Origin of the sequence: uncultured Eubacterium sp. (genome assembly GCF_945980375.1) — a bacterium.
Taxonomy (GTDB): domain Bacteria; phylum Bacillota; class Clostridia; order Oscillospirales; family Acutalibacteraceae; genus Eubacterium_R.
In genome coordinates, this window is the sequence record NZ_CAMFQO010000002.1 from 115,343 (window position 1) to 173,013 (window position 57,671).

Annotated in this window: 44 protein-coding genes and 1 pseudogene (2 of these 45 running past the window's edge); 20 read left to right on the forward strand and 25 right to left on the reverse strand. The window is 42.1% G+C overall.

Annotation, left to right across the window (positions count from 1 at the left end):
- The 3 genes from Q0P34_RS01455 to Q0P34_RS01465 all read left to right on the forward strand — a co-directional run.
- Positions 1-321, forward strand: the final stretch of a protein-coding gene (locus Q0P34_RS01455) for an ABC transporter substrate-binding protein (RefSeq protein ID WP_294951801.1). 729 nt of this gene lie to the left of the window's left edge; 321 of the gene's 1,050 nt are visible here — the last part of the coding sequence; its start codon lies off the left edge, out of view; its stop codon occupies positions 319-321.
- A 78-nt stretch (positions 322-399) separates the two neighbouring features.
- On the forward strand, positions 400-1,338 hold the full coding sequence (locus Q0P34_RS01460) for an ABC transporter permease (RefSeq protein ID WP_294951802.1): 939 nt from the start codon (positions 400-402) through the stop codon (positions 1,336-1,338).
- Between the two features lie 2 nt (positions 1,339-1,340).
- On the forward strand, positions 1,341-2,126 hold the full coding sequence (locus tag Q0P34_RS01465) for an ATP-binding cassette domain-containing protein (protein ID WP_294951938.1): 786 nt from the start codon (positions 1,341-1,343) through the stop codon (positions 2,124-2,126).
- A 47-nt stretch (positions 2,127-2,173) separates the two neighbouring features.
- Here Q0P34_RS01465 and Q0P34_RS01470 read toward each other — a convergent pair whose 3' ends face one another.
- Entirely contained in the window at positions 2,174-2,917 is a 744-nt protein-coding gene (locus Q0P34_RS01470; RefSeq protein ID WP_294951804.1) for a YebC/PmpR family DNA-binding transcriptional regulator, read from the reverse strand.
- Between the two features lie 114 nt (positions 2,918-3,031).
- On the opposite strand from Q0P34_RS01470, the gene spoIVB reads away from it, so the two are divergent.
- The 3 genes from spoIVB (at position 3,032) to Q0P34_RS01485 (ending at position 6,478) form a co-directional block, all read left to right on the forward strand.
- The gene (gene spoIVB / locus Q0P34_RS01475; RefSeq protein ID WP_294951807.1) at positions 3,032-4,225 is read left to right on the forward strand and encodes a SpoIVB peptidase; all 1,194 of its coding nucleotides are present in this window, start codon (positions 3,032-3,034) and stop codon (positions 4,223-4,225) included.
- Positions 4,226-4,327: 102 nt separating this feature from the next.
- Entirely contained in the window at positions 4,328-5,377 is a 1,050-nt protein-coding gene (locus Q0P34_RS01480; protein ID WP_294951810.1) for a DUF3048 domain-containing protein, read from the forward strand.
- A 66-nt stretch (positions 5,378-5,443) separates the two neighbouring features.
- Positions 5,444-6,478: a branched-chain amino acid aminotransferase gene (locus Q0P34_RS01485; RefSeq protein ID WP_294951812.1), complete on the forward strand. Its 1,035-nt coding sequence runs from the start codon at positions 5,444-5,446 to the stop codon at positions 6,476-6,478.
- Between the two features lie 80 nt (positions 6,479-6,558).
- Here Q0P34_RS01485 and Q0P34_RS01490 read toward each other — a convergent pair whose 3' ends face one another.
- The 8 genes from Q0P34_RS01490 to Q0P34_RS01525 all read right to left on the reverse strand — a co-directional run bounded on the left by Q0P34_RS01490 (position 6,559) and on the right by Q0P34_RS01525 (position 13,867).
- The gene (locus Q0P34_RS01490; protein ID WP_294951816.1) at positions 6,559-7,197 is read right to left on the reverse strand and encodes an ABC transporter ATP-binding protein; all 639 of its coding nucleotides are present in this window, start codon (positions 7,195-7,197) and stop codon (positions 6,559-6,561) included.
- A complete protein-coding gene (locus tag Q0P34_RS01495) occupies positions 7,194-8,003 on the reverse strand; it encodes an energy-coupling factor transporter transmembrane protein EcfT (RefSeq protein ID WP_294951818.1) in 810 nt (269 codons plus the stop codon). The genes Q0P34_RS01490 and Q0P34_RS01495 overlap by 4 nt, the downstream gene beginning before the upstream one ends.
- Positions 7,996-8,985, reverse strand: coding sequence for a cobalt transporter CbiM (gene cbiM, locus Q0P34_RS01500; RefSeq protein WP_294951820.1), 990 nt, complete (start codon positions 8,983-8,985; stop codon positions 7,996-7,998). The genes Q0P34_RS01495 and cbiM overlap by 8 nt, the downstream gene beginning before the upstream one ends.
- A 130-nt stretch (positions 8,986-9,115) precedes the next feature.
- Complete coding sequence (locus Q0P34_RS01505; protein ID WP_294951823.1) at positions 9,116-9,988, reverse strand: hypothetical protein; 873 nt, start codon at positions 9,986-9,988, stop codon at positions 9,116-9,118.
- The gene (gene thiI, locus Q0P34_RS01510) at positions 9,988-11,157 is read right to left on the reverse strand and encodes a tRNA uracil 4-sulfurtransferase ThiI (protein WP_294951826.1); all 1,170 of its coding nucleotides are present in this window, start codon (positions 11,155-11,157) and stop codon (positions 9,988-9,990) included. Before thiI ends, Q0P34_RS01505 begins: the two co-directional genes overlap by 1 nt.
- 9 nt (positions 11,158-11,166) lie before the next feature.
- A complete protein-coding gene (locus Q0P34_RS01515) occupies positions 11,167-12,303 on the reverse strand; it encodes a cysteine desulfurase family protein (protein WP_294951829.1) in 1,137 nt (378 codons plus the stop codon).
- Positions 12,303-13,478 carry an HAD-IA family hydrolase gene (locus Q0P34_RS01520; RefSeq protein ID WP_294951832.1) on the reverse strand — a complete coding sequence of 392 codons (1,176 nt, stop codon included), beginning with the start codon at positions 13,476-13,478 and terminating at the stop codon, positions 12,303-12,305. The genes Q0P34_RS01515 and Q0P34_RS01520 overlap by 1 nt, the downstream gene beginning before the upstream one ends.
- Positions 13,478-13,867 carry a hypothetical protein gene (locus Q0P34_RS01525; protein WP_294951835.1) on the reverse strand — a complete coding sequence of 130 codons (390 nt, stop codon included), beginning with the start codon at positions 13,865-13,867 and terminating at the stop codon, positions 13,478-13,480. Before Q0P34_RS01525 ends, Q0P34_RS01520 begins: the two co-directional genes overlap by 1 nt.
- 509 nt (positions 13,868-14,376) lie before the next feature.
- Here Q0P34_RS01525 and Q0P34_RS01530 point away from each other — a divergent pair.
- Both Q0P34_RS01530 and Q0P34_RS01535 read left to right on the forward strand, forming a co-directional pair.
- Positions 14,377-14,601, forward strand: coding sequence for a hypothetical protein (locus Q0P34_RS01530; RefSeq protein ID WP_294951837.1), 225 nt, complete (start codon positions 14,377-14,379; stop codon positions 14,599-14,601).
- Complete coding sequence (locus tag Q0P34_RS01535) at positions 14,585-14,914, forward strand: sigma factor-like helix-turn-helix DNA-binding protein (RefSeq protein ID WP_294951840.1); 330 nt, start codon at positions 14,585-14,587, stop codon at positions 14,912-14,914. The genes Q0P34_RS01530 and Q0P34_RS01535 overlap by 17 nt, the downstream gene beginning before the upstream one ends.
- A gap of 169 nt (positions 14,915-15,083) precedes the next feature.
- Here the strand turns inward: Q0P34_RS01535 and Q0P34_RS01540 are convergent, their stop codons facing one another.
- The 9 genes from Q0P34_RS01540 to Q0P34_RS01580 form a co-directional block, all read right to left on the reverse strand.
- Positions 15,084-15,596 carry a TIGR04002 family protein gene (locus Q0P34_RS01540; protein ID WP_294951843.1) on the reverse strand — a complete coding sequence of 171 codons (513 nt, stop codon included), beginning with the start codon at positions 15,594-15,596 and terminating at the stop codon, positions 15,084-15,086.
- A 96-nt stretch (positions 15,597-15,692) separates the two neighbouring features.
- Positions 15,693-16,358, reverse strand: a complete 666-nt coding sequence (locus Q0P34_RS01545) for a PHP domain-containing protein (RefSeq protein WP_294951845.1) — start codon at positions 16,356-16,358, stop codon at positions 15,693-15,695.
- Positions 16,358-18,376: an ATP-dependent DNA helicase RecG gene (recG, locus tag Q0P34_RS01550; RefSeq protein WP_294951848.1), complete on the reverse strand. Its 2,019-nt coding sequence runs from the start codon at positions 18,374-18,376 to the stop codon at positions 16,358-16,360. The genes Q0P34_RS01545 and recG overlap by 1 nt, the downstream gene beginning before the upstream one ends.
- A 1-nt stretch (position 18,377) precedes the next feature.
- Positions 18,378-20,000, reverse strand: coding sequence for a DAK2 domain-containing protein (locus Q0P34_RS01555; protein WP_294951851.1), 1,623 nt, complete (start codon positions 19,998-20,000; stop codon positions 18,378-18,380).
- A 17-nt stretch (positions 20,001-20,017) separates the two neighbouring features.
- Positions 20,018-20,395: an Asp23/Gls24 family envelope stress response protein gene (locus Q0P34_RS01560; RefSeq protein ID WP_178669009.1), complete on the reverse strand. Its 378-nt coding sequence runs from the start codon at positions 20,393-20,395 to the stop codon at positions 20,018-20,020.
- Between the two features lie 81 nt (positions 20,396-20,476).
- A complete protein-coding gene (locus tag Q0P34_RS01565) occupies positions 20,477-21,964 on the reverse strand; it encodes an ABC transporter substrate-binding protein (RefSeq protein ID WP_294951857.1) in 1,488 nt (495 codons plus the stop codon).
- Entirely contained in the window at positions 21,961-22,734 is a 774-nt protein-coding gene (locus tag Q0P34_RS01570) for a TIGR00282 family metallophosphoesterase (protein ID WP_294951860.1), read from the reverse strand. The genes Q0P34_RS01565 and Q0P34_RS01570 overlap by 4 nt, the downstream gene beginning before the upstream one ends.
- A 403-nt stretch (positions 22,735-23,137) precedes the next feature.
- Positions 23,138-24,664, reverse strand: a complete 1,527-nt coding sequence (locus tag Q0P34_RS01575; protein ID WP_294951863.1) for a sodium/proline symporter — start codon at positions 24,662-24,664, stop codon at positions 23,138-23,140.
- A gap of 88 nt (positions 24,665-24,752) precedes the next feature.
- Positions 24,753-25,904, reverse strand: coding sequence for a cation diffusion facilitator family transporter (locus Q0P34_RS01580; protein ID WP_294951865.1), 1,152 nt, complete (start codon positions 25,902-25,904; stop codon positions 24,753-24,755).
- A gap of 198 nt (positions 25,905-26,102) precedes the next feature.
- On the opposite strand from Q0P34_RS01580, the gene Q0P34_RS01585 reads away from it, so the two are divergent.
- The 6 genes and pseudogenes from Q0P34_RS01585 (at position 26,103) to Q0P34_RS01610 (ending at position 31,814) form a co-directional block, all read left to right on the forward strand.
- Positions 26,103-27,836, forward strand: coding sequence for a class I adenylate-forming enzyme family protein (locus Q0P34_RS01585; RefSeq protein ID WP_294951870.1), 1,734 nt, complete (start codon positions 26,103-26,105; stop codon positions 27,834-27,836).
- Positions 27,837-27,976: 140 nt separating this feature from the next.
- Positions 27,977-28,663: a TIGR00266 family protein gene (locus Q0P34_RS01590; RefSeq protein WP_294951874.1), complete on the forward strand. Its 687-nt coding sequence runs from the start codon at positions 27,977-27,979 to the stop codon at positions 28,661-28,663.
- Between the two features lie 193 nt (positions 28,664-28,856).
- Positions 28,857-28,958: pseudogene (locus tag Q0P34_RS08430) on the forward strand (AbrB/MazE/SpoVT family DNA-binding domain-containing protein); the annotation flags it as partial.
- 131 nt (positions 28,959-29,089) lie between these two features.
- Positions 29,090-30,190 (forward strand): acyltransferase family protein, encoded by a 1,101-nt coding sequence (locus Q0P34_RS01600; RefSeq protein ID WP_294951884.1) that lies wholly within the window; start codon positions 29,090-29,092, stop codon positions 30,188-30,190.
- A gap of 68 nt (positions 30,191-30,258) precedes the next feature.
- Positions 30,259-30,795: a stage V sporulation T C-terminal domain-containing protein gene (locus Q0P34_RS01605; protein WP_294951888.1), complete on the forward strand. Its 537-nt coding sequence runs from the start codon at positions 30,259-30,261 to the stop codon at positions 30,793-30,795.
- 170 nt (positions 30,796-30,965) lie between these two features.
- The gene (locus Q0P34_RS01610) at positions 30,966-31,814 is read left to right on the forward strand and encodes a hypothetical protein (protein ID WP_294951891.1); all 849 of its coding nucleotides are present in this window, start codon (positions 30,966-30,968) and stop codon (positions 31,812-31,814) included.
- A 159-nt stretch (positions 31,815-31,973) separates the two neighbouring features.
- Here Q0P34_RS01610 and Q0P34_RS01615 read toward each other — a convergent pair whose 3' ends face one another.
- The 5 genes from Q0P34_RS01615 to Q0P34_RS01635 form a co-directional block, all read right to left on the reverse strand.
- On the reverse strand, positions 31,974-33,686 hold the full coding sequence (locus tag Q0P34_RS01615) for an alpha-galactosidase (RefSeq protein ID WP_294951894.1): 1,713 nt from the start codon (positions 33,684-33,686) through the stop codon (positions 31,974-31,976).
- Complete coding sequence (locus tag Q0P34_RS01620; RefSeq protein WP_294951897.1) at positions 33,683-34,852, reverse strand: nucleotidyltransferase family protein; 1,170 nt, start codon at positions 34,850-34,852, stop codon at positions 33,683-33,685. Before Q0P34_RS01620 ends, Q0P34_RS01615 begins: the two co-directional genes overlap by 4 nt.
- On the reverse strand, positions 34,852-35,355 hold the full coding sequence (locus Q0P34_RS01625) for a small multi-drug export protein (protein ID WP_294951900.1): 504 nt from the start codon (positions 35,353-35,355) through the stop codon (positions 34,852-34,854). Before Q0P34_RS01625 ends, Q0P34_RS01620 begins: the two co-directional genes overlap by 1 nt.
- Positions 35,356-35,364: 9 nt before the next feature.
- Entirely contained in the window at positions 35,365-36,081 is a 717-nt protein-coding gene (locus Q0P34_RS01630) for an NUDIX domain-containing protein (RefSeq protein ID WP_294951902.1), read from the reverse strand.
- A gap of 158 nt (positions 36,082-36,239) precedes the next feature.
- A complete protein-coding gene (locus tag Q0P34_RS01635; protein ID WP_294951906.1) occupies positions 36,240-44,111 on the reverse strand; it encodes a hypothetical protein in 7,872 nt (2,623 codons plus the stop codon).
- Between the two features lie 736 nt (positions 44,112-44,847).
- On the opposite strand from Q0P34_RS01635, the gene Q0P34_RS01640 reads away from it, so the two are divergent.
- The 6 genes from Q0P34_RS01640 (at position 44,848) to Q0P34_RS01665 (ending at position 56,543) form a co-directional block, all read left to right on the forward strand.
- On the forward strand, positions 44,848-50,889 hold the full coding sequence (locus tag Q0P34_RS01640) for a hypothetical protein (protein ID WP_294951908.1): 6,042 nt from the start codon (positions 44,848-44,850) through the stop codon (positions 50,887-50,889).
- 138 nt (positions 50,890-51,027) lie between these two features.
- A complete protein-coding gene (locus tag Q0P34_RS01645; protein WP_294951911.1) occupies positions 51,028-52,086 on the forward strand; it encodes a carboxypeptidase-like regulatory domain-containing protein in 1,059 nt (352 codons plus the stop codon).
- Positions 52,087-52,107: 21 nt separating this feature from the next.
- Positions 52,108-54,375 carry a hypothetical protein gene (locus Q0P34_RS01650; RefSeq protein ID WP_294951913.1) on the forward strand — a complete coding sequence of 756 codons (2,268 nt, stop codon included), beginning with the start codon at positions 52,108-52,110 and terminating at the stop codon, positions 54,373-54,375.
- Positions 54,376-54,429: 54 nt separating this feature from the next.
- Complete coding sequence (locus tag Q0P34_RS01655) at positions 54,430-54,552, forward strand: hypothetical protein (protein WP_294951916.1); 123 nt, start codon at positions 54,430-54,432, stop codon at positions 54,550-54,552.
- A gap of 467 nt (positions 54,553-55,019) precedes the next feature.
- On the forward strand, positions 55,020-56,042 hold the full coding sequence (locus Q0P34_RS01660) for a sugar-transfer associated ATP-grasp domain-containing protein (RefSeq protein WP_294951917.1): 1,023 nt from the start codon (positions 55,020-55,022) through the stop codon (positions 56,040-56,042).
- A gap of 24 nt (positions 56,043-56,066) precedes the next feature.
- A complete protein-coding gene (locus Q0P34_RS01665; protein WP_294951921.1) occupies positions 56,067-56,543 on the forward strand; it encodes a serine acetyltransferase in 477 nt (158 codons plus the stop codon).
- Positions 56,544-56,636: 93 nt separating this feature from the next.
- Here the strand turns inward: Q0P34_RS01665 and Q0P34_RS01670 are convergent, their stop codons facing one another.
- Both Q0P34_RS01670 and Q0P34_RS01675 read right to left on the reverse strand, forming a co-directional pair.
- Entirely contained in the window at positions 56,637-57,167 is a 531-nt protein-coding gene (locus Q0P34_RS01670) for a GNAT family N-acetyltransferase (RefSeq protein ID WP_294951924.1), read from the reverse strand.
- A 4-nt stretch (positions 57,168-57,171) separates the two neighbouring features.
- A protein-coding gene (locus Q0P34_RS01675; protein ID WP_294951927.1) for an FGGY-family carbohydrate kinase crosses the window boundary here: on the reverse strand, positions 57,172-57,671 show its 3' portion. 1,123 nt of this gene lie beyond the right edge of the window; 500 of the gene's 1,623 nt are visible here — the last part of the coding sequence; its start codon lies beyond the right edge, outside the window — the gene reads right to left on this strand; the stop codon is at positions 57,172-57,174.

The following is a 57,671-nucleotide window of genomic DNA, read 5'->3' on the forward strand; positions in this document are numbered from 1 at the left end:
CTTTCAATTTATGAGGACTTGGCAAAGGCAGGTATTCCTCACTACACAGGCGCAGATTCATTTGCACTCAACGGTGCCTTCCTCGGCTACGGTGTAGATTACGCGGCTCTCGGCAGAGATACTGCAGATATGGTTGCAGACATTCTTGTTAACGAAAAGGACCCTGCAACATATGCAGTTAAGTTCTTTGATAACGGTACTGCTACAATCAATACCGAAATCTGCACACAGATTGGATTTGACTTTGACACTGTTAAGGAAAAGTCTTCGCCGTTCTGCACCGAAATCAAAACAATTACAACAGCAGAAAGCTTTGAGTAACAGATTAATATAAACATCATAATTATTAAGATTCGGGCGAATGTAGTTCGCCCGGTTCTTGTGTGAGGAGAATTATTTATGTCTAACATTTTGGCTATATTTGATGCCGGGCAAATGCAAACGGTTTTGGAGCTTGGACTAATCAGCTCACTTACCGTGCTTGCATTGTTTTTGAGCTACACAATGCTTAATGTGTGCGATCTGTCAACCGACGGTTGCTTTACCTTTGGTGCGGCGGTCGGCGCAGTTGTTGCACTTAACGGACACCCAATTTTGTCAATACCTATTGCTATGCTTGCGGGCATGGCATCGGGCCTGATAACAGCATTGCTTCAAACAGTTTTAGGCATAGACAGCCTTTTGGCAGGTATTGTTGTTAACACAGGGCTTTATTCAATCAATATTGCCGTGATGAAAAAATCCTCACTCTTAAATCTAAACAATTCGGACACGGTGTTTTCCTTAATAAAGCAGAGGCTTGAGGGCACCGTGCTTGAAGGGAAGCAAACGCTTATTATTGCAACCTTGGCGGTTATTCTTGTTGTGCTTTTTCTGTCGCTGTTTCTAAAAACAAAGCTCGGATTGTCTATTCGTGCAACGGGCAATAATCCCGATATGGTTAAATCCTCGTCAATCAACCCCATTGTTACAACAATTATCGGACTTTGCATAGCAAACTCGTTTACCGCTCTTTCGGGTTGCTTGCTTGCACAGTCACAAAAGCAGGCAGAAATTAATATCGGCACAGGCATGGTAACGGTTGCGTTGGCATCATTGCTTATCGGCGGTGTGTTTGTCCGCCGCGGCAAAATTCCGCTACGCGCAATAGGTGCGGTTTTGGGTGCAATTTTGTTCCGCTTGGTATATCAAATTGCTATCGGTCTTCATATGCCTCCGTTTATGCTAAAGCTTGTTTCATCGGTAATTGTAATTATAGCAATCGCAGGTCCTTACCTAAAAACAAGGCTGCCTGAATACATAAGAAAAGCAAAGCTTCGTTCGGGAAGGAAGGTGTGATGATGCTTACATTATCTGATATTAAAATGGTTTTCTTTAAGGGCACAGCTGATGAAAAGGTTGCTCTTAACGGCTTGTCGCTTGATGTTAACGATGGCGATTTTATCACAATTATCGGTGCAAACGGCGCCGGCAAATCAACACTTTTTAATGCGATAGCAGGCACCTATCTTACCGACGAGGGCAGAATTTTGCTTGACGGCAGGGATATAACCGCAATGCCTGAGCATAAGCGCGCAAGGTTTATCGGCAGATTGTTTCAGGACCCTATGAAGGGCAGTGCCCCGGGTATGAGCATTGAGGAAAACCTTGCTCTTGCGGCAGGTCACGGCGGATGGCTTTCTACAATTTCCAAAAAGGATAAAAAGCTGTTTAGGGAAAAGCTTGCTCTTTTGGATATGGGGCTTGAGGATAGGATGAATCAGCAGGTTGGCTTGCTTTCAGGCGGTCAGCGTCAGGCTCTTACTCTTATGATGGCAACCATTAACCCGCCGAAGATTTTGTTGCTTGATGAGCACACGGCAGCACTCGACCCGGGTACAGCCGAAAAGGTGCTTAATCTTACAACTCAAATAGTTGAGGAAAACAAAATCACCTGCCTTATGATTACTCACAATATGCAATCGGCGCTTGAGCTTGGCAACAGAACAATTATGATGGATGCCGGCAGAGTAATTTATGACGTTGCAAACAAGGAACGCAACGGACTTACGGTTGCCGACTTGCTTGAAAAATTCAAATCGTCAGTCGGTCAAAGCCTTGATAATGACCGTATGCTTTTGTCATAAATAAAACACCTTGGACCTTCAAAATCCAAGGTGTTTTTTATTAGGAATTATTCCTCGTATTCGTCTTCGTTTTCCCAGTTGTGATAGATGTTTTGAACGTCGTCGTTTTCCTCAAACATCTCTATCATTTTTGCCATTTTCTTCATATCGTCTTGGCTTTCAAGCCTTGTGTATGTGCTTGGTACATATGCTGCCTCTGATGATACAATGGTGTAGCCCTTTGCATCAAGCTCGTCACGGATTGCACCGACATCGTTCGGCTCGGTCCTGATTTCAAAAATATCCTCGTCATCTGTAAGAAAATCAGAAGCACCTGCCTCAAGAGCATCCTCCATAAGCTGATCCTCGTCGGTATCCTCTTTTTCGATGATGATAACGCCCTGCTTTTCAAACATAAAGGTAACAGAGCCGGGGTTTCCCATATTACCGCCTGCCTTGTCAAAGTAATGTCTTACCTCGCCTGCGGTTCTGTTTCTGTTATCTGTAAGAGCCTCAACAACCACGGCAACACCTGACGGTCCGTAGCCCTCGTACACGATCTCCTCGTAGCTTGTTGTGTCTGCGTCACCGGCAGCCTTCTTGAGCATTCTGTCAATATTATCGTTGGGAACATTGTTTTGCTTTGCCTTTGCAATAACATCACGAAGCTTTGCGTTGTTGTTTGGGTCCGGTCCGCCGTTCTTTACAGCAACGGCAAGCTCTCTGCCGATTTTTGTAAATACCTTTGCTCTTGCAGCATCGTTTGCACCCTTTTTTCTTTTGATGGTGCTCCATTTATTATGTCCGCTCATAATACAAAAACCTTTCTTTTTTCGATTTTTTCACAAAATATTCTATCACATATATATTAACGTTGCAAGTATGAATTTTGTGCGTTTCGGCAAAACTATATTGAGGTGTTAAAATTGAAAAAGGCAATCAGGATTTTTGATGTTATTTTGTCATTTATATGCGCAATTATTTTTGCAGTTGTTGCTTGGGGCAATGCTTATCTGCCCGGCACTGTGGTTTGCTATGATAACAACAGCAATCGGCTTGCGGGGGTGTTCAGTCTTGCTGACGGTGATGCAACCTTGGCTGTTGATGTTCAAAGCTCGTCACCGCGCAAAAGCACGTTAAAGCTGTTTGGTGCAATTCCCGTTAAGGAGGTAATGGTTAGCCAAAGCGATGCGAAAAAGGTTATGGTAAGCGGAGAAGCTTTTGGCATAAAGCTTTATACCGACGGCGTTATAGTTGTCGGTGTGCAGGATGTTCAAACCGATAGCGGAAAGCGAAATCCCGCAAAGGAATGCGGTATAGAGGTCGGCGACGTAATTGTCAGCATTGATAATATAAATGTATATACCTCGGATGATGTTCAGTCGATTTTGTGCGACAACAACGGTACGAGCTTTGATGTGAAGATTAAAAGAGGCGAACGCTACAAAAGCTTAACTCTAACTCCCGTGTACTGCGAGCGCGAGGGATGCTACAAGGCAGGTATGTGGGTGCGTGATTCCACAGCAGGCATAGGCACAATCACATTTTATAATCAAAACAGCGGTATATTTGCGGCGCTCGGTCATCAGATAAATGATGTTGACACAAAGGAAATTATGCCAATGCTTGACGGTGAGGCTGTTGGTGCAACCGTCAAAAAAATAGAAAAAAGCACTCGGGGAACTACGGGCTCGCTTGAGTGTGATTTTCAAAGCCAAACTATCGGCAGATTGCTCAACAACACGGATTGCGGAATATACGGTGCGTTTGCGCAAATTCCCGATTGCGCAAGGGAGTATCCCGTAGCCTCTGTGCAGGAGGTAAAAAGGGGCGATGCCACCGTTATTTGTACTGTGGACAGCGGTAAGCCGCAGGAATATGATATAGAAATTGTACGCATAAGCTATAACGAGAGCAATCGGGAGAAAAATATGATTGTTCGCATTACAGATAATGAATTGATAGAAAAAACAGGAGGCATAGTTCAGGGAATGTCGGGCTCGCCTATTATTCAAAACGGCAAGCTTATAGGTGCACTGACTCATGTAATTGTCGGCAATCCGCAAAAGGGATATGCAGTTTTTGCTCAAACAATGGTTGAGCAGTCGGAAAATAATTAAGGTTACCCTAAATAAAGGGGGAGTCTTTATATATAACAGTTGCATTTGGGTGTTTCAAGTGATAGAATATTTTTATAGCCTAAAAATAAAGGGGATATTCAAATGAAAAGATTTGCAGCCGTATTATTGGCAATTCTTATGACTGTTACACTTTTCGGTTGCTCCGCAAAGGTTGAAGAGCCTGAAACAACAACCGTTACTACAACCGAAACAACAACCAAGGCACCCGTGCTTAATCCTTTTACGGGTGAGTCGGGCTTCAACGAGTCTGCATTAGGCAAGCGACCGGTAGCCATTGTTGTAGAAAACCTTCGTCCTGCACGTCCGCAATGGGGCATCACCTCTCCCGACATCATCTGCGAGGGTGAGGTTGAGGGTGGCATCAGCCGTATGCTTTGGATTTATGCCGATGTTAATGACGTGCCCGAAAAGGTTGGACCGCTGCGTTCTGCAAGACCGAGCTATGTAAAGTTCAGCACATTTTTTGATGCAATCTTTATCCATTGGGGCGGAAGCCACAGCAAAGGTAATTACACAGGCGGATACGAAACAATCAAAAAGCTAAAGGTAAACAATATTGACGGTATGTCGGGCGGCGAAATGTTCAGCAGAGATACCACGCGTAAGGTTTCGTCCGAGCACAGAGGAGTTATGAACGGCAAAAAGCTCTCTAACGCAATCAAGAAAAAGGGTTACAGAACAGAGCTTGACTCCACCAAGTTTACACAGCTGAAATTTAATACCGAGATTTCACCTGCCGGTGCAACCGAGGCAAAAACCGCAAAGGTAAAGTTTTCGGACAGAACGGACACAAGAGCCTTTACCTACGACACCTCCGACGGAAAGTATCACACTAACGATTGGGAAAAGGAGGTTAAGTTCCAAAACCTTATTATTCTCAAGGCGGAGTCAACCTATATTACGGTGCCGTACAAGGGCTCAACAACTACATACCTTAATTATAAGTGGTCGTCGGGCAGCGGAACCTATGTGTCAAACGGCACATCAACCGACATTACCTGGGAGGTTAAGGACGGCAAGTTCGTTTTGAAGGATGCCGTAGGCAACGATTTAACCATCAACAAGGGCAAGTCATATATTGGCTTTGTTTCGTCAAACCATAACGGCAAGGTTACCTGCTCGGCAGAATAATTTGCTCTTGATATTATAAATCAAAGTGATATAATAAAATGTATAAATTCTATAACAAGCAAGGAGATGTTTTATATGGAAAAGAAAAACATTGATTGGTCAAGCCTTGGCTTCGCATATGTACCTACCGATAAAAGATATGTATCGTGGTTTAAGGATGGCAAGTGGGATGACGGTGAGCTTACATCGGATGCAACCATCACCATGAGCGAGTGTGCCTGCGTTTTGCAGTATGCTCAAACCGTATTTGAGGGACTTAAAGCATACACAACAAAGGACGGCAGAACAGTTTGCTTCCGCCCTGATATGAATGCGAAAAGACTTGCGGAGTCTTGCCGCAGGCTTGAAATTCCTGTTGTACCCGAGGATAAGTTTATTGATGCCGTAAAGCAGGTTGTAAAGGCTAACGAGGCTTATGTTCCTCCGTTTGGCTCCGGTGCAACCCTTTACCTTCGTCCGTTTGTATTCGGCTACGATTCAATCATCGGTGTAAAGCCTGCAAACGAATTTCAGTTTAGAATTTTTGCAACACCTGTCGGTCCTTACTTTAAGGGCGGTGCAAAGCCTATCACAATTAGGGTTTCGGATGTTGACAGAGCTGCGCCTCACGGTACAGGTGACATCAAGGCAGGCCTTAACTACGCTATGTCGCTTCACAACATCGTTGATGCACACAACTGCGGCTATGATGAAAATATGTACCTTGACCCTCAAACACGCACAAAGGTAGAGGAAACAGGAGGTGCAAACTTTATCTTTATCACAAAGGACGGCAAGCTTGTAACGCCTAAGTCGGATTCAATTCTTCCGTCAATCACCCGTCGTTCACTTGTTTATGTAGCAGAGCACTATCTCGGTATGGAGGTTGAGCACAGAGAGGTTTACTTTGACGAGATTAAGGATTTTGCAGAATGCGGACTTTGCGGTACTGCGGCTGTTATTTCTCCTGTCGGCAAGATTGTTAACCACGGCGAAGAAATTTGCTTCCCATCAGGTATGGACGAAATGGGTACATATACAAAGAAGCTTTATGACACTCTTACCGGCATCCAAATGGGCGAAATTGAAGCTCCTGAGGGCTGGATTGTAGAGATTGATTAATCTTTGTAAATCTTAATAAAAGCACAAAAAGCAGATTGAACTTAATGCTCAATCTGCTTTTTATATGCGACAGTTTTAATTTACATTTCTATTATCTGTGTGGCAAGCGAGTCAAAATCGTTGCTGTGCGATACGATTATTATCGTTTTGCCTATTGAGTGCATTTGGCTTAAAAAGTCGATTATCCATTGCCTTGACCTTTTGTCAAGGAAGTTCATCGGCTCGTCAAGGACAAGCACCTGGGGGTTCATTGTCAGCACCGATGCAATTGCAACCTTCTTTTTTTCGCCCATAGACAGATGAATGGTTGCCCTTTCCAGCAGATTGCTTATTCCCACAAGGGAGGCAATGTCACTTACCCTTTTTTCAATTTCCTGTTCGGCAAGCATCATCTGTCTCGGCGCAAAGGCAAGCTCGTCATAAACGGTGGAACAAAACAGTTGCGCATCAGTGTTTTGAAAAACATATCCCATCTGTCTGTGAAAGGCCTTTGCAATGCTTTCGTTTTTCATAGCCTTTTTGTTGATAATTGTGCCGTTAAAGCTGTATGTGCCTATCTCGGCAAACTCAAGACCGTTAATTATGTTCAGCAGGGTGGTTTTGCCACAGCCGTTGTCGCCCTTGATAACAACAAACGCACCGTCGTCAATTTGGGTGTTAAAGTGCCTGATAACAGGTACATCGTCATAGGCAAAGCAAATATCGTTAAGCTTTATCATATAATCACCTCAAGATAAATAAATATACCGGTAATAAGCAAAAGCATTACTGTGTATAAAAAATCCGCCAAGCTTGGCTTGTATTTTTGCGATACAACGTATTTTCCGCAAAAGCCACGACATTCCATTGCCCTAACGGTTTCTTCGCCTGCCTGTCGAGCCTTTACAAAAACTGCACCGAGCACTCCCGACACCGAGCTGCTTTTTCTGTCGTTTTTACCGACAGAGCGCACCTTTAAGGCGGTAAGCATTTCGTTGCATATTTCGCCGAACAGCAGGATGTACTTGATTGTTATATCAAATGTAAATATCACAATGTCGGGAACGCGAAATGCCTTTAACGCCCCTGTTATGCTGTAAAACGGTGCTGTAAGGTTAAGCACTGTAACAAGACTTGTGCTGACGGCAACTCTGCCGATGACCGAAAGCATTGTCCTCGGATGCCCCATAAACACGCTCGGCAGCAGAATAATAAATGAAAAAATCAGGGCCGGTACAACAACACGAAGCAGACTTCTGATGCTTTGAGCATTCAGCAATGCAATTCTGACGGCACACAGCCCAAGCATAAGCAAAACAAAGGTGAAATTACGCGAAGCGGCAGTCAGCACAATCATCAGTAAAATGCCGAAAAGACGACAGGTAGTGCTTGGTGCCTGCGTCTTTTTTATTTGAGCATTCAATTTGAATTTTGAGATAAGCGAGATTACTGCCCGTTGAGTTGCGGTGATAAATCTGCTGTTATCCTTTGGCGGATTGTACTCCTGCGGTTGCACCAGCCAATCCGGAATACTGTTGTTAGTCATAGCTTACCCTTGATTTCATAAATGTGCTGATGAGCTTAAACATTATTGTGCAAATCGCAATGCCTATTACTGCACACAAAATATAGCCTATCCATTCGGGCAGGGAGCCTATTGAATAATCGGGGCAGATTGCCTCAAAGCCGGAAAGAATACCGCTTTCAAGTCCCTTGGGAGTATATCCTGCAATCTCGGCAATCTCGTCTGCACCCCATTCACCCCATGCTGTTCCTGTTGCCAAAAGTCCGATAGGTGTTGCACAGGTGAGCACACCAAGGAGCACGCCGATAAGGGTGTTGCCCTTTTTTGTGCGTGGTTGATTTTTCATAATTTCCGGTGATGTTGCCTCAAAAAATGCAAGCATGGCAACGGTAAAGATTGCCTCTGCAAGACCGAATAGGGTTAGGTGCTCTGCCATCATTGCAGGCACGGAAACGTTAAGACCGTACGGGCAGTACAATGCCTGACCGTCTGCACCCTTGAATAACAGAGGCTGCACACCGAATTCCACTGCCGTGCAAAGAGCTGCCGCATTGATTCCTACATATCCTGCAATGCCTGCGGCAAGATATTTTGCGCCCTTGCTTTTGAGCTTTTTTGAAATCAGGCTGTACACGGCATAGCCCACAAACGGCAGAACAAATGCCATATTAAAGCAGTTTGCTCCTATTGCAAGTATACCGCCGTCACCGAAAAGCAGAGCCTGAAGTATCAGTGTAACGCTGACGGACAGACAGGCGGCCTCGGGACCCAACAGTATGGCTATCAGGGTTCCGCCCACGGCGTGTCCGGTTGAGCCTCCTGCGATAGGAATATTAAACATCATTGCCACAAATGAAAATGCGGCAAATATGCCAAGCAAAGGCATTTTTTCTTTTGTAATTTCCTTTGATACCTTTTTTGCACAATATGTCCAAGCAGGAATAACCGCCGCTGTCATAACCGCACAGGTGGACGGTGAAAGATAGTTCTCCGGAATATGCATAGCCTGTACCTCTTTTCTTATTATGTTAAGATTTTAGCACAGGCATAATCGTTGTACAAGCCCCGTGGGGGGATAAAAATTCACCTTGGATGCAAGTGCAATCCAAGGTGATAAATACGGTTGGGATAAATTAAAACAAATATCTTGATACTTTGTGAGCCTTGTCTGTATAAATTACGGGACGCCATTGACCTGCAAGCCAATAAGGGTTGTGCTCATTGTTTTTGTCATACCATACCTGCGGATAGTGTACCTTTTCGTTTTCGGTAACCTCCTTGTACGGTGTAACTATCTTGTCCACCTCAACGCAAAGGATGACAAATCTAAAGTCCTGCATAAAGTCACTGTCGGCGCTGATACTCAAATACCTGTCGGTATACGACATATCATATCCTGTATGGTACAATGCTCGTGACATAACTCTGTCCTCATAGCTGTTGAAGCTGTCCTCGGTTAATGTACCGCAGGCATTGTACGGAAAGGTGTAGCCGTTGTCATCGCTCGGGTTTGTGTTTGTGTAGTATGCGGCGATAATCTGGTAGGTTTTTGATTTGCCGTAAATGTCGGTAAGGTATACCGCCTGTGTGCTGTTGATGTAATTTGTTGACTTTGAATAGAGCCCCTCTATATCGGCAGACGAGCTTTCTATTGATATTGATTTAATCTGTGCATCGTCATCAATGGCGGAGCCCTCGTCAAAATGGTCACCGCTTTGGTAGTCGCTGTTTAGGATAAACACCTCACCGAGCTGTCCGTCACCAAAGGTGATTTTTGCCGATACGTTTTTGTTTTGACCGTAGGCGTCACAGAATTCCTCGGCTATACCCTTTGGATAGGTTATGCCGTATTTCTTTTCATACGGCTTGAGGTACGCGGTTGATGCAATGTTTATGATTATTGCCAATATGCCGATAAGTGCCACTGCACCCACGCAAATTAATGCAATTTTATTCTTCTTTGCAAATGCCTTGATGTCAATGCTTTTTTTGTTGTTTTCGCTCATTATTTAACCACTGTCTTTCTTGCACCTGCAACGGCACGAGCAATGAGTGCCTCGCTGTCAAGTGCCTTTTCTGCCTCAATGATTTCGTCAAGATGAGGCCTTGTTTTAGGGTGCTTAGGTGTAAACACGGTACAGCAATCCTCATATGGAAGAATTGAGGTCTGGAAGGTGTCAATCTCTCTTGAAATACGAATAATCTCGTCCTTATCCATACCGATACACGGCCTGAACACAGGCATCTGTGTTGCGGCATCGGTACAACCGAGTGCATATATTGTTTGGCTTGCAACCTGACCGACGCTTTCTCCTGTTATGAGTGCCGAGCAGTTTTGGTTGCCTGCAATTATTTCGGCAATCTTCATCATATATCTGCGCATAATGATGGTGAAATAGATTTCAGGGCACTTGTCCCTAATCTCCTCCTGAAGCTCCGTAAAAGGTACAACATAGGTTGCAATAGGTCCGCTGTATGCCGCAACCTTGTGCAGCAAATCCATAACCTTTTGCTCTGCAAGCTGTGTTGTGTACGGAGGTGAAGCAAAGTGCACCGAAATAAGCTCAATGCCCCTTTTTGCCATCATATATGCGGCAACGGGGGAGTCGATGCCTCCGCTGATAAGCACTGCACCTCTGCCGCTTGTGCTGACAGGCATACCGCCCGCGCCCTTGATGTTGTTGCCTCTGATAAATGCATAGGTGTCTCTGATTTCAACAGTAACCGTAAGGTCAGGATTATGCACATCTACCTTTAGGTTGTGGTAGTTTGAAAGAATATGTCCGCCAAGCTCACGGCAAATTTCAGGTGACTTGAGTGCAAACTTTTTGTCGCTTCGCTTTGCCTCAACCTTAAAGGTTGCAACCTCCTCAAATCTTTCACCGAGGTATTCCAAGGTTGCTTTTTTGATGCTGTCCATATCCTTTTCTGTTACCAAGGCCCTTGAAAGAGCCGCAATGCCGAAAACCTTTTTGAGCCTGTCAACCGCATCATCAAGGTCGATGCTGTCGTCGCTTGGCTCCACCATAATGGTGGATTGGCTTTTTTTGAAGGTAAAGGCTCCGATGTCGGCAAGAGCCCTTTTCATATTCTTTATTAGTATGTCCTCAAAGGTGTTGCGGTTTAACCCCTTGAGTACAAGCTCTCCGTTTTTTATAAGTATTATTTCTCTCATATTTCTGTCCTATTTTATTGGATATTTTTGCACGGTTTCTTTAATGGCAGACACAAGTAGGTCAACATCATCCTTTGTGTTAAATCTGCTGAAGCTTATGCGGATTGATTTGTCAATAACTCTGTCGCCGAGCCTCATTGCAGTAAGCACGTGACTGCGTTTGCCCTTTGCACAGGCAGAGCCGTTGCTGACATAAATGTCATATTGGCTTGACAGATGCTGAACGATTGTTTGGCTTGTCATAAAGCTTGGGATGTATACATTCAGAATGTAGCACGATGAATCGGCGGGGTTGTTGATTTTTACTCCGTCAATTTTTTCAAGCTCGCACCGTGCGTATGCATTAAGCTTTTTGATTTTTTCCTCCTGCTCCTTTAGGTTGGGGAATTGGCTGACTGCCATGCCAAAGCCTGCAATAAGCGGAGAAGCCTCTGTACCCGGTCTGATTTTTCTTTCCTGCTCGCCGCCGAATACTCTTGGCAAAATGCGTGTGCCCTTTTTGATGTACAGTGCGCCTGTACCCTTTGGACCGTGTACCTTGTGTGCGGTGATTGTCACCAAATCCGCACCGAGCTTGCTTGGCTTGATTTCATACTTGCCGTATGCCTGCACACAGTCAATATGGATAAGCGCAGGTGCCTTTGCCCTTGCCACAGCCTTTTTTATATGCTCAACGGGTAGGATAGAGCCAACCTCGTTGTTTACGTACATCATAGTGACAAGGATTGTGTCGCTGTTTACGGCGTCAAATATCTGCTCCTTTGTTATGTTACCCGCCTCGTTAGGCTCAAGCCTGATAACCTCAAAGCCCTGCTTTTCAAGCTCTGATACCGATTCAAGCACACTTTCATGCTCGATAGCCGTTGTTACAATTCTGTTGCCCTTGCGTTTGTTTGCACCGGCAGAGCCAAGAATTGCAAGGTTGTTTGCTTCTGTTCCGCCGGAGGTAAAAACAATTTCGTCGCTCTCGCAGGAAAGCGATTTTGCAATCGTCTCTCTCGCGCTGCGTACCTCGGCATAGGCGTTAAGCCCCTCCTGATGAAAGGATGACGGATTGCCGAAGCTTTCGGTAAGCATTTTGTAAACCTTGTCGGCAACCTCCCTTGTGGGCATTGTTGTTGCACTGTTGTCCAAATAAACACTCATTATTTTATGTTTCTCAATTCCTTTAGCTTAAATGCGGCTGTAATGGTTTTTGCATCTGTTATTTCACCGCTCATTATTTTTGTAATTAGGGTTGTCAGCTTCATTTTTGTAACCTGGAGGAATTCGTCCTCGTCAAGATTTTGTTCAACCTCGGTTAATCCTGTTGCGGCATAAAGATATATTTCCTCGTTTGTGTAGCCGGGTGACGGATAAATTCTGCCAAGGTCGATATAATTCTCGGCAACAACACCGCATTCCTCCTGAAGCTCTCGCTTGCCGGTTTCAAGCGGGTCCTCGCCCTTTTCTCGCTTGCCGGCAGGGATTTCGTAAATAGATTCCTTGTACGGATAGCGGAATTGACGCACCATATATACATATTCGTCGTCGGTTAGGGCAATTATTCCCACACCGCCCGGATGGTCAACGCATTCTCTTGTTGCTTTTTCGCCGTTGCAAAGGGTAATGTCGTCAACGTGAAAATTAACTACTCTGCCGTTGTATATGCCCTGCACATTTTCTGTTCGTTCATACATGCCGAGGGCTATGGATTCTATATCCTGTATTTTGTCAACAACATATGTTGCACCGCTTTCTATAAGCTCAAATTTACTGCCGAAGCCCCAAAGCACACCAACGCTGTCAACTCCCGCACCGCGTGCACCGTCCATATCATAAAACCTGTCGCCAACCATTATTGCATCGTTCGGCTCCACCCCGAGCTCGTTTAGGCAACGCTCAAGTATGCTTTGCTTTGATTCGCAGTCTGCGTTAAAGCTTACAGCACTGATGTAATCAAAATATGTTTGCAAATCTGCCTTGATGAGCAGCTCCTCAACATAGTTGATCGGCTTTGATGATGCAATGCCAAGCTTAAAGCCCTGTGACTTTAGGTCCTTTATTAGCTGTGGAATGCCGTTATAAAATTCACTTTCGTAAAGCCCTATGTTTGTGTAGCGTTCGCGGTATTTTTTTACAAGCTTTTCCGCATCAGTTACACTTTGATTAAACCTTTCCTGAAAGGTTACAAGCAACGGAGGACCTATAAAAAAGTCAAGCTCCTCCCATTCGGGAGCCTTAATGCCAAAGGCATCAAGCGCATATTTTGCACTTTTTTTAACTCCTACACCCGTGTCGCACAATGTGCCGTCAAAGTCAAAAACGACTGCCTTTACCATTATTTTGCCTCCACCTTTTTCATAAAGCGCTTGCTGCTGACAACAAATCGTTCAATAGTTCCTTTTCCTATTACCGCACCGTTGTCCTCGCAAGCCTTAACATCAAATATAAGCCTTCTGCCTTGTACCTCGACAAGAGTTGCGTGCGCAATGATTACCGCACCCACTCCGCTTGCCTTGTCGTGAGTGACATTGATTGATGTACCAACCGTTGTTTCGTCCTCCTCAAGAAATTCCGAAACAGCATTGCAGGTTGCCTTTTCCATAAGGGCAATCATAAACGGTGTTCCAAACACGGGCAACGATCCGCTTTGTGCGGCAATGGCTGTATTTGTAGAGTTTACTATGGTGAGAGCTTCGCCCTTAACCTCTGTGATAATTTCCTGCATAAAATCACCTCGCAGATTAATTCAGTTTATTATAGCATATTAATGTAATTAATACAAGGCAAAGAAGCCAAAAGAAAAAGGGAGCAGGTGTAACACTTGCTCCCTTTCCCTCTCTGTCTATAACAAACTATAGGAGGACAGGTTACCCAAAACGGTTGCGGCTCCGTTTTGAGCGTATTCACATTATAGTAAAAATAAACAAAGTTGTCAAGTGAAAAGTTAAAAGTTTTTTGCCAATTTATACAAAACAGCACATTAAACTTTATGATGATACCCATAAATTAAAGTTATGGTGTTTTAGTGGACTGATTAAACGGTATTTGTCCTGAATGTCGATTTTTGTCGAGAAGTTTTTTGGACTTTTTTTGCCGATTTTATTGACACAATACAAATGTTCGACTAATATATGCAGTAGACAGCAACAATTTCGTACATAAGTTCGAAAACGATTGTTGCTCAAATCGGTCAACCACTCAAGCCGATTCAATCTAACAGAAAGGATGATAAGTATGACAATAACGGAATTGGCACAGGAATATGAAAATCAGTACAAGGCTCTTAGCACAAGGCTCGACGCAATGAAGCCGTTGCTTAGTGTTTATCGCGGTGAGGACCTTGTCAGCTTAAGACGAAAAATAAAGATATATTACGATATGGCGTGCGAGTGCAGGCGCACGGCTTCAATGCTTTTCGGATACTATGAGGAGGACGTAAACAATGATAGATTTTATTGATAATTATTACACCAAAAGCTATTTCGATTCTGACTCGTTAGATAAGGAACGGGCAAAGAAGAAGGCTTTTTCAACGATAATGCCTATAATTATGCAGGAGGAGTTGACTCCAATGCAAAGCCTGTGCTTTAGGTATAAATACGAAAACAACAAAACTCAAACAGAAATTGCAAGCCTGCTTAAGCTTTCACAGCCTACGGTTTCAAGGCACATTTCAACCGCAAAGGACAAAATGAACAATCAGCTCGGCTACTGCTATATAGCATTGTCAAAGGCGATTGATGAATATGACAGGCTGTCAAATCAAATGTGATATATATGTCATCAGGCAGACGTTGACAGCTATTCAAAGGGCAGTATTGCACTGTCAGGTCGGGCTTGCCTGTTATCTTTCAAATTATAATATGTAAGATAACAGACCTTTGACACACACCAAAAAACAGATTGAAATTGGTTTTCAATCTGTTTTTTGCTTTTACGCTTTATATGTACTTTTGAATTTTAATTTTGTCAAGCACCAAGCCGACAATTACAAATACAACCGCCGAGCCTACTGCCTGTACAGCAGAAAACGGAACAGATGTCAAGGCTGTTGGGAAGGAGTAAAGTATACCCTCTGCTACAAGGTAGCCTCCGATAGTCCACAAGCCCGATACAACTGTCATCAAAACCGACCATTTTGTAATTATTTTTTTGCTGTTTCTTGCAACAATGATAAACGGCACAGCGTTAATTGCCTTGATGATTGCGGTTGGTATAGCCCATTGCGGAGCACCGGCAAGAACATCCGCAATTCCACCGCCGATTGCCGCAGCAAGTGATGCCCAAGGCCCGAGCAGACAGCCTGCCAAATAAATCATACTGTCACCAAAGTGAAGATAGCCCGAATTGATACCTGTGGGCATTTTGATGAATGCTGTTGCAACTGCAATGAGAGCCGCCATAAGTCCCGTAATGCAAATGCGTTTAACCTTATTTTGCGTTGTCTTTTCCATAAAAAATTCTCCTTTTGGTTTGTTATGCCTGAATTATATCCCATATTTAACCATTAAAAAAGATATAAAAAAGAGAATTTTTTAGGGTACAGACTGTCAATAGGTTTTTATCATTTCGAAATCCATAGACCTTAAAGTGTCAAGCAAATCGGCGTTGTTACGAATCGGGCTTTGGGTGATGATTCCCCCTCTTGCCAAATGGGCAGGGGTGTGAAAATCAGAGCCCGACACCATAAGCTTGCCGTTTTCCTTTGCCCAAGCCTCTGCCTTTTCGTTAGACTCCTTTGGAGTTTTACCGTTATATATCTCAACACCGTCTATGTAATCAAGGTTGCACCTTCTTATTCCCGGCCTAAACGGATGAGCCTGATAAACGAGGTAGCCCTCGCTGTGCATAAGCTGATACATTTGCTTTTCCCACACAGCCAAAAGATTTCCTTGTTTGGTCAGCCATTGCTCCTCAACACCGTACACAAGGTAATCGTTTGCAGTACCGTAGTGCCTGAGCTCCACGCCGAGCATAATGGTAAAATCCGACGGAGCGATTTTTTTCATTTCTCTGTATGACTGCAAATAAAAGTCAATCTTTTTTTGCGGAGCAAAGTAGTTGTGATTGTAAAAGGTGAGGGGACTGTAATGGTCGGTGAGTACAATACCGCTGTATCCCTTGTCCATATACATTCTTAATATTTCCTTTGGCGCAACCCTACCGCATTGGCTGACAGGTCCGGTATGGGTATGCATTTCGTATTTGTATTCCATTAGTAATTCGACCTTCTGAACATATTTGAAATTTGATTGCACAGCACAGGAAAGCTGTCAAGACGCGGATCATCGCGGAGTATAAGCCCTGCACATTCCTGACATTGAGTAAGAGTGCCTGTATCCTCAAGCATATCGGCAATTTTAAGCTTTGGCAGGCCGTGCTGACGGGTACCGAAAAAGTCACCCGGACCCCTGCTTTTCAAATCGTAATCTGCAATTTTGAAGCCGTCAGAGGTGGATTTCATAATTTTTAATCGCTCAACGCTGGCTTCTGATTTGTTGTCCGACACAAGTATGCAAAAGCTTTTGTCCTTGCCACGACCCACTCTGCCTCGTAGCTGATGAAGCTGTGACAACCCAAACCTGTCTGCGTTTTCAATAAGCATAATGGTTGCATTCGGTACATCAACGCCAACCTCAACAACCGTGGTGGAAACAAGTATTTGTACCTCGCCGCCTGCAAAACGCTCCATAACACGTTCCTTTTCCTTTGGCTTCATTTTTCCGTGAAGCAGGGCAAGGCTGTATCCGTCAAATACCTTTGTTGAAAGCTCCTCGGCATACTCCTTTGCAGAGATTAAGTCGCTTTCGTTATCATCTACAAGAGGGCAAACAATATATGCCTGATTGCCGTTGTCAATTGCGTTTTTGATAAATTTGTAAATCCTTGGGTGATAATCGGTTGTTACCAAATCAGTACGAATTTCCTGCCTGCCGGGTGGAAGCTCATCAAGAATACTAATATCCAAATCACCGTATATAATGAGTCCCATGGTGCGTGGTATAGGAGTTGCAGACATAACGAGAAGATGAGGGTTGTTGCCCTTCATTGCAAGGTTTGAGCGTTGCTCAACGCCGAATCTGTGTTGTTCATCTGTACAAACCAAGCCAAGCCTTTTGAACTCAACATCGTTTTGTATAAGGGCGTGTGTGCCGACAACTAAATCTATTTCACCGTCAAGCAGACGACGTTTAATCTCTCTTTTATCCGTTGCCTTTGTTGAGCCGGTGAGAAGAGCAACCCTCACGTCTACATCCTTAAAGAGCCTGCAAAAGCTTTCGTAATGCTGGGCGGCAAGTATTTCCGTCGGTGCCATCATCGCGGCTTGATAGCCGTTTTTGATTATGCTGTACATAACCGCACCTGCAACTGCAGTTTTGCCCGAGCCGACATCTCCCTGAACAAGCCTGTTCATTTGCCTGTCACCCATAAGGTCGCCGATGCAGTCTGCAACGGCTCTTTTTTGTGCCTTGGTTGGCTCAAAGGGCAGCAGGGAGTAAAATTCATCTGTGTAGTCGGTGCGGATTTTTTGCATATTCTGCACCTTTCTTGCACCCTTTAGCATCATTAGTCCAAGCTGAAGAGTCAACAGCTCTTCAAATATTAACCGCCTGCGCGCTTTTTGTATGTTTTCTTCCTTGGTTGGAAAGTGAATTTGCTTTATTGCGAAATCAAGTGAGCATAATCCGTATTCCTGCATAATGTATTCCGGCAGGCTTTCGGGTATTTGCTCTGCTTTTTTCAGTCCCTCTGACACAACCTTTTCTATAATTTTTGATGACAGTCCGTTTGTTGTGGGATAAATAGGGTGTATGCCCCGTGCATTTTCCACTCTTTCAATTTGCGGAGAGCTCATTGAAGCCTCAGTAAAGGTCTTGTCCACCTTGCCGTACAGAATGTAGTCATCAAACGTGCGAAGCGATTTTGCAAGATATTCGTTGTTGAAAATTGTAACGTGAATAACAACCTCGCCGTCAGAGAAATTGCATTTGTAAAGGGTTAACCCCTTGCGGATTTTTGCCTCCTTAACCGGAGTAATCATAGTTGCTTTAATGAAGGCGGGCTCACCCGACGGAGCATCCTTAACAGAAAGAGTTTTGCTCCAATCAATATATTTTCGCGGATAATAATGAATAAGATCCTGTAAAGTGTAAACACCCAACTTGTGAAAAAGTTGGGCTCGTTTATCTCCTACACCTTTTATGAACTGAATACTGTATTCATCAAAATTCATATTATTCCACCGAAATAATGTAGTAATACACAGGCTGACCGCCGTTTACTATGCTAACCTCAATGTCACAGGCAAATTTTTCGTTGAGCATTTCTTCAACTCTTTGCGCCTCCTCCTCGGTTGTGTCCTCACCATAGATAAGGGTTACAAGGTTGTTTTCATCAGGATTAAACAATTCGGCAGTTGCGTTAAATGCAATCTCCTCTCTGTTTTCACCGATGAATTTTATAGCTCCGTTGCAAAGGCCCATAATCTGACCTTCTTTAATAGGCTTGCCGTCAACCTCGCTGTCTCTTGCGGCAAAGGTTACGCTGGCAGTTTGCACATTGCCTGCCATAGCAAGCATAGCGTCAAGATTTTCCTGCTTGTCCACGGTTTCATCAAATGCAAGCATAGCACAAATACCCTGCGGAATAGTTTTTGTTTCAAGCACAATGACCTCACGGTCGGTTACACTGTCCCTTGCCATTTGTGCCGCCATAATGATGTTTTTGTTGTTTGGCAAAACGTATACAACCTTTGCCGGAACTGCAAGCACAGCGTTGATAATGTCATCGGTTGACGGGTTCATTGTTTGACCGCCGCTGACAACAACATCTGCTCCGAGGTCACTGAACAGCTCCGTTAAGCCCTTACCGGCACAAACCGATACAAAGCCGTAGTCGTTTTCAGGCTCGGCAATTTTAGGCTCGTCCTCTTTCTTGTCGGCTTCGTTATTCGGCTCGGAAAGATTTTTGATGCTTATGTCAAAAAGCTGACCGTATTTAACTGCTGTTTGAATAATACTTCCAAGCTGTTCGCTGACAACCTTTACGGATATTTTGTTGGCGTCCTCGTTAACCTTAACGCCGTTACCGATAGCCTCAAGGAAAGCACGAAGCTTGATAGCGTCGCTTTCCTTTGCACCGCGCACCTTTTGAATAATAAATGCACAGTCGTAGCCAACCTCTGCCTGCTCGGCACTGCCTGCCTTTTTGCTCGGCATAGCCTCTTCGCCGACAGGGCTGACAATAGCATTGTGAACAATTACGGATTTCATACCCTGAAGGATAAGCAAAAATCCTTGACCGCCTGCGTCAACAACTCCTGCCTGCTTAAGAACGGGGAGCATTTCGGGAGTTTTTGCAAGTGCTTCCTTTGCCGCCTCGAGTGCGGCTGTGCAAACCTCAAGAGTATCGTTGTTAATTTTTGCCATTTCCTCGGCTGCCTCGGCAGCACATCTTACAACTGTAAGAATTGTACCCTCGGTAGGCTTCATAACTGCTTTGTATGCCGCGTCACTGCCCATACGAAAGGCTCTTGCAACGTCATCGCCGTCTGCCTGCTCAACACCCTTAAAGGCCTTTGAAAAGCCACGGAATATAAGCGAAAGAATGACACCGGAGTTTCCTCTTGCACCTCTTAAAAGTGCAGATGCAACCCTTTTTGAAACATCACCTATTGTGCTGTTGTCGGGCATATCCTTTATGTCGTCGGAGGCGGAGGCAATGGTCATGGACATATTTGTGCCTGTGTCGCCGTCCGGAACCGGAAAAATATTAAGTGCATCAACAGCCTGTCTGCTGTTTGCAATATTGTTTGCCGCGGATATTACTCCGTCTCGAAACATCTGTCCTGTAATCATTAAGTAGTCCTCCGCAATCAGTTAATGCTGTTGTCAATACCCTCGATGTGCACATTAACCTCTGATACCTTGAGGTCGGTTGTGCTTTCAATAGTGTATCTGACCTTGTTTACAATGCTGTCTGCAATAGCGCTGATGTTTACACCGTATGAAACAGCGATTGACAAATCAACAACCAATGCACCGTTAACGCTTTTGATTGTAACACCCTGATTGGAGTTGTCAAAATCTGCCTTTTGAGTTCTGTTTTTGATAGCGGTTTTGATTGTTTGAACAGTATTTGCACTAACCATTCTTGTAACGCCGAAGCAGCTTTGTGCGGCATTGCCTACAAGCTTGGCAAAGTAGTTATTTGTGATTTCAATATATCCGTTTGGATTTTCGTACTTAATCATAATTATCCGTTGCCTTTCTCGGCTACCGTTAAATTAAAGTTAACACATATTGTAGCCGAAAATATGTGTCGAACATTGTTGTTAATTGTAATACCAGTCCTCAATATTTGAAAAGAAATTTCCGTAGCTTCCCTGCATATCGCCGTGCATTGCCTTTGAGTAGCATATTACACCGTTGCGATAAACAACGGGAATAAACGGCATATCCTCCGAAAAGCTTAAAATGAATTTTCCGAGCTCTGCCTTGCCGTTAAGATAGTCACGGTAGAGGCTTGAGGTTTGGGAATCGGTGTTTATACCAAAGGCGGTTTTGCCCTTTTTGTCAAAAAACGACGATAGTCGCATATCGTTTGGGATTTTTGTTTCGCCGATATAGATGTCGTAGGTGCCGTATTTTAACGCGTCGTTAAATACCTTTTGATTATAGCTTTTAACCGTTACGTCAAAGCCGGCGGATTCAAGCTGTCGTTCAACAAGCTTTGCAACTGCAACCCTTTGCTCGTTTTGATTTACAACGATTTTAAGCTTGACGTCGCCGTCGCTGTATCCTGCCGATGCCAATGCCTGCTTCGCTGCCGTAATGTCGGCGCTGTCAGCAAAAATCTGTGTTTCTCTGCCGATGCGAGAAACAGGATTGAACAGCGAGGTTGAAGGCCTTGCATATCCCTGATATGCGCTCTTTGCAAGAGTTGTTCTGTCAACAGCAAGTGATATTGCCCGTCTGACCTCCTGCTTTGATGTTGCGCCCATTGATGTGTGCAGCCCTAAGTAAACCATATTGTTAAGGGCTACCTGCTTTTTACCGCATTTCAGCCTTGTGATACTGTCGTTGGGGTTGTCACGGTAGGCATAGCTGATGTTGCCTATGTTGATTGCATTGTTTATTGATTCCGCAGACGGAACGTTAACAAGCTGTATTTTTGTAAACCTTGGATTAAATTCCTCCTTGTACAGCTCGTTTTTTTCTGCAAAAAGCTTGCCTTCGGACTCGGTAAACTTATACCGACCGCTACCGATAGGGAATTTGCTGTTGTCTGTAACCTTTGAAATGTAAAATGTCAACAGCTGATGCGCGTACGGATTTGCGTAGGACATTTTGAATTTAATTACCGTGTCGCTCACGGTGCTTGCACTGTATATGGGTGCAAGGCTGTTTTTCCATCGCGGAGATTGCTTTGCCTCGTTAAAGGAGCTGACAACATTTTTTGCCGTAAGCGGTGAGCCGTCCGAAAATGTCAGACCGCTTACTATGGTAACGGTTAACGTGTCGGAATCCTCATATGTGTAGGAGCTTGCAATTTCGGGAACTGCCTCAAAGCTTTCATCAATCCTAAACAACGGCTCAAACACAAGGTCCTGCGCTGTTTGATTGTTCAGCGTGTCCGACTCAAACGGATTTAATGAATCGGATTGGCTGTAGCTTATTTTGAAGCCCTCGGTGTCCTCGGTAACCTGTGCGGTTGTTTGCACCACAAGCTGATGCTCCGGCGGTGCCTCTCTTTTGCATCCGCTAAACAAGGCGATTGCTGTTGCAATAGATAATAATATTGCCAATGCCTTTTTGGTCATACTCTAAACCTTTCTATATTTTCAGCCCTGCCGTTTGCCTCATTAATGTCAATAACGACGCCCTCCATAGTGCATGGACCATCGGGATTTTCAAATCTTACAGGCAGGTTGGTTTTCATTTTTTGTATGGCAAGCTCCGGTGTTACGCCCAAAACAGAATAATACGGACCGGTCATGCCTATGTCGGTAATATATGCGGTGCCGTTGGGCAAAATCTGCTCGTCGCTTGTTTGAACGTGGGTATGAGTACCGAATACGGCTGATACTCTGCCGTCAAGGTAAAAGCCCATACCTTTTTTTTCACCCGATGCCTCTGCGTGAAAATCAACAACAATTATCCTTGCACCGTTTGCCTTAACCTTTTCTATCTCGGCATCAATGGCGTCAAACGGATTTGTGTTGCTGTCAAGGTACACGGTGCCCTGAAGATTAATTACGGCAACTCGGCTTTTTCCTCTTTCAAGGATAACAGAGCCGTTGCCGGGGGCACTGCTGTGATAATTGCACGGACGGATGATAAATTCGTTTTCGTCAAGGTAGTCTGCAATTTCAGGCCTGCGCAGTGCGTGGTTGCCAAGCGTAATGGCATCTGCACCGCTTGTAAAAATGTGCTGTGCGCTTTTTGGAATAATTCCGTTACCGACGGCACTGTTTTCTCCGTTAACGATAACAAAATCCGGACGATATTCTCTTTTTATTTTTGGCAGGCAGTCACGAAGATAATCACATCCCTGTGAGCCGACAACGTCGCCTATTGCTAAAATTCTCAAAATTTCACCGCTTCTGTATTTGTTCTGTATTTGCATATATAATCTATTATATTATATATTATATCATCCTCAATTACAATATTAAAATAAAAAAACAGGCAGTTCAAGAAAAACTGCCTGTCAGCGTGTCGAAAAAGTCGAATTATAAATTTCGACACGCAGGTAGACTGTTGAGAAATGGAGCTGAATTTCGCATTCTTGCGAGGGAAGATGTACGAGGGTACCTCGACCGAGCAAAAGGCGAAAAACGCCAAAAGCGGCTTAGATTCGATGTCTAAGCCGCTTTTACAATCCCTCCGAGTGCGATAAATCGCACCCACCTCCCTTTACACAAGGGAGGCTCAAATTGGTTTATTTTAATTTATATGGCGTGTTTCAGCCCACTTTATCGACAGTCTTCAGCTTATTTCATTTTTTTTACTTCTTCAAAGACACCGACGATTTCATCATCAGGCTTCTTTGTACAAAGCGAAACAACAACATTTGCAACAAGACCTGTAAGGAAGGCAGGTAATAATTCGTAAATGTTGAGTACGGGTGAAAGGCCTGAAATTACGAATTTCCAAAGGAATACCATTACACCGCCTGCAAATATACCTGCGATTGCACCGTAAAGGTTTGAGCGCTTCCAGAAAAGTGAAAGCAACACAACCGGACCGAAGGCAGCACCAAAGCCTGCCCAGGCAAATGATACAATGCCGAATACAGAGCTGTTTGCATCCCAGGCGATAATTACACCGATTACGGAAATAACAACAAGTGTTACTCTTGCAACAATCATTTTTGCAGTTTCGGAAAGCTTAAGACCAAACAATCCGCCAAGCAGGTTTTCACTTGCAGATGACGAAGCAGCCAAAAGCTGACTGTCGGAGGTTGACATTGTTGATGCCAAAATACCTGCAAGTATTACACCGGCAATAAGAGCAGGAGCAATACCCTCTTGGCTCAATACGTTTGAGATTTGAATGATGATGGTTTCGCTGTCATCAAATTTGCCGAGTGCTCCGCTTGCAACCATACCTCTGCCGACAATACCGATAGCAAGTGCAATGAACATGGAAATTACAACCCAAACAGAAGCAACACGGCGTGATGTCTTTACCTTTGCAGGATTTTCAATAGCCATAAATCTAAGCAAAATGTGTGGCATACCAAAGTAGCCCAAGCCCCAGGCAAGAGTGGAAACAATGCTTATTATTCCAAAGCCCGTTGAGGTGTTGCCCTCGTCATGATGAACGGTAAACAAATTAAGATAACCGCTTAGCTGTTGTGCATTGTCCATAACAGCGCCGATGCCGCCTGCCTTTGCCACACCGAAAACAAGCACAATAATCAATGCTATTGTCATAATAATTGACTGAATAAGGTCGGTAACAGATGCAGCGGTAAATCCGCCGAGTGATGTGTAGCCGACGATGATGATTGCAGACACTACCATAGCGATGTGGTAATCAATGCCAAACAATGTGCCGAAAAGCTTTCCGCAGGCACTGAAGCCCGATGCGGTGTAAGGAACAAAAAATACAATAATAATCAGTGCAGCAAGTGCCATAAGGATTTTTTTGTTGTCCTTGTATCTTAACGAAAAGTAATCCGGAATAGTGATTGCTCCGATGCGTGCAGAATAATTACGAAGCTTTTTTGCAACAATGAGCCAGTTAAGATATGTACCTACGGCAAGGCCGATAATTGTCCAACCTACCTCGGCACAGCCTGCAAGGTATGCAAGCCCCGGCAGACCCATAAGCAGATAACTGCTCATATCGGATGCCTCGGCGCTCATTGCCGTTACAAACGGGCCGAGCCTTCTGCCTCCCAAATAAAAATCGTCTACACTTTTGTTCTTTTTTGCATAGCCGACACCGATAAGCAAAATAGTGAATAAATATACTACAATCGATATCATTATGCATATTTGTGCAGTAGTCATATGTTCTCCTCCTATAATAATACGTAAGATAGATAACTCATTTTATCACATATTGTATAATAATGCAAACATTTATTTTTATACATTTTTATACAAATGAATGTTCAATTACCATTACAAGCTCTATATGATTATCTCTTTGCTTAAATTTTTCCGTCAATTCCGTGCGAATTTTTGCCTTCTCCTTTTCCTCGCAAAACGGTACGATGAGGTCAAAAATAAGGTTTGTATGAGTTTCGCCCTTAACCATTCTGAAGTCGTGGAAGGTGTATTCGCTGTTGTACTCATTGATTATTTCGGCGGTCATTGCCTTGTATTTGTTAACCTCATCGTCGTCAACAACAATGGGGTCCATATGTATGCACATAATTATGCCAAGGTCCTCGTTAATTTTCTTTTCAACATTGTCTATTACATCATGAAGCGTCATAACGTTTATGTTGGACGGCACCTCTGCGTGAGCGCTTGCGATTATTCTGCCCGGACCGTAGTCGTGCACGATAAGGTCGTGAACACCTATAATGCAGTCGGGCTCGGTCATTATTCTTTCAATATTGTCAACAAGCTCCTTTTCGGGTGGCTGACCTAAAAGCGGAGATACTATTTCTCTTGCGATATTAATACCGCCGATAAGGATAATTATTGCCACAGCCAAGCCTATAACACCATCTATCCAAGCGATGTTGAACAGGTGCGAGAGTGTTAACGCAACAATGGTTGCAAGGGTTGATATGCAGTCGTTAAGGCTGTCCTGCCTAACTGCCTTGAGGTTGATGTTGTCGGTATGCTTAAAAAGCCTGTGGTTAAAGTATGCCATCCAAAGCTTTACCAAAATTGACGCAGAAAGAATCAGCACATATACCATACTGAATTTCAGCTCCTGCGGGTGAATAATCTTGCCGATAGAGTCCTTCGCAAGCTCAAAGCCCATAATTAAAATCAATGCCGACACCGCAAGCGCTGACAGATATTCCATCCTGCCGTGACCGAACGGATGCTCCTTGTCCACGGGCTTTTTTGATAGCTTTGCACCTGCTATCGTCACCGTGTTTGATGCCACGTCCGACAGATTGTTAAGGGCGTCTGCCGTGATGGAAATAGAGCCTGAAAGCTTTCCTACAAAAAATTTGAAAATTGCAAGGCAGATGTTGCACACTATGCCCACACCGCCACTCATAACTGCAAAGGCCTCACGGTCAAAGCCTCTTTTTTGTCCCAGCTTAATTAAAAAACGAGTCATAATATCACTCCGATTCTTGTATTTTTTGTGTATTTTTTCATTATAACAATTCCTGCTCATTTTTTCAATAAAGACAGCATTAATTACAGTAGATTATAAATTATTTATTAATAATTTACAAAACGGTGGACATTAATTTGTTAATTAGTTATAATACACCATAACGATTGTTTACTGTATTGGTAAAGGAGACAGAATATGAATACACCAAATGCGCCATGGTTAAAGTATTTCGGCGATATTCCTGCACATCTTGATTATCCGAGCGGTTCTATGTATGAGGCTGTCAGGGAATCTGCACAAAGGCTTAAAAAAATGAATAGCGTTGCCTATGAATTTCAGGGCAAAAAGACAACCTATAAGCAATTCTTAAATAAGATAGAGCTTCTCGGCAAGGCTTACAGAAGCATCGGCATCAATGAAGGTGACACTGTAACAGTATGTATGCCGAACACTCCGCAGGGTGTAGATACCTTTTACGCTCTTAACAGAATCGGTGCGGTTCCCGCAATGATTCATCCGCTTTCGGCTGTCGGCGAAATAGCCTTTTATATCAACACTGCTCAAAGCAAGGCAGTTTTGGTTGTCGATTTGTTTTATGAAAAGGTGCTTGAGGCACTTAAGCAGGTTGACCATCCTGTAAAGGTTGTTGTTGCTCATATCAAGGATGAGCTTCCGTTCCCGCTTAATATGCTTTATCCGCTTACTCTTAAGAAAAAGCCTGCTCCGCTTCCAAAGGATAACAAGGACATTATTGATTGGGCAGATTTTGTTTCGGCAGGCAAAAAGGCACCGGCACTTACCAATGAATTTCCAAAAAAGGATGACACGGCGGTTATTCTTTTCTCGGGCGGTACAACCGGCACATCAAAGGGTATTCAGCTTACAAACCTTAATATGAACGCACTTGCCGCACAGGTTGCATCAAACGCAGGCTTCTCTATGGAGGGCTTGAGGATGTTTTCCGTAATGCCTTTGTTCCACGGCTTCGGCTTGGGTGTAGGCATACATACTGCACTTATGGCAAGCGGTACTTGCATCATTATTCCGCAGTTTACAATTCAAACATATGCGCGTGATGTTAAAAAATACAAGCCAAATGTTATTGTAGGCGTTCCTACATTGTACGAGGCACTTTTAAGAAGCGAGGGCTTTGATTTTGACCTTTCGTTCCTTCGAGGTATGTTCTGCGGAGGCGACTCTCTTTCGGTAGAGCTCAAGAAAAAGGTTGATAAGTTCCTTAAGGATCACAATGCAACAATTCAGGTCAGAGAGGGCTACGGAACAACAGAGTGTGTTACTGCCTCCTGCCTTACTCCGTATGACACCTATCGTGAGGGCAGTATCGGTATTCCGTTTTCGGATACATATTATGCTATCGTTAATCCTCAAAACGATACAGAGGTACCTTACGGTGAGGAGGGTGAAATCTGTATTTGCGGTCCTACAGTAATGAAGGGCTATCTTAACAACGCAGAGGAAACAGCATCTACTCTACGTGTTCACGCAGACGGCAATGTATGGCTTCATACAGGCGACCTTGGTGTTATGGACGAGGACGGATTTGTTTACTATAAGCAGAGAATGAAGCGACTCATTATTGTATCGGGCATCAACGTTTATCCGTCACAGGTTGAAAATGCTATCGATGCTCACCCGGACGTTCTTTTGTCTTGTGCAGTAGGTGTGCCCGACCCATACAAAATGCACGTTGTAAAAGCTTTTGTTGTTTTGCGTCAGGGCGTTGATCCTTCCGATAAGATTAAGGAAGAAATCATTGAAAACTGTAAAAAGAACATTTCACGTTACGGTGTTCCTAAAGAAATTGAGTTTCGTACCGAGCTTCCTAAAACTCTTGTAGGCAAGGTTGCTTACAGAGTTCTTGAAGAGGAAGAGGCTAAAAAGTACGAGGAAGCAAAGAAAAATCAGTAATATAAATAAGAAAAATACATCCTTCAAAATTTTTGGGGATGTATTTTTGTATTGTGCTTCGCATAAAAATATGATATGCTGAAATTGATAGATATGCTGAAATTGATAATAAAAAATAATTTGAAAAGGGGATTTTTATTATGAGATATGAAGTAAAAGGCGGAAGCTTTCCTGTTGTCGTTTGTCAGCTTGAAAACGGTGAAACAATGATTACAGAGGGCGGCGGAATGAGCTGGATGTCACCTAATATGAAAATGGAAACCGTAGGTGGCGGAGTAGGCAAAATGCTTGGCAGAATGTTTTCGGGTGAAAGGCTTTTCCAAAACAAGTATACAGCAGTCGGCGGTAACGGCGAGATTGCATTTGCAAGCAGCTTTCCAGGTGATATTGTTGCTGTTGAGATTGGTGCCGGCAATGATTGCATTGTTCAAAAAAGTGCTTTTCTTGCTTCCACACAGGGCGTAGATTTGTCAGTATTCTTCCAAAAGAAAATCGGTTCGGGATTTTTCGGCGGCGAGGGCTTCATTATGCAAAAGCTTTCGGGTAACGGACTTGCTTTTATAGAAATTGACGGTGCTGCTGTGGAATATAACCTTGCAGCAGGTCAGCAGATAATTGTTGATACAGGTCATGTTGTAATGATGTCTGCATCCTGCCAAATGGATATTCAAACCGTTAAGGGTGTAAAAAATATTGTGTTCGGCGGCGAGGGCTTGTTCAATACGGTAATAACCGGTCCGGGCAGGGTAGTGCTTCAAACAATGCCAACCATAAAGCTTGCCGGCGCACTCGCACCTTACATACAGCTTCAGTCATCATCAAAATAATTTATGCATAATACTCGGCTCCTCTTGTTTTTAATCAAGGGGAGCTGTTGCATTTTATATGCGACTGATGGGATACAGAAAATTGCTAACACGTCGTTGATTTTTGCAAAAAATACCATTTGCGGTTTTGTATTATCCTGCCTTTATTGTGCAAAATATTACAGTAATTATTTTGCATTGGAGAGGATTAAATATGAAAGCAACAGGTATTGTGCGTAGAATTGATGATTTGGGCAGAATAGTAATACCAAAGGAAATCAGGCGCTCGTTTAGAATTAAGGAGGGCGTCCCCTTGTTGACAACATTGACACCTTTTGATAGATTTTGCTTGGTGATACATAGTGTGGTGGGAAGAAATAAAATAACGAATTGAATTATTCCTGTTTTTATGATATATTGAAAAAAACAAAGGAAAGAAGTTCATATATGGAAAAAAGGAATTATAATGTTGATTTATTTCGTATAATTGCGGCGTTTCTTGTAACCGTACTACATGTATTAGGGAAAGGTGGAGTATTGAAAAGTACTTCACCCACCGAAATAAACTATTGGATAGCCTGGTTTTTAGAAATTTGTGCTTACTGTGCGGTTAATTGTTTCGCTTTAATAAGCGGATATGTGATGGTTAACAAGACTGTAAAATTAAAAAGTATGCTCGGTTTATGGTTTCAGGTTTTATTTTATTCGTTGTTGTTTACCTCTTTATTTTTTGTTTTTTTACCTGAAAGCAGAAGCATTAAAAATTTGGTTGTTGCGGTTATGCCAATATTAGGAAAACAATGGTGGTATGTATCTTCATATTTTGCGTTGTGTTTCTTCATTCCATTTTTAAATAAAACCATAAATAACATTTCTCAACAAACATACAAAAAAATTTTACTGTTAATTTTGTTTGTAATATGTTGCATAGACTGTGTTCTTCCTATAGATGCTTTTACCCTTAATAATGGTTATTCTGCTATTTGGCTTATGATTGTGTATTTGTTTGGTGCATACATCAGGAAGTATAATATATGCGAAAAAATCACAGCATTTAAATGTATTGTTGGCTTTTTTGCAATGATTGTATTAACGTTTGTAAGTAAAATCACAATTCGGTTTTTAACAAAAAGTATTTTTGGTAAAGCGAAATTTGAGGGCACATTTATATCGTACATATCTATTACAATTTTATTATCTGCAATTTTTTTGTTGCTGTTTTGTTTAAAAATAAAAATAAACAATACCGCAACTAAACTTATTTCTTTCGTTTCTCCTGCTGCATTAGGGGTTTATTTAATACATGTTCATCCGCTTGTTTTTAATTATCTTATTAATAATGCTTTCGTTTCATTTGCTACCAAATCGCCGATTGTTATGATTATTTGCGTAATATTGGCAAGTTTGGCTATATTTGCATTGTGTACAATAATCGAATTGTTGAGAATAGAAATTTTCAAATTAATAAAGGTGAGCAAACTATCCGAATTTATTGCACGAAAAATCAATGATTTTTATTTGAAAGTTTTTGAAATGAAACTGAAATAAAGTATAAATCTCCTTGTTTTACAGATACTAACAGTACAAATTTGTAAAGCAAGGAGATTGATTTATATATGAAAGCAACAGGTATTGTGCGTAGAATTGATGATTTGGGCAGAATAGTAATACCAAAGGAAATCAGGCGCTCATTTAGAATAAAGGAGGGCGACCCGCTCGAAATTTATACCGACAGTGAGGGCGAGGTAATATTCAAAAAATATTCTCCTATCGGCGAGCTGTCAAATTTTGCAGGGCAGTATGCCGAGGTTTTGCACAAGGATGCAGGTATGCCCGTTGTAATTACCGATAACGACCATGTAATCGCCGCGTCGGGTGTGAGCAAGCGAGAGGTGCTTGAAAGACGAGTCAGCAAAAGCCTTGAGGAGCTTATGGAAAATCGTCAAATTCACATCAAAACCGACAAGGTTGGGGCAATGAATGCAATTGAGGGCTTTGACCGTCAGGCACAAATTGTTTATCCCATTATCTACGGCGGTGATGTCAGCGGTGCAGTTGCTGTTATTGATGACGGAAAAGGCTCGTTGCCAAGCGAAGCGGATATAAAGCTTGTACAGGTTGCGGCATCTTTTTTAGGGAAACAAATGGAATAACCTTTGTGTATATTGCACAAAAAATATTGACTTTGTTTGTGTGAATTGTCTAACACATAGAATATAGCAAAATACCCTTGCATTTTTGATTTTGATGTATATAATGGGTAGCAAGAGAGAGGAAATAAAGGCAAATGAATTAGATTTGTCAGGTTGACGAGGCGTATTCTATGAAAAAATTTGAAAAGGAAGCATATGGCTACATTAAGGATATGTTTGCTCAACATAATATGGTTAAGCGAATTTTCCTTACAATAATTTCTATTATTGTTATGGGCTTTGGCATTGCACTTTTCAATGTTTCAGGATTTGGTGTTGACCCCTTTACATCAATGAATATGAATGTCTCATCAACCTTAGGAATCGGGTACGGAACATATCAGCTGATTGTCAATGCGGTAATCATTGTGTTTGTTGTTATTTTTGCACATCGAGGTTTAATCGGTGTGGGTACGGCAATAAATATGATTGGCGTCGGCTATTCGTGCGAGCTGTTCAGCTCACTGATCGCTCCGATGATAGGTGACAACATTATTGTTCGCATATGCTTGCTTGCGGCAGGCATAATTGTTCTGTGCTTTTCCTGCTCTCTGTTCTTTGTATCAAATATCGGTGTAGGTCCTTATGACAGTGTTGGCTTTATGATAAGCAATGCTACAAAAATCCATTACAAATGGGTTAGAGTAATGACTGATATTGCGGTAATAATTATCGGTTTGGTGGTCAGCGGAGGTTTTACGGCGCTGATGAGAGGTGATTTGTCGGGTGTGAAAAACATCGGCATAGGCACAATTATTACAGCATTTATGATGGGACCGTTGGTAAATTTCTTTTCAAAGCATGTTTCATCAAAGATTTTGGATGTTAACTATGCAGACCTCAGCAGAGATGTGGCATTCTTTATGATTAAGGGTGCAATGGTGAAAAACAGAGTTCCCGATGACTACGACCCTGCAAGGCTTAATATCAACTCTCCCGAATACAATGTTATTAATGACGGAGAATTAAAGGAAATATAGCACCGTGCAACCAAGGTTGTATGATTAATTTCGTCAACCTTTTTAATATAGCCCCTTTTAGATTTTATATAAATTTACTCCTGGTATCTATGTTAATAGGTACACAAAAGCGACTCTCGAGTTATTCGAGGGTCGCTTTTGATTTTGTGTTATTAAGATTTATCTGCAGGTTATTCTGTACACCTTTACTCCGTGAGCCGGAATGTCGGTTTTGATTGTATCGCTGTGGAAGATGTCGTTTGTCCACAAATCCTTAATTTGTGCATTACCCAAACGACTTATATCGAGATACTTATCATCCTTTAGCTTTTCAATATCGTACTCAACGTGCCTGTTCTTTTTGCTCGTGTTGAAAAGACAGAGCGCAACATCACCGTTTGACAGCGGCCTTGCAAGAACATCCGTACTGCCAAGTCTGTCAATCTTCTTTGCAGGCTTAACAAGTGAATCCTGGTCAATTCTGATAAGCTCGTTGTTGGTTACAATGTCAAGGATGTCCTGTCCCTTGCCGTTTCTTTCAATTTTTCTTAAATCGTTGCCCAAAACAAGCGGAGCAGCCATCATACACCACAGACTGAAATGCGAGCGGTTTTCTTCAAGAGTAAGCTTTCCGTTACCCACCTCAAGCATATCCGGATCGTTTACATGACCGGGAGAGGCGTATTTGTACAGCCTTACAGTAAATTTGTATATAACATAAATGCTGAACCATTTTGCAAAAATATCATGGGTTGTACGCCACATATTGCCAACCTTGCCGTTCCACAGCCAAGGCTTGCAGGTGCCCCATTCGCAAAGGGAATAGGTGATAGGCTTTTGTGCAGTGCCTGTGTAAATTGCCCAGTCACGCGATGCGTCCTCAAGAGCCTTGCCCATACGTCTGTATTGGATGTATGACGAGTCGGCACGGGTTACAACAGGGTTTTGCAGGGTGATGATGTTTTCATCGGAATTCAGCCTTATTACTGTTTGAAGCCTTGCGTCAGCAGTAAATGCGTTTGACGGTGGGAAGAATACCTCGTTTACCTCGCCGTTAACAACAATCTGCATATATGTCGGCTTTCTGCTCTTAAGCTTCTTGAAATGAACGGTGAATACATATTCGCCGCTGCTTGCAACATCAAGCTTAAATGTAGCCTTGCCGGCACCATGGTTAAGATAAGCAATACCTTTTTTAGTTGGTAGGTCGTCAACTTTAATTGCCCTTGCCCTGCCTGAATATTTTGCTCTGTCGGGAGTAAGCTTAACAAATTCACGCTCACCCCTACGGCTGATTCCTATATATTCGATAATAGGGGTTTTGCCGCTGATTTTTTCATTGTGGCAAAAATCGTACTTAAAGTATTCCGCACCCCAGGATGCAAAGGTTTTTGCATCAATTTCCTCGTGGCCGAGAGAGGCAGGCAAATCCTCGCAGGTGAGCGAGCCGTTAGATGTGTAAAGTCCCATCTTCAAGCCGAGTGCATTTATCCTTTTGCCGAGGTCTGCTATACCGCTCGGGAAGGATTCAAGGTCACCCTGAAGCATTCCGTTTTCGTCACGCATAGAGCTGTGCCAGCAGTCGTCAATGTTTACGTATTTGTATCCTGCATCTGCAAGGCCTGTATCTACCATTGCCTTTGCCATATCGTAAATTGTATCCTCATCAATACGGTTTCGCAGTGCGTTCCAGCTTGACCAACCCATAATCGGGGTTTTGCTGCCACCGACAAGCTCTTCATCCTTTGATGTGTCAATGGTAATTTTTGTCGGCGGAAAAGCCTTTAGTGCACATATCGGGCAGTTGCCGTCTGCCTTGGTTGCAAAAAACCAGGTTAGAAAAAGCACTATGCCTATTGCAATTAATGTTATTAAAATAATAAGGAAAATCATAGCAATCCTATCTCCTCAAAAAATTTTATTTCCTTTTTTGCCTCTGCCTCGGTTTCATCATTTGCGAGGGTAGAGGTTGCTTCCTTTACAAAAGCCTTTTTGTTTTTTAGGTTATATATTATCCTGTATATCCATCCAAACGGCAACAAATACGGTCTGCCCTCAATGAACTTGACGTACGGGATGTTTTTCATTTTTTTGTACGACGGAAACAACAAACTCAGCCTTGTTGCAAGGGTGCTTGTATGCCCCTCCTCAAGCGCCTTGCGCTTTACCACAGCGGCTATGCTTCTGTTTGTGTTGCCAAAGGCACCGTGAGAAATTAAAAATTCCTTTGCCTTGTCGGTATCACAGTCATATGCCTTGCCGACATTAAACCAATCGTAGCACACGGTAAATATAACCCTTGCAAATTCGTCCAGATGTAAATCCTTCATATTGTCAACAACGGCATCTATGCTTGGGTTAAAGTGTTTTATTATTACAGCAAGGTCAAGTATCATTTTTGCCCCTGCACCGTAAAACCAAAAATGGTGGGCAATGTGAGTCAGCAGATACATAAGGTTGTACTGAACATCAAGTGTACCCCTGTGATTTTCAAATGTCGCGTGGTTGATTGCGTCCTCAAAAAATTCCTCCGCATTTGCATTGCCGACCTTACCGCTGACAATTTTTGTGTGACATTCTACAAGGATATTGTCTTTTTTGTAGTTGTAAACAGGACCGTTGTCCTCGGTAATTGTGTAGCCGTTTTTCAAAAAAACCGTCTTTGCCCTGCTTCTGTCCTCAAGCCGTATCAGCAGGTCAATATCGCTCATTAGCCTAAGCTCCGGCACAGGAAAGTATTCCTTTAGCTGCGAGCCCTTAAAGAATACGTGATCAATGCCGTTGTCGGTTAAAAAGCCGTCGATTTCACTGATAGCATCTTTTTGCATATCGTAGCAAACTATTGCATCATAAAACGCATCCTTAAAGGCTTCGTACGACTTTTTGCACCCAAGCAGCACAGGATTATTCCTTGCCACAGAAAACACGACAGGAGCCAAATTGTGAGCCATAGCTAACGAAAACAGGCTGTCGCAATCAATTTCATATTCATCATTTATGCTTGTGCCGTTAAGGTACGCCCTAAGGCAGTCAAGCAAAAAGCATTGTTCATTATTCATTAAAATACCGCCAAATTAAACACATTTGACAGCACGGTCATAATTATGCCTGCACACAGAACACCGACGCAGATTACGCCAAAGCTCTTTTTTCTGTCAAGGTGAAGCAGGGAGGCGAGCAGCGAGCCGGTCCAGGCGCCTGTGCCCGGCAACGGAATTGCAACAAAAAGCAACAGCCCCCAAATACCGTATTTGTCAATCTTATCTCTTTTTTTAAGAGTCTTTTCCTCAAGCCATATTATAGGCTTTTTGATGACCGGGATTTTCTTCATCCATTCAAAGATTTTGTTTATCAGCAAAAGAATAAACGGAATAGGTAATATATTACCTAAAAAGCTTATTGCAAATCCGGCAAAAAGATTCATCTGTAAAAGGCTAAATGCCGTAAACATACCAAGCCTGCATTCCAATATGGGACACAGCGAGATAATGAATACAACAAGCCAATCGGGTATTCCGTGAGAGGATAAAAATTCCTGTAGTGTTGTTACAACTTCATGCATAAAATCACCCTATATAATATTGTTCTCGTTTAAGAATTCATATGCACTTGACAAAATGTTTTTGTCATTTTCAAATTTCAAAAGACTCATTGCCTTTTCGTAGGTCAGCCAAATGTAATCCTCAATTTCTTCCTTTTGGATAACGGTTGAGGTGTCCTGCGTTGTGCCTACAAAAATGGTAACCATTTTGTCTATTTTTTCACGAATCTTGTATTTTGAAATACAACTGAACCCATCGATAATATTGATGTGCAATCCGGTTTCTTCAAGCACCTCACGGTACGCAGTTTCCTGCGGAGATTCGCCGGGCTCAATATGTCCTTTGGGGAAGCCCCAATGTGCCGAGCGATTATTCTTTATGAGCAGGTACCTAACCTCGCCCTTGATGTCCCTAAACACAACAGCGCCGCAGCTGAATTCGTACAGGCATTCAAGCCTGTAGGTAGGGAAGTCCTTTTCAACATCAATGTACTGCTTGATGTCGTTTACTATGAAGCGGGTACTTTTAGGCGCGACAATCCAAATAAAGTGATTGTTCTTTTTATCGCTTAACATTGCAATAACTCTGCCGTCAAAGTTTTTGACAGGATGATGGATGCCCATAACAAATGCATCCTGATTTTCTGTATTGTATACAGAGCCAAAGTTTAATGGATAGGTGTAGCCCGCTTCGTTGGTTGAGCCGATAGGATGCTCTATCTTGACTCTAACATATTTTCCGAGCATTTTTTCACCACCGAGTATTAAGATATATATGAAAATATTATACTAAAATTTCTGCTAATATACAAGGGTATATACAAAAAAACTTAAATAATATTTTCCTGCGTTATTGCAACAAAAAAGCATCCCCTAAGGAGATGCTTTTTGTTTGTTGTTAGTTATTAGCCTGCGAATGACTGAAGCAATTCTACAAGGCTTTCGATAACTGTGTCTGAATCGCCCTTGAGCATACCAAGAACCTGATCGATTACGCCGGAGATGCTGTCGCCTGCGCCGCCGAGGAGACCTGATACAAGGTTAACGATTGTGTCGTAGTTATTCTTGTAGTTGATTGTGTCTATCAAGAATCTAAGTACAGCGATGAGAGTTTCATCCTGATCTGCCTGAACGGCAATTCTTGTGCCGAAGGTTGCAACCTGTGATGTAGCCACATAAACCTTACCGTGGCTTGCAAGACGGAACCAATCAATTTCAGGAAGCTCTAATCCAAGCGGCTGTCCCTTAATCTTGATTACACCAAGAATACCGTTGAGGAGAGATACAACGTTCTCAGAACCGATGAGTGGTTCAAGAGTAGCCTGAAGATTGTAAACATCAACCTTTACATTTGCCTTAACACCGATCTTGCCGAGCAATGCGTTAAGATCAACACCGAGTACGTCAAGCAGAACGTTTACGTTGATGATAGGCTTAACTGCATTGAGCAATGCCGATACCGGAGTCAAAAGGTTATCAATCAACTGAAGCAAACCGTTGTTTGCAAAGAAGAGTGAAAGGTTAGGAAGAATGTCTGCAAGTATCTCGATAGGTGCATTGAGAATATCCTCTACCTTATCCCAAAGAGGATTGAGAATGTCAAGGAGGATTGCGTCATATGCCTTTTCCATATCCATTCTGTAATCGTATTGGGTCTTGATGTTGTATACACCGAATGCCTCAAGAAGAGGAACGATGAATGATGTGTATCCGTTTGAGCCCGGAACGCTTACAATATTGAAGAGGTTGAGGTTACCGTTGTTCAAAAGAACATCAAGTACACCGAATACCGGACGAAGAACTGCTGTAAGAGCACCAAGGAATGTTTCTCTGTCCTTAACACCCCACTTGAGGTCTTCCTTCTTAACCTTCTTCCAGCTGCCTGCCTTTGCAATTACTCTTGCAGCCTGGTCGTAAGTCTTACCGTAATTCTTATCTGTAAGAAGCTTTGCAACGTTTGAAGCTGTAAAGTCTATGTCAGTCTTTGCAAGGAGAGCTGAAAGTGAGCCGATGCCATCAATGTTTACACCGTCAATTGCGCCGTAAAGACCGCAAGCGATAGAACTGATGATGTCATCTGTGTAAATCATTCCGCTAAGGAGTCCGAGCAATCCGCCCTTGTCTGCAAGCAAGCCGCCAATCAAGCCGTCAAGCATTGGAGCAAGCTGTCTGCAGAATTTCTCATCCATATTGCCGAATGAGAAGTCATAATTCTTGGAAATGAAGTTGCTGTAATCGAAGAATGAATCCTGTGCACCGTGCTGAGTCAGGAAGTAGAAGACTGCTCTTACGATGTCATCCTTGTTTGCAACCTTCAATGAAGAGAATACACAGCTGAGGATGTCACGTATTGTCTTGTTCTTCTTGATAGCGTCGATACCGCTGAGGAGCTTGTTAAGTGCAGTTGCGTTCTTGATAAGAACATCGCCTACGTATCTGAGAAGAGCTACAAACATTTCGCCCTTATCAGCCTTAACCATCAATCTTTGATACTTACCCTTGCTGTTCTTTGCAGCACTTTTAGCAGTAACAATCTTGCCGTGTGATGCAATTTGAGCGAAGGTGAATGCCGGAATCTTGATCTTGATATTGTTATTCTTAAGCAGCATATTTACAAGCGGAATAACAATGTCTTGAATGTTGCACTTTGAAAGGTCGGTTAATGTAAGGTTAAGCTTAACATTAATGCCAAGTGCATCTGTTACAACCTCGCCAAGTGGCTTGCCGGCGATTGCCTCAATAAGCTTGTCAACGTCAAGACCGTTGCTCTTAAGGATACCGAGCACACCGTTCTTTGCTGTGATAGGAGCAAGAAGATTGCCTATTGCCTGTGTCAAGCCGTTGCTGTCAATGAAGTATGCAAGGTTTGGAAGAATAGCTGTCAATGTATTTGCAGGAGCTGCAAGCACGTCATCAACCAAGCTGATGATTGGCTTGAAGATGTTGATGAGGAGGTTATCCTTTGCTTTCTTATATGCAGATACATATTCGTCATAGGTCATAAGGTCTTCACGAAGGAATGCCTCAAGAATAGGAATAACTGCATTTTCGTAGCCGTTTGTGCCGAAGCCTGCGTTAGAATTACCCGAGCTGAGCTCGTTGAGCAATGTTGTTGCAACATTTGTGATGTTGAGCTTAAATGTTGAATCCTTGTCGCTGCCGTTGCTGTCAATAACAAGTGTAAGCACACCGTTCTTGATGCCAAGCTTGAGGTCGCATCCGTACGGATCCTCTTGCTTGATGCCGCCAACAGACTCGAGGTCAACATTGATATCATTAATCATGTTAATGATATCCTTCTTTTCATCGTCGGTAAGAGCTGTATTCAAGCCCTTGCCCTCTGCAAGGAATACTGAAAGTACGCCGTTGATAGGACGAAGGATAGCTGCAAGTGCGTTGATAAAGCCGATTTGGGCCTTGTCAGAGCCATCCTTGAAGCCCCAGTTGATCTTCTTAACCTTACTCCAGCTCTTTGCCTTCTTCAAGCTCTTTGCTGCTGAAGAGTAGGTCTTGCCGTAGCTTTCATCCATAAGGATGTTTGCAATACCTGCAGGTGAAAGATCAAGGCCGATACTCTTAAGAAGATCGGTGAGCTCTGCATTGCTTGCTGCTTCGTAAATGCCACCGTATACGGTAGTTGCAAGCTTTGTAAGGAGCTCGTTCTTGTAAAGAAGAGAGCCTACAAGCTGTGGAAGATCCTCGTAATCAAGTACACCCAAATCCTTAAGGAGAGGGAATACATTCTTTACAAGCTGGTCAAGGTTGTCAACAGCCTCGTCTGCCTCAGCTGCTGTGATGCCCTTAGGATATACAAATGTGTTTGTAATCTTGCCTGCGTATTCCTTAAAGGTCCAGAATACTTCGGTTGGGCTTTGAGTAACCTCAAGGATTGAATTTACAATGTTAAGGATTTGTGCAGGTGAAAGTGATTCAAGAACCTTAACAAGCTCCGGAGCTGCCTCCTTAACCAATCCGAGAATGATAGGTGAGCTGAGCAATACGTCAACAAGGTAGCTGAAGATGAGGAGAAGCTTTTTGCCTGCAGTGTCTGCATTTGCAAGAGCCTTCCAATCAATAGACTTGAGGGCGATGATTTCGCCGAGCTTCTTGTTGAGGCTGCCAATGTTGATGCCTCTGAGAAGAGTTACTATTACGTCCTTCTTAGGAAGATTAATCTTAAACTCAAGGTCTGCTGTAAACAGGTTTGTCTTTGAGCTGAGAGCCATACCCAAAAACTTAACAAGTGAAGGAGCGTTAAGCATATCGGCTCCGCCCAAAATATTAGCAAGTCCGCCGAATACATTATTTACAATGCCTGCAACGTTGTTAATAATGCTTGTTACAGCATCGTCATTGAGTATATCGCCTAACGAGCCTACAAGGTTTACAAGGAATGATGCAGGAGCCTTGTAGAACTGTGAAAGGATGTTTGCAAGCGGGGTAAGAATACCCTTTACAAGCTGGTCGTGACCGTCAAGTGCATTGAAGGCAGCGCCTGAAAGTACGCCCGATGCGCCTGTGTGCTTTGCAACAGCACTGAGTACAGGCTCAATAACACCTGAATACAGGTTGTCGGTCTTGCTTGAATCGGTGTAGCTGTATGTAAGAACTGCACCAAAAACCGCAGCAACTGTTGACAATGATTCGCCAAGTGCATCGTAGAAGCTCTTCTTGTCACCGTCAACAACGCTAAAGTGAACTTCGTTGACATCCTTCCATGATGCCTTGCCTGCAAGGTCCTTTGCAGGACGTTCGGAAACTCTTACCGAAAGGGCATCCGGAGAAATAAGACCGCTGATAGCACCGACAATAATCTGGTTAGGATCACCGTTCTTTAGGAAGCCGTTGTCACCGTAGAACAGCTGTGTAGCGATAGCTTCTATTAATGTATAAGTATTAATTACTATATTTGAAAGGTTTTTGCTTGTATAAACTTCACTTGCGTTTACCTTGCCGTCCTTTGCTGTTGTGTCAAATACCTGAAGGTAAGAATCAAGCAAATCGAGCAATGCGCTTGTGTTCTTTTCACCGATGTAGTTTGATACAGCTGTAAGAACACCTGCAAGAATGTTTTCATTTGAATTCAAAGTGAAATCATTGAGTGAAGCATTATCAAGGAGAGATGCAAGAATTTTATCAAGCTTTTCGAGCAATGCGTCTGCAGCACCAATATTTTTCTTGGTCAATACAGCGCTTGCGTTGTATTTCTTGTTCATCTTTGATGATGTAACAAGAGTTGGCTTTTTAGTCTCTGTTGTTGTATTTGTTGCGGTTGAGCCTGAGCTGTTTGAAGAACCTGAATTGTTATTCATAGAGCTTACAATGCCCTTAACAAGAGGAATAATACCTCTCTTGCCACTGTCAAATACAATGTTAGAAATGAGGAAGTATCCTGTCTGCTTTGACAATCCGACAAAGCCCTTTGTAGGATTCTGAACCTCAAATGTAAATGTTGCTTCGTCCTGTCTTGTAAGGTCAAACAAGCCGTTGAATACATCGGTAAGAATGCTCTTCTCGCCAAAGCCGCCGAGAGAATTGAGCAAGCCTGCAACAAGTGCAAGGTTGTCTGTAAGCTTGTTTGATGTGCTGATAGTGTCGTTAACGAAGTCAATAAGTGCGTTGATCCATGAGCCTGTGAATGCTTCCATAAACAGGTCAAGTACCTCTGCCGCATTAGTCTTTGCATCGTCGTAAACAGCCTTTTCCTTAAATGCTTCAAGAGGAGCATTGTAGTACTGGGTTACTGTTATGCCGTCTCTGAAGGTCTTAACCTTTGTAAGATCAAGCTTGCCCTGATATACAAATGTCCAGTCAGAGTCTACATTATATTTAGTAATGAATTTCTTACCGATCTTGTCAATAAGTCTCGGAAGAGAAATTGCAATGTTGTTAAGTCCTTTTTGTGTAACTACATAGTCACCGTCGGTGTAAGGACTGTATCTGTAATCCTTATGGGTAGGATCTGCCTCGCACTCTGCAAGGTATTCGGTAACAGCGTCGTAAGTAAAGCCGACAATTTCCATAATCAGCTCGTATACACCGTCGGCAGCAGTTGCATCCATTTTCTTGCCGAGCTCTGCTCTGAGATCAAGGCCTGCAAGAGCTTTATCGACCTTGTATACACCAAGGAGCATAATTGTATTGCCGTCTACCTTATCCTTGTAGGTTTCCTTGTCAATCTTGCATTCGCCGTTGAGGAAATCATCATATGTACCGCAGATTTCCTTTGCCTTTGCAACGTCACCCTTAAGGTAAGCAAGGAGTCCCGGAAGAATCTTGTTAAGGTCAAATGATGACATTACCATTCCAATATCGGTATTGAGAAGCTCAAACTGACCCGGATTAGGCTGTGCAGTAAGTGTAATGCCGAGGTTTTCAAAGATTGCGTCAAGAGCACGGTATCTTTCGTCGCCCTCACCGTTAATCAACATCGGTGATACAACCTCTTCAACAAGGATTACGAGCACCGGAAGAATGTTAAATACTGTTTCCATAGGTGCCTCGTAAAGCTTCAGCCAAATGTTGTTTACAAGACCTGTGTTCTTATCGTTGTAAAGAACGATGGTTGATTCCATCAAGCCGCTGATAGCTGTACCGATGATACCGCCGAGCTGTGTTGAAGGATCCAATGCATCCTTAACGATAGCATTAAGCGCATCGTTAACTGCGTTGATAGAATCCTCGGCAATCTTGTTGTCATAGTAAGTTTGAACAGCATTAGACATCTTGAAGTCTTCGTAGCTGTAGCTTACACCCTCCATTGCCTTCTTAACAGCATTGCTTCTTAAAACTTCTTCGTGGTCGTAAATTGGGCTTGAAACAGCCACAACAGCCGAAGATGTATTTGTTGTGCCGCCTACGCCTATCTCAAGGTTTGTCATAACACCTGAAACGATAAGGTTGAACCAATCAACAGGGTTCAGTTCCTGACCGTCGGTAGAGATGTACATAAGCTTACTTCCGGTAGAGCCTTTATATGTCTTCCAGGATTTTGCCTTTTCAAGGTATTGCTCTCTTGTGTACGGTTTTCCGTCAAGGTCTTGGTACTTTGAAATGTTTGTTACAAAGTCTTGGAACTCCGTACCGATTGTGCCGTAGTATGTACCGAAGAAATACTTTGCAGCATCTGAAAGGCCAAGCTCGCTTGATGTAATGTAGCTGCGAACACCGTTTTGAACATCTTCGTCCTTCGCACCTGACTTGCTGAGTTCAACAGCCTTGTCAATAATCTTATTGTACTGCTCGTCGGTAATCTTCGCATCGTTGATAGCCTTTTTAGCGGAATCAACATCCTTGTATACGCCTGCTTCAATAAGGTTTGCAATGTTGATTGCATCGTATGATGTTGAGCCCAATGCTTCGTTCTTTATGTAGTTCTTGGCAGAGGTTGATGTCTGCATCTCAACTTCCTGTGAGTTGGTATCGTTAAGGCAATCAAATACAGCCTTAGCAAAGAAGTAGTATTCGTTTACTCCCTCTTGATAGCCTGCATATCTTGGGTCACCGCTGTCCTTTAATGCAGTAACACATTCCTTAAGAACGGTTTCGTAGTTGCTGCTTGTAAGGTCTGTGGTTCCGCCTATCTTCTTTGTGCTGATGCACTTTCCGCCTTCCTCTGCAAGATGAATGTATTCAATAGCTGTATAGTAGTTTATACCTGTTCTTGCACCGAACAAAGAAACATTGTATTGGTGGATAAGGAAAGCGCTGGTAGTAGACAAAAGCTTTGAACCGTTGTCTTTACCTGATGGATAACCGTAGAAGTAAAGAACTGCTTCGCTGACGGTTTTGATGTCCTTACTAAAGCCGACAGACTTGAGCTTTTTGTCTGCATAATTTACTGCTGCCTGAATGTAACCGCTCAAATCGGTCAAATTCTGTGATGTAAATGATTCGCTTTTTGTGAGGTCGTCAATAGCAACGTTTGCAGGTAGCTTGTAATTTGTTTTTTGTGTATCGTCTGTTGGGTCTTTAACACTAAGAGAAGACTTGATCTTCTTTGCACCGATTACTGCAGGGTCAACACTTACAGGGTAAGTTAATGCCTTGCCGTCTGCATATGTGCTTGCAGTGGTGCTGAGAACCTTTGGTACAAGAACCTTCAATATAGCCTCAAACATATTGAATTCCTGTTCGTATGCAGCTTCGGCATCAACTGCCTTTTTGAGAAGCGCATTAAGGCTTTCAAGTGTGCTTGTGCAATATGCCTTAACCTCATCGTTTGAGCTGTCCTTGTTGTTTTCGCAGAAGGTGTAAAGCTCGATGAATGTAGGTGCACCGTCCTTGCTTGGCTCGTTCAGGTAAGCAAAGTAATCGTAGTACTTATCCTGCCAAGTTTTAGCCTTTTTGGTGATAGTTTTGCTCGGATTATCAGGATCCGGTACCTTGTAGGAACCACCTGAGCTTATTCCGGTTACCTCCGGGTGTCCGATAATAAACTCTTTAAGATCCGGTGTTGATATTGCACCGAGTAATCCGCCGAGTAAAGGACTTGCCTTTTCAATGACGGTCTGTAGGGTAGCAGAATTGATCTGCTCGTCGGTCATATTGAGGTGCTGACCGATTGTTTTACCGCTAACATTAATTCCGAGAATCAACGGAAGTGCAATGTTAACGATTTCGCCGATGGCATCAAATGCTTCATCAGCCTCTGTTACATCATTCCAATAGGTGTCCTGAGGCTCTTTTGCAAAAGCGGTAAAGCCGACAGAGCATGATGTAACAACCATTACCACAGCTAAGAAGAAGCTGAGTAATTTTTTGCTCGCTTTTTTCATAATCATCTCTCCCTTTCTGTTAATGATTTTACGGCAAAGGGTGTAAAGCAACAACCTTTACAGCCGTAAGCGGAATCATAGGAGCATTTTTGCATTCGCTTTGGTATTTTTGCGCAGAATACCCCTATGCACGAACAATATCCAAGTTTATTTATAACAAATAAAGAACGCAAAGTCAATAATTTTTTAACGAATTATAACTAATAATTAACAAACATATGATAAAACGACTTTTTTCACCGAATTTGACATATGATTTTTTGCTTAAAAATCAGCCGATTTTGTGTTCAATTTTGTTAAAAAAACTTTTGTCCACAACCTGTTGTGTTTTTCAAATTTTCCATAAAAATTTTTTGATAAATTGTAAAAACATTGTAAACAATTTGTGAACTTTTAAGGAAATATTACATCAAGCCGTTAAAAAAATCAATATATTTTTTCAGAATTTTTGCATTTTTCACAAAAGAAAATTTTGTTTCTTGTTAAATTGTTACGAAAAAATTAACAAAAATCGACTCGATTTTCTATAATGTTATTAATATGTTAATAGACTTGATTTTTTATTATAAATGTGCTTTAATGATATTGCGTGAAATGTGTCATCGCAGTTCAAAATTTACATCTCAGGAGTTATTCCTTCTTTCTGTTGCGAGGCCTTGCAACGTGGTCAGAGAAAGTGACAGGGGCGTAAACGGTGATTCATTATCGTAATTATAAATGGAGGAAATTTAATAAAGTGAAAAAATCTAAAATCTTTGCACGTAAAATTGTTGCAACGGTTTTGGCTGTCATTATGGCTGCATCTACCTTCACAAGCGTTGTTACAGCATACGCTAAGTCAACAGACGATGCACACGACCAGAACCTCGCAGCAAACTTTATGACTTGGGCAGAGACTACAGACAATCAGACCTGTGAAGCTCTTCTTGACTGGGTTGATGATACACTTGGTAAAGCAGGCATTGCTCCGCTCAGCGTTCACATGGACTACGTTGTAATCAAGATTGATATCGAAGGTTACATCGATAGTGTGGACGGTCTTCTTGACCTTGTAGGTCAGGTATGGGGCCTTGTTAACCAGTACAAGAATACTCTTGGCGGTGATATCAAGAATATCTATCTTAACCCAATCGGTGAGGAACTTAAATACTCAACAGATCAAGCATATGTAGTTTCAAAGTGCGGTAAGTCATATCGTGCTGTAAATGACGCAAAGACCATCGTTATGGCTCTTGCAGAAACAATTTATTGGAACTCTAATGATGATACATCATCAAGGAGAACAAACCACAACGTAATCGGACAATTCATTAAGGGTAAATTGAACCTCGGCTCAATCCTCAGCGGTATCGTTGATGTTTACGGCATTATCGGCGGCATCGGCGGACTTAATATGTGGAGCGGCTATCAGTCAAACCTTGTATACAATATCCTTGCACAGGTTATTCTTACAAAGACTAACTGGTTCACACAGCAGGAGGTTGAAAACTTCCGGTCATACCTTCAGGGTAAAGGCGGAACAAAATGGAACTTTGATGAGCAGCTTCTTGCAAAGCTCACATCAGAGTTTATGAACAAGATTTCCGTAGAAATGACATACGCTCTTGAAAAGGACGTAGATGCGGAAGGAAACACTGTTTTCAATCCAACCGATTCATCAAAGACCCGTTACTCAAAGATTAAGGCATGGCTTGAGGACAGAAACCTTTCACCAACAGATGCAAACATTATCCAAGCATCAAAGGCTCTCGGCTTTGACCCTAACCTTAGATACGACAAGAACGGCAACGGTATGATTTACCTCTTCAGATACGGTGTTAACGGCACTACAGAAGAAGAAGCACTTTCCATTACCGTAGACAGCACATTCTACGACATCGTAGATGAGGCACTCAAACTCGTTTGGAAAACAACACTTAAGCCGACTATCAGAACAATGCGTGTTAACAACAGCATGGATTGGTATGAAGGTCACGGCGGAAACTTTGATAACAACTATTATTACTGGTTGGCAGGCGAAGGCCTTGTTGACAAGGATAATTGGGAAAACAACTACACTTGGGAAAAGTTCAATGCTTATGCAGCTGCTAATTACGCAGCTTATAACTGCGCAGACGCAGAAGAATTTACTCAAAAGGTAAGACGTACATTTGAATACGAAAGAGGTGTAGTTGCCGATCCTAAGTACAACTGGAGAGACGTTTCAAAGAGCAACGACTATAACACAGCGGAGGGTAGAAGAGAAAGCATCCTCTTCGGTAAGCTTCGTTACAGCCCTCTTGCAGATAAGCTCTTCAATATGCAGACAGGTCCTATCAACCTTTACATTATGCAGACAGGCTTCCCGAACCTTTCAAAATTTATGGACGATTATGTTGACGGTAAGACAGATTATGCAAATGTACCTGCAGCTCTTAACGATGCTCTTGTAGCTGCTGTTAAGGACTTGTTCCCTGATTCAGCTAACATCGGTCTCGGTACAAACAATGAGGTTACAACAAACCTTGTTCGTCCTGAGCTTACATTGACAGGCGCATCAACAACAACGCTTAACACAGCAAAGACACTTGTTTCTAATGCTTGCAAGATTTTCGAATATGCAGCAAACGCAGCAGATGCTAACATTCTTAACGGCTTCTATCATAACCATGGTATTACCGATAAGACAACATCTGCAAATCTTACAGAAGCAAACTTTGAAGAGGCTATGATTCCTCTCCTCGTTTCCTGCATCAAGATTATCGCAGGCACACGTAGCATCCACGATTCAGACTTTGATATGGCTAAGGATGCAGAGGGTGTTGCATACGTAGTACTTAGAGAATATCTTTCATTCTCACTTCCAAGCAAGGATTACGATCAGCTCGTTACAACAACAAACGGCACATACGAGGCTAACATTGATGTTGACGGCAACGGCACAAAGGATCTCTACGGCGACGTTATTCTTACAATGGCTCGTGATGCAGTAGGTTATCTTTTGAATTCAGTCGTACCTTGTCGTACAAAGTCAGGCGCAGTTTGGAACGTATATGAGTCTAATCCTGCAACTGATAAGACAACATTGTTTGAAATCTTGAACTCTGTAGTTTGCTACTATGCATCAACAGAAGAGTTCACAGAGCCTTCATACAATTCAATTTCTTCAAAGACATATGGCAAGGGTGTTGCAGCTCTTCTCGGTGTAGTTGACGCAAACGGTAACTGCCTCGTTAAGCTGAACAACTCACTTTGGGATAACATCAGTGTTATCGCTAATAAGATTTGGCCTACAATCGGCGTTCTTCAGTTTGGTTCAGAGGATTATGCCGGACAGGCAAATGCTAAGACACTTATTTATGACACCATAATTAAGTCGATTCTTAACATTTCCGAGGATCACACAATTACAAACGCTAAGGGCACAACAACTCAAAAGGGTATTACAACAGTAATCTACCAGCTTTTGACAATCTTCACTGCTGATCCTATTATGAATAAGGGTATCGACGTACTTGTTTATGATGATGTTCTTGCATCTCTTGTAAACAGCGTATTCGGTGCAAAGCTCACAAATCAGCTTTATCCACACGTTCTTCCTACATCATCTGAGATGGGCGGAACACACACACCGTTCGACAGCATGATAAGCAGTACATATTTTGCTAACTACAAGGGTAACGGCTCAAATGCAACAGGTATCCTTGGCATTTTGGTAAGCAACATCTTCTGTGCATTCGGCGGTAATGCAAATGTACAGAACGCAACTCGCGGCAACGGTTGTTGGCAGGGTGCAATGTTTGCAGTTAAGGCTGTAAGCTACTTTGTAAACGGCTTCCTTCCACAGCTTCGTGACCACAAGTTCGGTGCAGCATCTGTTTCCGTTGATGATCCGTCACGTTCGGATTATGCTAACGGTAAGGCTATCGACGGTTATCTTACAATCAAGAACGAGTCTGTAGGTCTTAACAGATTCTATAGGGATGGAAACTCTATCAAGTATGACGATAGATACTTCATCGAGGTTACAGGCCTTACATCAGACTCATCAACAGTAAGAATTGATAGCCCAACAGGTACAATTATTGCTCCTGAAAAGAGCGTAAAGGTTAAGCTTAACGGTGAATATCCAAGTACCCCTCAAACAGTTAAGTTCACTCTTACTTATAACATTTATAAGGGTACATCATCTAACCAGAAGAAGGAACTTAAGTATCAGAATCAAATCGCTACATGCTATTTGAACTTCTCACCTGATAAGGGTTGGCTTGGTTCTCTTGACTCAAACGATTCAGATTCAGGCGCTAAGTATTCCTCAACAAGCATGGTTGACCCAACCGGTACAAGCGGTCAGATTTATACCGACGTCGTACTTTCAAGCACAAATCCTGAGCAGGTAAGCAGCATCGGTGTTTCTCTTCCTGATTTGAACGGTGTATATGCAGCTGACACAAACGGCGATGCATATGTAACCTACAATGTTGTTAAGAAGTCAGGCAACGAGTATATTAATGTTGTTAATAAGGATAAGCTTGACTATCGTATCAACACAGTAGACTCAAACGGTAACGTAACAGCAGAGGGTACATGGAACAACGGTACCTCTGAGGATATCAACGGTGTAACTGTTTACGCAGGTTACACAAGAGATCAGGTTCCTAATGCTGCAACCGGTCAGAGCATTGATACAAGAACTCACATCGCAGTTTCTACAGAAACAGATACAGCTAATGATGTTATCAAGACTGTAGAGAGAAACAGCGACGGTTCTGTTGAAAGTGTTACAGTTGACCCTGCAGTTGTTGCTATGGGCGCTGCAACAGCAAAGACACCTATCAACGGTATCAACTTCGTTCCGTTCGCAGGTTCAGAAGCAACTTATAACGTATTCCTTAAGACTGATGACCAGGTTAACTCTGTTGCTGCAGGCAACTATGAATTTAACCTTTTCGGCTACAATACATTTGGTGAAACCGGTATCGAGGTTGGTACAACTAACGTAAACGTTGCTGACACAAGCGGTGCTGCTTCTCTTCAGAGATACTTCGAGAGTGTTCAGGAGCAGATCAACCCATATCAGCCATCAGACTATGATGACTATAAAGCAGCTTCAGATACATCTAACATCTACACCTCTATGCAGAACAAGTTTGCAAATGTTATCAAGCAAATTGCAATCGCTCCTTCTACAGAAAATGCAGATCAATTCGCACCTGTAACCGTTGTTGCTGCTCAGACAGCACAGGTTACCGGTACAACAGGTGACCCTGCTTACATGCCTGCAACAGACATTACAGAGGAGTATGCTGCTGAAAAGGGTTATGTAAAGAATAATAGTAACGGCTACTATTATTTAGACAAGGCATATAAGTATCCTGTATGCTCTAACGTTCTTGTTAAGGGTGGAAACGTTACAAACGGCAAGGATCCGCTTGGTCGTAAGGTTCAGCTTATAGGTGATACTTATTACCTTGTAAATGAAATTGAATATGTAAGAGAATGGGATGAGACAACATATGAGTATCCATACAACGCTCTTACACAAACTCCTAACCAGTATGAGACAAAGGATGAAAAAGGCAACGTAGTTATGAAGGACTACTACCTCAAGGAGCTCCACGCATACTACGCTGCAAACGGTATGAGAGTTAATGCTTCAGATAACTGGGCTTACACATGTGCATTGACATATGAAAAGACTAAGGAAAATGACGGCACAAACGATTACCGTAGCATTTATGCAAAGCTTCAGGATTATCTTACATATTATAAGCAAGAAACAATGAAGCACATTGATACATCTGCTATGGCAGGTATCACAGGCCCAACCGGTCTTATCGAGACACGTAAGGGTAAGGAAAGCGTCAACTACGACGTTGCTACTTATGAGAAGATGGTACAGATTGCTAAGGAGGCAGAGGCACTTGTTTATAAAACAGGTGAATTGGATGAAAACGGCAAGGACATTTGGTCAACAACCGCTACATCTGCTCAGCTTAAGGAAGCAGTAGACCAGTTCAAGAAGTACAGCGCTCTTGTAGTTCCACGTGGCTACGAAGGTGCTAAGCTTGAGAAAGAGCTTGCTTTCGTAACAAATACAACAAAGCGCAACCTTGTTGCAACATTTGATGAGGATGAAACAACACATGCAATTTCAAACGGTGTTGTTAGATTCAATAGCGGTACTCCGAAGTACGGTACACTTGAAAACGGCGTTCTTGTTAATAAGGATGCTGAGGGTAATGCAATTTACTCGAATGCAACATGGACTAACTACGTAAACGCTCTTGCAAAGGCTATTTCTGTTGCTCAGGCTGCAGAGCCTGAAAACATCTCAGGCACATATGTAGCAAAGAAAGAGCTTGTTATCGCAGAGAACAACCTTGCTGCTCCTGAGGTAGTAACAGATTATACTGTAACAGGTACAATCACAGAAGCTATCAACGGCACAGGTTCTGCAGGTACATTTGCTCTTGCAGGTGCTAAGATTTACGACGGTAAGACATTGCTTGCAACTGCTAATGCAGACGGTCAGTTCACAATTAAACTCCCAATCGGAGTGGCTACAACTGTAACTGTTAAGGCTGCAAATGCTGTTCCAAGAAAGGTTACATTCAGTGCTGAGGCTACAGGCGTTAATATCGGTATCGTTGCTGTTGACTATAATGGCGACGGCAAGGTTAACTCAACCGATATTGCACTTGCTTCAAAGACAACTGACATCGGTACTAAGATTACTCCTGATCAGTTCAAGTCTATTGCAAGAACAGGCGTAGCATATTCAGCTGTTCTTGCATAATTACCTATTATCAAGTACACTTAATTAAAATTCCACTAAATTAATTACGATTTAGTATATGTCCTATGATATTCTGCGGAGGGGTTTACTCTCTGCAGGGTATCATATAAAAAACAAGAACTTTGGGGGGGTTTCACAATGAAACGTTCTATAAAAAGCTTCTTAACTACCCCATTCGTTTGTTTAGTTTTAATAATTTCTATGTTTGCACTACCGTTTAGTGCAAATGCCGAGGCAGGAACCCTCGGCACGGAAACACCAGAATTAACCTGTGCATTTACCGGCACAAACGGAAAAAAAGCCGACGGCAACAGGCTCCAACCCGGTACCTATTACGTTGACCTTGTTCTTTCCGGAATGAAGGCAGTTTCCATAGTTGAGTTAACGGCAACCTACGACCCGAACGTTATTACCGATATCTCTGTTTTAAGCACCTATGCTGATGAACACAATGATATGCGTTTGGGCGGTCAAAAAATTGAAAATAATACTCTTTCTGTTTTCCAAGTTGCTGAAAGTGATGATGCATCTACAATCGATACAAACGGGACTGTAATGGTCTCACTTTCTGTTACAGTCGCATCCTCTTGCGATTTCGCAGATGTATTTGCATTTTCCACAAACCCTACTGTGTGCTTTATCGAGGCATCATACCTTGATGGCGTTAACGATTGTTACGTCCTTGACACAAGCATCGAAACCAAAGGCAAAACTTATCCAATGACAGCTGACGAATCTCCATACTTTTTGGTAACAGAGTTTGATGTCACAGGTGAGGTTACTATTGCTCATGAGCTTACAGGTATTGCAACAACTGCTCCTGCAAGCGGAATCACAGTATCAATTAAGAATACTGACATCAGCACGGTAACAAATGCCGACGGTTCGTTTACCTTAACCGGTCTTGGTGTTGGTGAATATACACTTGTGTTCAGCTCAGCACACACAATTGACAGAGAGGCTACGCTCATCGTTGCAAGAGAAAATGCCGACTATGACCAAATCACCGTTGACAATATCGGTCTTTGTGTTGTAGACTATAATAAGGACGGCAAATTTGATTCAACTGATGCTGCGTTGTATTCAAAATTCAAAACAGATTTGAACGGTGACGGTCTGTTCGACGAGAACGATCACACAATCTTCAAATCCTTCTTGAGAAAAACCGTTGTTTATTCTCAACTTACATTAAATTAATTTCGGAGGAAACTATATAAAATGAAAAAATCATTCAAAAAAGTAGTTGCAATCCTCTTGGCAGTATTAATGATGGTATGCTCATTCCCTCTTACAGCTTTGGCTGCGGGCGGTACAAGAGCTAACATCAAGCTTCAGTTTGGTTCTGTAACAAACAGTGCATCTAATATCAAAAACTACGCTGTTGACAGAAATAATAGTGTGGCAAACTTTTCAAAATATACAGGTATGAACTCAAACGAGCTTACCTATTCAAATGGTGCTATCAGTGGTTATGAAACCGGTGATTTCTTTACAATTTCTGTACTTGTTGAAAACATTTCGCAGATTTCTGCAACAGAAATTGCCGTAAAGTATTCAGACGCTATTGAGCCTGCATTCCTTAAGAACTCAGGTTCTCCGGCTCCTGCTGTATATACAGATAGCGCTGCTGCATACACCGGCTTTGGAAAGCTTGAAGCAATTACTGCACAAAGCGGTAACGCAATTTACAATACAACTTCTACTGTCGGCGAAACATCATACATTGATGCAGAAAAGCGTGTTATGCACGCAAATTTCGCCGTTCAGACAGGTGCAGATGCAATTGATTTGACAAAAGCAACTTCTGCTGGTAAGTATTCTCTTACAAACAGTGCAATCATTGCAACATTTATGTTCAAGATTGTAAACTCAAATGCAATCACTTTCTCAATTGACACTGCATCTGACACATACTATCTTAACACTATCGCTAACGGCGGTTCAGTTAATGAGTACAAGACATATGCTCCAAAGGTAGATGATGACGCTTCAACTGCCGAGCTCGACTTTATGGGCAAGAACGAGCATGTTGGCTCAACAACACAAACTTACACAATCAGATTTGTAGACGCTGACGGTAAGCAGATTTCTTCAGCTCAGTATGAAGAAGGCGCTGCTGTAATCGCTCCTCAGCTTCCTGCAGTAACTCATGATGATGCACAGCATTACACATATGCTTGGGATAAGGAAATTCCTGCAACAGCAACAGCTGACGGAACTTACACCATCATCAAGACAGGCGCAGCTCATACATGGGATGCAGGTGTTACAACTAAGGAGCCAACCGCAACCGAAACAGGTATCAAGACATTCACATGTACATTTAACGGCTGTGGCGCTACAAGAACAGAAGAACTTCCTAAGACAGAAGTAGCGTGTCAGCATGAGTATGTATGGACATACAATAAGGACGCTTACAGAGATTCGAATAAGGTTGAACACGACGGTACAGAAACCGGTGTCTGCAGCAAGTGTGGAGATACAATCACAAGAACTGCAGTAGGTACAGGTTCACTTCGTGCAACAACATATAACCTTACTCTTTCGGCAGGTATTGCTGTAAACTTCAAAACAAAGACTACTACAGTTAATAAGTTTGATAAAGTTTGGTGTGAGGTTGAGAAGTTCGATGCTTCAACCGGCAAATACATGAAGCCTGAAGTAATAGAGGATAGCTTTGTAGATGGTAATAATACGGCATTCAGATTTACTAAGATTGCACCTCAAACTATGGCTGATAATATGATTGTTAAATTCTGCGCTGAAAGAGACGGAATTACCTATGAGGGAACAATTACAACTCAAGTTAATGTTAGAAGCTATGTAATGGGTCAGTTGAATAAGCAAACATCAAAAACATCTGCTGCAACTCTTTTTGTTGACATGCTTAACTATGGTACTGCAGCTCAAGATTATATGAGTTATAATCAAACGGATTATATCAATTCACAGTTAACAGATGTTCAAAAGTCTTGGGCAACTCCATTGATTGCTAATGATGATTATGTTAATTCTCAAAATTTGACATATGTTGTTTGTGAAAATCCTCAAGCTGCATGGAGAACAGCTGCTCTTAGACTTGAAAGTTCAGTAGACTTTAAGTTGAGCTTCTCTGATGCTGCAAAGACTGACACATTGACAGATATTAGCAATATTAAGATTAAGGTTCAATTAGAAGATGGAACAATTAAGTGGTTTGATCCAATCAATAATCCGGAGTCATTTGAACCGTATAAAACCAGCAGTCAAAATGTTGTAAAGGGCAGATGGTACTTTACAACAAGCGATATTCCTGTAGCAAATCTTGTTGATCCGGTTTATCTTACAATTTGTGATGCTAACGGCAACCCTATTTCAAACACATTTAGATACAGTGCTGAAACATTTGTAAAGGCACAACAAGGAAAAGCTATTAAGGATACTCTTGATCATATGATGGTATACGCTAAGGCAGCGTATAATTATAATCTTATGGGTGGTAAGTAATTATTATTTATAATATGATGATTGCTAAATAAACATAATGGAGGTGAAACCAGAATGAAGTACTCAAAGCCAGTAGCAGAGCTCGAGAAGTTCGCAGTTGTTGACGTTGTAACAACATCAACAACACCAAAACCAGGCGGCGGTGGTGCCATTGACACTGAGGACGAAGAACTTTAATTCTGTCTTACTTAATGGAAGGAAGTGGGGAAACCCACTTCCTTTTATTAATTAGTTAATTGATTTCATAAGATATAATGTTATTAAAGTATCTAAATATATATTTTTATGTAAAAAATAATATGAGTTGTTACATTTTATGATGAGATTAAGTAGAACAAAGTTAATGCAATATTTCGTACCGGTCATAATAATTATCCTATTTACAATGATAGTCAAGGGGAATTGCTGTAGGGTGGTATTATGAAAACTTTTTTGTGGATATAATAAAAGATTTATAATTCATCCAGACAATTATCATGTTTTTAAAGGATTTCAAATTCCGTGGTGGCAAGAAGCATTAGATATTATATTAAAATGTTGCATAAAGAATTCAGAATTTAGTTTTACTACTCCTTTTTATTGACAAAAAACAGAACATAAAGTATACTTTAAAAAGAAAGACTATTATATGGAGGTAATAAAATGTGATTAATTGGCAAGAATTTGATAAAGAGCTAATTAATGCTTTTGAGGTCTATCTCCCTGATTATAAGCAAATAGACGAATTAACTATGCAAAATATAATTTGTGATATAATTGAGTCAAAAGAAAAATATGAATTTGCATATTATAAAGAGTATTTTATGTATAATTTTCATGAGGAAAATGAGAACGTTAGATCTACATTTTGCGGAGAAGGATTATACAAAAAATGTGTATATAATTCTTTAAAAGATTTTGATGACAAAGTTGTACTGTTTAAAAACAAGATGAAAACATATGAAGCTCTCAAACCGTTTTATAAAAGAGATATTATTGAGGTAAAAGACTTTTCGGATTATCAAAAATTTGTTGATTTTGCTAATAAAAACAGAACATTTATTGTAAAAGAAACCTTGGGTTCGTTAGGTAGAAATGTAAATAAAATCACTATATCGAAAGAACTTGATGCAAAAACAGTTTTTTTAAATATATTGCGTTATGGTGGCTGCGTTTGTGAGAGTTGGATTGAACAAAGTGATATTTTTAAACAATTCAACGAATCTTCTGTAAATACTGTAAGAATTGTTGGAATATATGATGGTGAAAAAGTACATAGAATGCATTCAATTATCAGAACAGGAAGAACGGGAGCAATTGTTGACAATGCTGCTCAGGGTGGAATTTTTGCAGAAGTAAATGTTGATACCGGAGAAGTAGTGTCAGACGGTTATACTGAAATAAATACGGATCAATTTGAAGTACATCCTGATTCAAAAGTCAAATTTAAGGGATTTCAAATTCCTTATTGGGATGAATTGATAGAATTGATCAATGAAATGCACAAACTGTGTTATCCAATCAGTTTGGCAGGTTGGGATTTAGCACTTACAGATAATGGATGGGTTTTAGTCGAGGGTAATAGTAAACCATTTATGTGCGACATGCAATTACTTCATTATAAAACCTGTGGTGTCGGATTAAAAAAAGAATTTCAATTCTTTTTAGACAAATTTTCTGATAAATAAGGAATGTGTTTGATGTTAAACATTATGAAAGCAAAGACTAATAATTTTTGGATAATCAGAGAAAAACTTTTAAATGAAAGCAACTCATTTAAGAAAAAGTATTATAAAAGAAAGTATAAAAAACTTCTAAAAGAAAACGGTGCTTGGATTCCTTTGAGTGCCGATATAAAAGAAGTGCCACTTATGCCACATGGAATAAAAGGTGTGTTTATTTCTAAAAATGCAACAATAGGTAAAGGCTGTACGATTTTACATCAGGTAACTATTGGCTCAAATGCTTTTGATGATAGCAAACATACAGGTTCTCCGGTGATTGGTGATTATGTTTTTATTGGTGCCGGAGCAAAAATCATCGGTGGAATAAAAATAGGGAATAATGTTAGAATAGGAGCCGGTTGTGTAGTGTGCGAGGATATTCCGGATAATTGCACAGTAGTTTTGCCTAAACCGGTGATAATTGAACATAAAGAATCTCGAAATAATAAATATAAAATATTATAAAAAATGTCTTACTCAAAATTGAGTAAGACATTTTTTTAATCAAGCTGCTTCTTATCCGTTAAGTATTTCAAAATTCTTTTTGTTGCATTTGGTTTAATACTTTTTTAGGTAGTAATATGCTTTTGCTGTGTCGCCGTTGGTGTATTGGATAATTGGATTTGTTTCAACATCGCCGATTTCTTTCATACCGCTTTTTTCCATCAATCGCCTTGAGCCTATGTTAGCCTCGTCGCATCTGGAGTAAACCTTATCTATAGGCTGTGTTTTGCAGTAATCCAGCACGGCAGATATTGCCTCTGTTCCGTATCCGTTGTTCCAACAGCTTGGGCTTATTTTGTAATTCAGATAAAACTGACGTTCCAAATGAGGCATAAGCTCAACATAACCTATCATTTTATTTTTCAGCATTATACCCCAAAAGTAATAGTCTTTTTTTCTGTATTTTACAAATTTACGGCAAATAAAGTCACGTGTGAATTTTTTGGTATACGGAGCCTTTGCCATATTGAATTCTGCCATTTGAGGAAGAGTAAGCCATTGCGCCTGCGCAAGCCTCCATGGCATAATTTTTTTCAGGACTAATCTTTCTGTCCTTATAGTTTTTGTGCCGGTTGCTTTCTTCATAAGCTTATCCGTTCAGAATTGCAAAGTTTTCCTTGTTGGATTTGTAAAGGTTTTTGAACACCTTAAAGTTTCTGTCGTAAACATCCTTGTTTGCTTTGTTTGGATGGTAAACAGTTTTTGCAGGGATGAGCTTCTTTACCTCGGTCATTGAGCTGATCATACCTGTACCTACTGCGATACAAGCTGCCGCACCGACGGCACCGATGTTTTGCGGTGAGTCCACAACCTCAACATCTCTTTGCAAAATATCTGCAAGGATTTGGCAGGTGGCAGCACCCAAAGCACCGCCGCCACAGAAGCGAACGGAATTTGTTTTCTTGTACTTTGCAACCTTTTGCTCCTGCCTTTCGAGCATCCATCTCATATGGAAGCACACACCCTCAACAACAGCTCTGATAAGCTCGGTTTTGCCTGTTTCAAGATGAATGTTAAAGAACATACCTGCGGCATTCGGGTCCTCAAACGGACAACGGTTGCCGTGAAGCCACGGTGTAAATATTACAC

What these genes read in the sequence shown, in the direction of transcription:
- thiI (WP_294951826.1), bottom strand. Translation starts at nt 11,157, where the DNA reads ATGAGAGAAATAATACTTATAAAAAACGGAGAGCTTGTACTCAAGGGG.
- Q0P34_RS01530 (WP_294951837.1), top strand. Translation starts at nt 14,377, where the DNA reads ATGACAATAACGGAATTGGCACAGGAATATGAAAATCAGTACAAGGCT.
- Q0P34_RS01525 (WP_294951835.1), bottom strand. Translation starts at nt 13,867, where the DNA reads ATGCAGGAAATTATCACAGAGGTTAAGGGCGAAGCTCTCACCATAGTA.
- Q0P34_RS01515 (WP_294951829.1), bottom strand. Translation starts at nt 12,303, where the DNA reads ATGAGTGTTTATTTGGACAACAGTGCAACAACAATGCCCACAAGGGAG.
- Q0P34_RS01650 (WP_294951913.1), top strand. Translation starts at nt 52,108, where the DNA reads ATGAAAAAATCATTCAAAAAAGTAGTTGCAATCCTCTTGGCAGTATTA.
- Q0P34_RS01635 (WP_294951906.1), bottom strand. Translation starts at nt 44,111, where the DNA reads ATGAAAAAAGCGAGCAAAAAATTACTCAGCTTCTTCTTAGCTGTGGTA.
- Q0P34_RS01545 (WP_294951845.1), bottom strand. Translation starts at nt 16,358, where the DNA reads ATGGAATACAAATACGAAATGCATACCCATACCGGACCTGTCAGCCAA.
- Q0P34_RS01590 (WP_294951874.1), top strand. Translation starts at nt 27,977, where the DNA reads ATGAGATATGAAGTAAAAGGCGGAAGCTTTCCTGTTGTCGTTTGTCAG.
- recG (WP_294951848.1), bottom strand. Translation starts at nt 18,376, where the DNA reads ATGAATTTTGATGAATACAGTATTCAGTTCATAAAAGGTGTAGGAGAT.
- Q0P34_RS01610 (WP_294951891.1), top strand. Translation starts at nt 30,966, where the DNA reads ATGAAAAAATTTGAAAAGGAAGCATATGGCTACATTAAGGATATGTTT.
- Q0P34_RS01460 (WP_294951802.1), top strand. Translation starts at nt 400, where the DNA reads ATGTCTAACATTTTGGCTATATTTGATGCCGGGCAAATGCAAACGGTT.
- Q0P34_RS01465 (WP_294951938.1), top strand. Translation starts at nt 1,341, where the DNA reads ATGCTTACATTATCTGATATTAAAATGGTTTTCTTTAAGGGCACAGCT.
- Q0P34_RS01565 (WP_294951857.1), bottom strand. Translation starts at nt 21,964, where the DNA reads ATGACCAAAAAGGCATTGGCAATATTATTATCTATTGCAACAGCAATC.
- Q0P34_RS01560 (WP_178669009.1), bottom strand. Translation starts at nt 20,395, where the DNA reads ATGATTAAGTACGAAAATCCAAACGGATATATTGAAATCACAAATAAC.
- Q0P34_RS01470 (WP_294951804.1), bottom strand. Translation starts at nt 2,917, where the DNA reads ATGAGCGGACATAATAAATGGAGCACCATCAAAAGAAAAAAGGGTGCA.
- Q0P34_RS01670 (WP_294951924.1), bottom strand. Translation starts at nt 57,167, where the DNA reads ATGAAGAAAGCAACCGGCACAAAAACTATAAGGACAGAAAGATTAGTC.
- Q0P34_RS01555 (WP_294951851.1), bottom strand. Translation starts at nt 20,000, where the DNA reads ATGATTACAGGACAGATGTTTCGAGACGGAGTAATATCCGCGGCAAAC.
- Q0P34_RS01520 (WP_294951832.1), bottom strand. Translation starts at nt 13,478, where the DNA reads ATGGTAAAGGCAGTCGTTTTTGACTTTGACGGCACATTGTGCGACACG.
- Q0P34_RS01645 (WP_294951911.1), top strand. Translation starts at nt 51,028, where the DNA reads ATGAAACGTTCTATAAAAAGCTTCTTAACTACCCCATTCGTTTGTTTA.
- Q0P34_RS01655 (WP_294951916.1), top strand. Translation starts at nt 54,430, where the DNA reads ATGAAGTACTCAAAGCCAGTAGCAGAGCTCGAGAAGTTCGCAGTTGTT.
- Q0P34_RS01605 (WP_294951888.1), top strand. Translation starts at nt 30,259, where the DNA reads ATGAAAGCAACAGGTATTGTGCGTAGAATTGATGATTTGGGCAGAATA.
- Q0P34_RS01575 (WP_294951863.1), bottom strand. Translation starts at nt 24,664, where the DNA reads ATGACTACTGCACAAATATGCATAATGATATCGATTGTAGTATATTTA.
- Q0P34_RS01615 (WP_294951894.1), bottom strand. Translation starts at nt 33,686, where the DNA reads ATGATTTTCCTTATTATTTTAATAACATTAATTGCAATAGGCATAGTG.
- Q0P34_RS01495 (WP_294951818.1), bottom strand. Translation starts at nt 8,003, where the DNA reads ATGACTAACAACAGTATTCCGGATTGGCTGGTGCAACCGCAGGAGTAC.
- Q0P34_RS01540 (WP_294951843.1), bottom strand. Translation starts at nt 15,596, where the DNA reads ATGGAAAAGACAACGCAAAATAAGGTTAAACGCATTTGCATTACGGGA.
- Q0P34_RS01620 (WP_294951897.1), bottom strand. Translation starts at nt 34,852, where the DNA reads ATGAATAATGAACAATGCTTTTTGCTTGACTGCCTTAGGGCGTACCTT.
- Q0P34_RS01625 (WP_294951900.1), bottom strand. Translation starts at nt 35,355, where the DNA reads ATGCATGAAGTTGTAACAACACTACAGGAATTTTTATCCTCTCACGGA.
- Q0P34_RS01600 (WP_294951884.1), top strand. Translation starts at nt 29,090, where the DNA reads ATGGAAAAAAGGAATTATAATGTTGATTTATTTCGTATAATTGCGGCG.
- Q0P34_RS01580 (WP_294951865.1), bottom strand. Translation starts at nt 25,904, where the DNA reads ATGACTCGTTTTTTAATTAAGCTGGGACAAAAAAGAGGCTTTGACCGT.
- Q0P34_RS01505 (WP_294951823.1), bottom strand. Translation starts at nt 9,988, where the DNA reads ATGAGCGAAAACAACAAAAAAAGCATTGACATCAAGGCATTTGCAAAG.
- Q0P34_RS01480 (WP_294951810.1), top strand. Translation starts at nt 4,328, where the DNA reads ATGAAAAGATTTGCAGCCGTATTATTGGCAATTCTTATGACTGTTACA.
- Q0P34_RS01485 (WP_294951812.1), top strand. Translation starts at nt 5,444, where the DNA reads ATGTTTTATATGGAAAAGAAAAACATTGATTGGTCAAGCCTTGGCTTC.
- cbiM (WP_294951820.1), bottom strand. Translation starts at nt 8,985, where the DNA reads ATGCATATTCCGGAGAACTATCTTTCACCGTCCACCTGTGCGGTTATG.
- Q0P34_RS01665 (WP_294951921.1), top strand. Translation starts at nt 56,067, where the DNA reads ATGAAAGCAAAGACTAATAATTTTTGGATAATCAGAGAAAAACTTTTA.
- Q0P34_RS01585 (WP_294951870.1), top strand. Translation starts at nt 26,103, where the DNA reads ATGAATACACCAAATGCGCCATGGTTAAAGTATTTCGGCGATATTCCT.
- Q0P34_RS01630 (WP_294951902.1), bottom strand. Translation starts at nt 36,081, where the DNA reads ATGCTCGGAAAATATGTTAGAGTCAAGATAGAGCATCCTATCGGCTCA.
- Q0P34_RS01535 (WP_294951840.1), top strand. Translation starts at nt 14,585, where the DNA reads ATGATAGATTTTATTGATAATTATTACACCAAAAGCTATTTCGATTCT.
- Q0P34_RS01490 (WP_294951816.1), bottom strand. Translation starts at nt 7,197, where the DNA reads ATGATAAAGCTTAACGATATTTGCTTTGCCTATGACGATGTACCTGTT.